The sequence below is a fragment of the Xanthomonas arboricola pv. guizotiae genome (assembly GCF_002940205.1).
In the GTDB taxonomy this organism is placed as follows: Bacteria; Pseudomonadota; Gammaproteobacteria; order Xanthomonadales; family Xanthomonadaceae; genus Xanthomonas; species Xanthomonas arboricola_C.
The window spans coordinates 56446-113463 of record NZ_MDSK01000009.1 but is presented as its reverse complement, the minus strand read 5'-3'; the positions used below and the strand labels follow the sequence as shown (position 1 = coordinate 113463).

50 protein-coding genes, 1 tRNA gene, 2 other RNA genes and 1 pseudogene (2 of these 54 cut by a window edge) are annotated in these 57018 nt (G+C 66.7%); 11 read left to right on the top strand and 43 right to left on the bottom strand.

The genetic code is table 11. The features are described 5' to 3' along the window. From XarbCFBP7408_RS07750 to rlmE, 17 genes are all read right to left on the bottom strand, one after another. Positions 1–1065, bottom strand: partial view of a methyl-accepting chemotaxis protein gene (locus tag XarbCFBP7408_RS07750; RefSeq protein ID WP_181106423.1) — the 5' portion only. The gene continues 903 nt to the left of window position 1, outside the view; only the first 1065 of its 1968 coding nucleotides appear in the window; its start codon is at positions 1063–1065; its stop codon lies off the left edge, out of view. A 236-nt stretch (positions 1066–1301) separates the two neighbouring features. Further along, positions 1302–1394: transfer RNA gene (locus XarbCFBP7408_RS07745), tRNA-Ser, on the bottom strand. Positions 1395–1477: 83 nt separating this feature from the next. Beyond that, a complete protein-coding gene (gene csrA, locus XarbCFBP7408_RS07740; protein WP_024939585.1) occupies positions 1478–1690 on the bottom strand; it encodes a carbon storage regulator CsrA in 213 nt (70 codons plus the stop codon). A 138-nt stretch (positions 1691–1828) separates the two neighbouring features. Next, positions 1829–4477 (bottom strand): alanine--tRNA ligase, encoded by a 2649-nt coding sequence (gene alaS / locus XarbCFBP7408_RS07735; protein ID WP_104562449.1) that lies wholly within the window; start codon positions 4475–4477, stop codon positions 1829–1831. Between the two features lie 101 nt (positions 4478–4578). Then, positions 4579–5067, bottom strand: a complete 489-nt coding sequence (recX, locus tag XarbCFBP7408_RS07730; RefSeq protein WP_104562448.1) for a recombination regulator RecX — start codon at positions 5065–5067, stop codon at positions 4579–4581. A gap of 284 nt (positions 5068–5351) precedes the next feature. Continuing rightward, positions 5352–6386, bottom strand: coding sequence for a recombinase RecA (gene recA / locus XarbCFBP7408_RS07725; RefSeq protein ID WP_016904265.1), 1035 nt, complete (start codon positions 6384–6386; stop codon positions 5352–5354). Between the two features lie 172 nt (positions 6387–6558). After that, entirely contained in the window at positions 6559–7206 is a 648-nt protein-coding gene (gene lexA / locus XarbCFBP7408_RS07720) for a transcriptional repressor LexA (RefSeq protein WP_104562447.1), read from the bottom strand. A gap of 88 nt (positions 7207–7294) precedes the next feature. Then, positions 7295–8971: a 2-polyprenylphenol 6-hydroxylase gene (ubiB, locus tag XarbCFBP7408_RS07715; protein WP_104562446.1), complete on the bottom strand. Its 1677-nt coding sequence runs from the start codon at positions 8969–8971 to the stop codon at positions 7295–7297. 362 nt (positions 8972–9333) lie between these two features. After that, positions 9334–9410: non-coding RNA, sX9 sRNA (locus XarbCFBP7408_RS07710), on the bottom strand. Positions 9411–9537: 127 nt separating this feature from the next. Beyond that, positions 9538–12072, bottom strand: a complete 2535-nt coding sequence (locus XarbCFBP7408_RS07705) for a TonB-dependent receptor (RefSeq protein WP_104562445.1) — start codon at positions 12070–12072, stop codon at positions 9538–9540. Between the two features lie 252 nt (positions 12073–12324). After that, positions 12325–12819 carry a CinA family protein gene (locus tag XarbCFBP7408_RS07700; protein ID WP_181106415.1) on the bottom strand — a complete coding sequence of 165 codons (495 nt, stop codon included), beginning with the start codon at positions 12817–12819 and terminating at the stop codon, positions 12325–12327. Between the two features lie 337 nt (positions 12820–13156). After that, entirely contained in the window at positions 13157–14476 is a 1320-nt protein-coding gene (hflX, locus tag XarbCFBP7408_RS07695; RefSeq protein WP_104562444.1) for a ribosome rescue GTPase HflX, read from the bottom strand. Positions 14477–14487: 11 nt separating this feature from the next. Beyond that, a complete protein-coding gene (gene hfq / locus XarbCFBP7408_RS07690; protein ID WP_104562491.1) occupies positions 14488–14766 on the bottom strand; it encodes an RNA chaperone Hfq in 279 nt (92 codons plus the stop codon). 77 nt (positions 14767–14843) lie between these two features. Then, entirely contained in the window at positions 14844–15827 is a 984-nt protein-coding gene (miaA, locus tag XarbCFBP7408_RS07685) for a tRNA (adenosine(37)-N6)-dimethylallyltransferase MiaA (RefSeq protein ID WP_104562490.1), read from the bottom strand. Beyond that, positions 15827–16729, bottom strand: a complete 903-nt coding sequence (folP, locus tag XarbCFBP7408_RS07680) for a dihydropteroate synthase (RefSeq protein ID WP_104562443.1) — start codon at positions 16727–16729, stop codon at positions 15827–15829. Before folP ends, miaA begins: the two co-directional genes overlap by 1 nt. A gap of 118 nt (positions 16730–16847) precedes the next feature. Continuing rightward, the gene (gene ftsH / locus XarbCFBP7408_RS07675) at positions 16848–18788 is read right to left on the bottom strand and encodes an ATP-dependent zinc metalloprotease FtsH (protein WP_181106413.1); all 1941 of its coding nucleotides are present in this window, start codon (positions 18786–18788) and stop codon (positions 16848–16850) included. Positions 18789–18848: 60 nt separating this feature from the next. Continuing rightward, positions 18849–19481, bottom strand: a complete 633-nt coding sequence (rlmE, locus tag XarbCFBP7408_RS07670) for a 23S rRNA (uridine(2552)-2'-O)-methyltransferase RlmE (protein ID WP_016904005.1) — start codon at positions 19479–19481, stop codon at positions 18849–18851. A 65-nt stretch (positions 19482–19546) separates the two neighbouring features. On the opposite strand from rlmE, the gene yhbY reads away from it, so the two are divergent. Beyond that, the gene (yhbY, locus tag XarbCFBP7408_RS07665; RefSeq protein WP_104562441.1) at positions 19547–19852 is read left to right on the top strand and encodes a ribosome assembly RNA-binding protein YhbY; all 306 of its coding nucleotides are present in this window, start codon (positions 19547–19549) and stop codon (positions 19850–19852) included. 15 nt (positions 19853–19867) lie between these two features. Then, a complete protein-coding gene (locus XarbCFBP7408_RS07660; protein ID WP_104562440.1) occupies positions 19868–20248 on the top strand; it encodes an Mth938-like domain-containing protein in 381 nt (126 codons plus the stop codon). A gap of 284 nt (positions 20249–20532) precedes the next feature. On the opposite strand, the gene XarbCFBP7408_RS07655 is transcribed toward XarbCFBP7408_RS07660, so the two are convergent. Genes XarbCFBP7408_RS07655 through surE form a run of 4 tightly spaced genes read right to left on the bottom strand, consistent with a single transcriptional unit; the run spans position 20533 to position 23392 of the window. Beyond that, positions 20533–21309, bottom strand: coding sequence for a peptidoglycan DD-metalloendopeptidase family protein (locus tag XarbCFBP7408_RS07655; RefSeq protein ID WP_181106411.1), 777 nt, complete (start codon positions 21307–21309; stop codon positions 20533–20535). Beyond that, a complete protein-coding gene (locus tag XarbCFBP7408_RS07650) occupies positions 21306–21920 on the bottom strand; it encodes a YqaA family protein (protein ID WP_104562438.1) in 615 nt (204 codons plus the stop codon). The genes XarbCFBP7408_RS07655 and XarbCFBP7408_RS07650 overlap by 4 nt, the downstream gene beginning before the upstream one ends. Positions 21921–21938: 18 nt before the next feature. Further along, entirely contained in the window at positions 21939–22616 is a 678-nt protein-coding gene (locus tag XarbCFBP7408_RS07645; protein WP_104562437.1) for a protein-L-isoaspartate(D-aspartate) O-methyltransferase, read from the bottom strand. Continuing rightward, positions 22613–23392 (bottom strand): 5'/3'-nucleotidase SurE, encoded by a 780-nt coding sequence (gene surE / locus XarbCFBP7408_RS07640; protein WP_104562436.1) that lies wholly within the window; start codon positions 23390–23392, stop codon positions 22613–22615. The genes XarbCFBP7408_RS07645 and surE overlap by 4 nt, the downstream gene beginning before the upstream one ends. Positions 23393–23491: 99 nt before the next feature. Between surE and XarbCFBP7408_RS07635 the strand changes: the two genes are divergently transcribed. Next, the gene (locus XarbCFBP7408_RS07635) at positions 23492–24031 is read left to right on the top strand and encodes a Smr/MutS family protein (protein ID WP_181106409.1); all 540 of its coding nucleotides are present in this window, start codon (positions 23492–23494) and stop codon (positions 24029–24031) included. A gap of 136 nt (positions 24032–24167) precedes the next feature. Here XarbCFBP7408_RS07635 and truD read toward each other — a convergent pair whose 3' ends face one another. The 8 genes and pseudogenes from truD to XarbCFBP7408_RS07595 all read right to left on the bottom strand — a co-directional run bounded on the left by truD (position 24168) and on the right by XarbCFBP7408_RS07595 (position 32084). Further along, positions 24168–25277, bottom strand: a complete 1110-nt coding sequence (gene truD / locus XarbCFBP7408_RS07630) for a tRNA pseudouridine(13) synthase TruD (RefSeq protein WP_104562434.1) — start codon at positions 25275–25277, stop codon at positions 24168–24170. Between the two features lie 251 nt (positions 25278–25528). Beyond that, a complete protein-coding gene (gene ispF / locus XarbCFBP7408_RS07625) occupies positions 25529–26020 on the bottom strand; it encodes a 2-C-methyl-D-erythritol 2,4-cyclodiphosphate synthase (RefSeq protein ID WP_039515953.1) in 492 nt (163 codons plus the stop codon). Positions 26021–26128: 108 nt separating this feature from the next. Beyond that, positions 26129–26836: pseudogene (ispD, locus tag XarbCFBP7408_RS07620) on the bottom strand (2-C-methyl-D-erythritol 4-phosphate cytidylyltransferase); the annotation flags it as partial. Beyond that, on the bottom strand, positions 26833–27189 hold the full coding sequence (gene ftsB / locus XarbCFBP7408_RS07615; protein WP_104562432.1) for a cell division protein FtsB: 357 nt from the start codon (positions 27187–27189) through the stop codon (positions 26833–26835). The gene ftsB and the pseudogene ispD, both read right to left, overlap by 4 nt. A gap of 3 nt (positions 27190–27192) precedes the next feature. Next, positions 27193–28485 carry a phosphopyruvate hydratase gene (gene eno, locus XarbCFBP7408_RS07610; RefSeq protein ID WP_104562431.1) on the bottom strand — a complete coding sequence of 431 codons (1293 nt, stop codon included), beginning with the start codon at positions 28483–28485 and terminating at the stop codon, positions 27193–27195. A gap of 273 nt (positions 28486–28758) precedes the next feature. Beyond that, positions 28759–29592: a 3-deoxy-8-phosphooctulonate synthase gene (gene kdsA, locus XarbCFBP7408_RS07605; RefSeq protein ID WP_104562430.1), complete on the bottom strand. Its 834-nt coding sequence runs from the start codon at positions 29590–29592 to the stop codon at positions 28759–28761. 402 nt (positions 29593–29994) lie between these two features. Continuing rightward, positions 29995–31659, bottom strand: a complete 1665-nt coding sequence (locus XarbCFBP7408_RS07600; protein WP_104562429.1) for a CTP synthase — start codon at positions 31657–31659, stop codon at positions 29995–29997. A 176-nt stretch (positions 31660–31835) separates the two neighbouring features. Further along, positions 31836–32084 (bottom strand): hypothetical protein, encoded by a 249-nt coding sequence (locus XarbCFBP7408_RS07595; protein WP_181106407.1) that lies wholly within the window; start codon positions 32082–32084, stop codon positions 31836–31838. Positions 32085–32246: 162 nt separating this feature from the next. Between XarbCFBP7408_RS07595 and parE the strand changes: the two genes are divergently transcribed. Further along, positions 32247–34136: a DNA topoisomerase IV subunit B gene (parE, locus tag XarbCFBP7408_RS07590; RefSeq protein ID WP_104562428.1), complete on the top strand. Its 1890-nt coding sequence runs from the start codon at positions 32247–32249 to the stop codon at positions 34134–34136. Between the two features lie 307 nt (positions 34137–34443). Then, the gene (locus XarbCFBP7408_RS07585; RefSeq protein WP_104562488.1) at positions 34444–35946 is read left to right on the top strand and encodes a S10 family peptidase; all 1503 of its coding nucleotides are present in this window, start codon (positions 34444–34446) and stop codon (positions 35944–35946) included. A gap of 238 nt (positions 35947–36184) precedes the next feature. Here XarbCFBP7408_RS07585 and XarbCFBP7408_RS07580 read toward each other — a convergent pair whose 3' ends face one another. The 3 genes from XarbCFBP7408_RS07580 to XarbCFBP7408_RS07570 form a co-directional block, all read right to left on the bottom strand. After that, a complete protein-coding gene (locus XarbCFBP7408_RS07580) occupies positions 36185–36946 on the bottom strand; it encodes a YdcF family protein (protein WP_005914990.1) in 762 nt (253 codons plus the stop codon). A 121-nt stretch (positions 36947–37067) separates the two neighbouring features. After that, positions 37068–38195, bottom strand: coding sequence for an inorganic phosphate transporter (locus XarbCFBP7408_RS07575; RefSeq protein ID WP_024939559.1), 1128 nt, complete (start codon positions 38193–38195; stop codon positions 37068–37070). A 9-nt stretch (positions 38196–38204) separates the two neighbouring features. Further along, complete coding sequence (locus XarbCFBP7408_RS07570; RefSeq protein ID WP_104562427.1) at positions 38205–38831, bottom strand: DUF47 domain-containing protein; 627 nt, start codon at positions 38829–38831, stop codon at positions 38205–38207. 274 nt (positions 38832–39105) lie between these two features. Here XarbCFBP7408_RS07570 and XarbCFBP7408_RS07560 point away from each other — a divergent pair, with 274 nt between their 5' ends. Together XarbCFBP7408_RS07560 and XarbCFBP7408_RS07555 are read left to right on the top strand one after the other, a co-directional pair. After that, positions 39106–40446: a hemolysin family protein gene (locus tag XarbCFBP7408_RS07560; RefSeq protein WP_016902067.1), complete on the top strand. Its 1341-nt coding sequence runs from the start codon at positions 39106–39108 to the stop codon at positions 40444–40446. Then, entirely contained in the window at positions 40430–41101 is a 672-nt protein-coding gene (locus XarbCFBP7408_RS07555; protein ID WP_181106405.1) for an exopolysaccharide biosynthesis protein, read from the top strand. The genes XarbCFBP7408_RS07560 and XarbCFBP7408_RS07555 overlap by 17 nt, the downstream gene beginning before the upstream one ends. A 31-nt stretch (positions 41102–41132) precedes the next feature. On the opposite strand, the gene XarbCFBP7408_RS07550 is transcribed toward XarbCFBP7408_RS07555, so the two are convergent. After that, the gene (locus tag XarbCFBP7408_RS07550) at positions 41133–41633 is read right to left on the bottom strand and encodes a pyridoxamine 5'-phosphate oxidase family protein (protein WP_104562425.1); all 501 of its coding nucleotides are present in this window, start codon (positions 41631–41633) and stop codon (positions 41133–41135) included. A 60-nt stretch (positions 41634–41693) separates the two neighbouring features. Next, the gene (locus XarbCFBP7408_RS07545; RefSeq protein WP_104562424.1) at positions 41694–42695 is read right to left on the bottom strand and encodes an LLM class flavin-dependent oxidoreductase; all 1002 of its coding nucleotides are present in this window, start codon (positions 42693–42695) and stop codon (positions 41694–41696) included. A gap of 366 nt (positions 42696–43061) precedes the next feature. Between XarbCFBP7408_RS07545 and XarbCFBP7408_RS07540 the strand changes: the two genes are divergently transcribed. Further along, complete coding sequence (locus XarbCFBP7408_RS07540; RefSeq protein WP_104562423.1) at positions 43062–44471, top strand: MFS transporter; 1410 nt, start codon at positions 43062–43064, stop codon at positions 44469–44471. 32 nt (positions 44472–44503) lie between these two features. Here the strand turns inward: XarbCFBP7408_RS07540 and XarbCFBP7408_RS07535 are convergent, their stop codons facing one another. Together XarbCFBP7408_RS07535 and XarbCFBP7408_RS07530 are read right to left on the bottom strand one after the other, a co-directional pair. Continuing rightward, positions 44504–46201: an ABC transporter ATP-binding protein gene (locus XarbCFBP7408_RS07535; RefSeq protein ID WP_181106421.1), complete on the bottom strand. Its 1698-nt coding sequence runs from the start codon at positions 46199–46201 to the stop codon at positions 44504–44506. Between the two features lie 111 nt (positions 46202–46312). Further along, a complete protein-coding gene (locus tag XarbCFBP7408_RS07530; RefSeq protein WP_104562486.1) occupies positions 46313–47374 on the bottom strand; it encodes a serine kinase in 1062 nt (353 codons plus the stop codon). 156 nt (positions 47375–47530) lie between these two features. On the opposite strand from XarbCFBP7408_RS07530, the gene XarbCFBP7408_RS07525 reads away from it, so the two are divergent. From XarbCFBP7408_RS07525 to XarbCFBP7408_RS07515, 3 genes are all read left to right on the top strand, one after another. Then, entirely contained in the window at positions 47531–49084 is a 1554-nt protein-coding gene (locus tag XarbCFBP7408_RS07525; RefSeq protein WP_181106403.1) for a B12-binding domain-containing radical SAM protein, read from the top strand. Between the two features lie 59 nt (positions 49085–49143). Then, positions 49144–50358: a nucleotidyltransferase family protein gene (locus tag XarbCFBP7408_RS07520; protein ID WP_104562422.1), complete on the top strand. Its 1215-nt coding sequence runs from the start codon at positions 49144–49146 to the stop codon at positions 50356–50358. Between the two features lie 61 nt (positions 50359–50419). Further along, positions 50420–50496: non-coding RNA, sX9 sRNA (locus tag XarbCFBP7408_RS07515), on the top strand. A gap of 149 nt (positions 50497–50645) precedes the next feature. Here XarbCFBP7408_RS07515 and XarbCFBP7408_RS07510 read toward each other — a convergent pair. The 7 genes from XarbCFBP7408_RS07510 to XarbCFBP7408_RS07480 form a co-directional block, all read right to left on the bottom strand. Next, on the bottom strand, positions 50646–51758 hold the full coding sequence (locus XarbCFBP7408_RS07510) for a glycosyltransferase family 4 protein (protein WP_104562421.1): 1113 nt from the start codon (positions 51756–51758) through the stop codon (positions 50646–50648). Beyond that, the gene (locus XarbCFBP7408_RS07505; RefSeq protein ID WP_104562485.1) at positions 51755–52882 is read right to left on the bottom strand and encodes a glycosyltransferase family 4 protein; all 1128 of its coding nucleotides are present in this window, start codon (positions 52880–52882) and stop codon (positions 51755–51757) included. The genes XarbCFBP7408_RS07510 and XarbCFBP7408_RS07505 overlap by 4 nt, the downstream gene beginning before the upstream one ends. Positions 52883–53018: 136 nt before the next feature. Then, positions 53019–53717 carry a class I SAM-dependent methyltransferase gene (locus tag XarbCFBP7408_RS07500; RefSeq protein WP_104562420.1) on the bottom strand — a complete coding sequence of 233 codons (699 nt, stop codon included), beginning with the start codon at positions 53715–53717 and terminating at the stop codon, positions 53019–53021. After that, a complete protein-coding gene (locus XarbCFBP7408_RS07495) occupies positions 53714–54934 on the bottom strand; it encodes an amidohydrolase family protein (protein ID WP_181106401.1) in 1221 nt (406 codons plus the stop codon). Before XarbCFBP7408_RS07495 ends, XarbCFBP7408_RS07500 begins: the two co-directional genes overlap by 4 nt. 12 nt (positions 54935–54946) lie before the next feature. Next, positions 54947–55789, bottom strand: a complete 843-nt coding sequence (locus XarbCFBP7408_RS07490) for a class I SAM-dependent methyltransferase (protein ID WP_104562418.1) — start codon at positions 55787–55789, stop codon at positions 54947–54949. Positions 55790–55947: 158 nt separating this feature from the next. Then, positions 55948–56799 (bottom strand): Wzz/FepE/Etk N-terminal domain-containing protein, encoded by an 852-nt coding sequence (locus XarbCFBP7408_RS07485; RefSeq protein ID WP_104562483.1) that lies wholly within the window; start codon positions 56797–56799, stop codon positions 55948–55950. Positions 56800–56842: 43 nt separating this feature from the next. Then, a protein-coding gene (locus XarbCFBP7408_RS07480) for a hypothetical protein (protein ID WP_104562484.1) crosses the window boundary here: on the bottom strand, positions 56843–57018 show its 3' portion. It continues 958 nt past the right edge of the window; only the last 176 of its 1134 coding nucleotides appear in the window; its start codon lies off the right edge, out of view — the gene reads right to left on this strand; it ends in the stop codon at positions 56843–56845.

The following is a 57018-nucleotide window of genomic DNA, read 5'->3' as shown; positions in this document are numbered from 1 at the left end:
CGGGCGACCGGACACATCCAGGATCGGATTGTAGGAGGCCTGGATCCACACCGGACTCCCATCCCTGCGCAAGCGACGGTAGCGGCCCGCATCGAACTGCCCACGCGCCAGCTTCGCCCAGAAATGCCGATAGTCCTCGGAGGCGCCGTAGTCCGCGTCCACGAAGATGCGGTGATGCTGGCCGATCGCCTCCTCGGCGGAGTATCCCAAAATGGCCAGGAAGTTGTCGTTGGCACGCAGCACGTGCCCTTCCAGATCGAACTCGATCACGCCCATCACCTTGTCGATGGCCTGGATGCGACCATCGGCATCGGACGAATCGATGACCTGACGGGTCACGTCGGTGGCGTACTTGACCACCTTGTAGGGCCGCCCGTGCTCGTCGAGCACCGGGTTATAGGACGCCTGGATCCACACCTCGCCGCCGTCCTTGCTGAGGCGCTTGTAGCGCCCCGCGTCGAACGCGCCGCGCCCGAGCTTGTCCCAGAACGCGCGATAGGCCGCCGACTGACGCGTTTGCGCGTCCACGAACATGCCATGGTGCTTGCCGCGAATCTCATCGAGTCGGTAGCCCATCACCGCAAGGAAATTCTCGTTGGCATCGAGCACCGTGCCATCCAGCGAAAACTCGATGACCGCCATGACCTTGTCGATCGCATCGATACGGCCTTCGAAGTCGGCGGTCTGGCGCACCTGCGCGGTGATGTCGGTGGCGTACTTGATGACCCGATAGGCCTTGCCTGCACGATCCAGCAATGGATTGTAGGAGGCGTTGATCCACACCTCGCGCCCGTTCTTGTCCCGGCGGCAGAACCGCCCGGCATTGAAGTCGCCGCGACGCAGCGCCTGCCAGAATTGTCGATAGCTGTCGCTGTCGCGGTCGCCGGGCGTCACGAACATGCGGTGATGCTGACCGACGACTTCGTCGAGCCGGTAGCCCATCAGCGACAGGAAGTTCTGGTTCGCATGCAGGATGCAGCCATCCAGTTCGAACTCGATCACCGCCATCACCCGATCCACTGCATCGGCCTTGTGCTGCAGCCCACGGCTCCAGGAAGAAAACAGGCGTCCAAGCAGAGGCGGCAGGCGCATCGGGGTGAGATCCGAGAGAGGTGTCACAGCCTTAGCGACCCGTGCCGGGCTTACTTGAATCGCTGCCTGCAGCGCGTTCGTGGCAATTCAGATGCCGCTGCCGATTCGGTTGCCCGCGTTGCGGCGGCGATGTCGATGCAGGCCGTCATCGACCTATTTGCACACATGAAAACGCCCGCAAATCAGAAATTTGCGGGCGTCTAGAACACTGGCGGAGCGAGAGGGATTCGAACCCTCGATAGAGCTTTTGACCCTATACTCCCTTAGCAGGGGAGCCCCTTCAGCCACTCGGGCATCGCTCCAGTTTTTGCGTCCTGCCGCGGTGTCCGTTGCAGGCCGCGAAGAATACCGGGTAAGAGGGGCTAACGTAAACCCTTTATGACGATCAATTCGAAGAATCGTCGCCCTGATGCGCACCGGAAGCGACTGGCTCATCCCCACGCTGGATCCGCTGATAGATTTCCTCGCGGTGTACGGCAACATCTTTCGGTGCGGTGATGCCGATGCGCACCTGATTGCCCTTGACGCCGAGTACGGTCACAGTGACCGAGTCGCCGATCATCAAGGTTTCGCCTACCCGGCGAGTGAGGATCAACATTTTGCAAATCTCCTGGAACCGGTGGGTTTCCCACCAGCATCGGCGGCCGATTGACGAGGCGCGCCTTAGGTAAAGGGAATAGACCGGAAATGGTAGCGGGACACCCTGCCAACCAGCAAGGCATACCAGGACAAGTGTTCAGCCCAAGTGTTGCTTGACCCAGGAGGCCACGCCTTGCAGCGCGGTCGCAAGGGCGGGACCATCCTCGCCACCACCCTGGGCGAGATCCGGACGACCGCCGCCCTTGCCTCCGATCTGACTGGCGATATGGCCGAGGAGTTCCCCTGCCTTCACCTTGCCAGTTGGGCTGCCGTTCACGCCGGCCACCAGCGCAACCTTGCCGCCAGCAGCGCCTGCCAACACGATGACCGAGTCGCCCAACTGCTGCTTGAGGCGATCCATCGCATCGCGCAACGCCTTGGCATCGAAGCCCTCCAGACGCACGGCAACCACCTTGATGCCTGCCACATCGACCGCGCTGGAACCCAGGTCTGCGGTTGCGCCGGAGGCCAGCTTGGCCTTGAGCGACTCCAGCTCACGCTCGAGCCGCTTCTGACGTTCGGTGAGCGCGCGAACCTTGTCGACCACCTCGGTGGCATTGCCGCCGAGCAGGTTGGCCGCCTCGAGCAGACGTCGCTCCTCATCGGCGACATGGTCCAGCGCGCCCTGCCCGGTCACCGCCTCGATACGACGCACGCCCGAGGACACTCCGCCTTCGGAGGTGATCTTGAACAGGCCGATGTCGCCGGTGCGGGTGACATGGGTGCCGCCGCAGAGCTCGGTGGAATAGCCGCCCATCTTCAGCACGCGCACGTTCTCGCCGTACTTTTCGCCGAACAGGGCCATCGCGCCGAAATCCAGCGCTTCCTGCATGGCCATGTTGTGCACTTCCACGCTGTGGTTGGTGCGCACCTCCGCATTGACCTTGCGTTCGATCACGGCGAGCTCTTCGGGCGTGATCGGCTGGAAGTGCGAGAAGTCGAACCGCAACCGGTCCGGTGCAACCAGCGAGCCCTTCTGTTGCACATGCGTGCCCAGCACCTCGCGCAGGGCCGCATGCAGCAGATGCGTGGCCGAGTGGTTGAGGATGGTCTTGCCGCGACGCTGCACGTCGATGCCGCCTGCCAGCACATCGCCCACTGCCAGCGCACCTTCGGTGATGCGCCCCACATGACCATGGAACTGACCGGCGAACTTCTGGGTGTCGGCGATCTCGATGGAGACATCGCTGCCGCTCAGCTGGCCGCTATCGCCGACCTGGCCACCGGACTCGGCGTAGAACGGCGTACGGTCGGTGAACACGATGACGTCATCGCCGGCTTGCGCACGTTCGACCGGGCGGCCCTGCTTGAGCAATGCAACGACCTTGAGCCCATCGGCATCGTAGGCCTCGTAGCCCAGAAACACCGTCGGCGCCATGGTGGCGACCAGATCGGCTGGCAATGCGACGCCGCCACCGAACTTGCCGGCGGCACGCGCGGTCTCGCGCTGGCGCTCCATGGCGAACTCGAAGCCCTCCATGTCCACGCGCAAGCCGCGCTCGCGTGCGATGTCGGAGGTCAGATCGACCGGAAATCCGTAGGTATCGAAAAGGCGGAACGCATCGGCACCGGGAATCACTTCCTGCGCGCGCGCGGCGACGTCGTCGAAGATCTTCATGCCGGCGTCCAGCGTCTCGGCAAAACGCTCTTCTTCGGCCAGCAACGCGCGCGCGACGGTCTCCCGCGCGACCACCAGTTCGGGATAGGCCTCGCCCATCAGCTCGACCAGGGTCGGCACCATCTTGCTGAAGAACGGCTGGCGTACCCCCAGCATCCAGCCATGCCGCAGCGCACGCCGGATGATCCGGCGCAGCACATAACCGCGGCCTTCATTGGACGGCAGCACACCGTCGACGATCAGGAACGAACAGGCGCGGATGTGGTCGGCGATCACCCGCAGCGACTTGTTCTCCAGGTCGGTGACGCCGGTCAGCGCGCTGGCCTTGCCGATCAAGGCCTGGAACAGATCGATCTCGTAGTTGGTATGCACGTGCTGCAGGATCGCAGCCAGACGCTCCAGGCCCATGCCGGTATCCACGCACGGCGCCGGCAACGGCACCAGGGTGCCGTCGGGCTGGCGATCGAATTGCATGAAGACCAGGTTCCAGATCTCGATGAAGCGGTCGCCATCCTCGTCCGGCGAACCGGGCGGACCACCGGCGATATGGTCGCCATGGTCGAAGAAGATCTCGGTGCACGGACCGCACGGGCCGGTATCGGCCATCTGCCAGAAGTTGTCCGACGCGTACGGCGCACCCTTGTTGTCGCCGATGCGCACGATGCGGCTTTCCGGAATGCCGATCATGTCGCGCCACAGCGCGAAGGCTTCTTCGTCGGTGTGGTAGACGGTGACCAGCAGCCGCTCGGCCGGCAGCTTCCAGACCTGGGTCAGCAGTTCCCAGGCCCAGCTGATGGCGTCCTTCTTGAAGTAGTCGCCAAAGGACCAGTTGCCCAGCATCTCGAAGAAGGTGTGATGGCGCGCGGTGTAGCCCACCGAATCCAGATCGTTGTGCTTGCCGCCGGCACGCAGGCAGCGCTGTACGTCGGCCGCGCGCACGTAGCTGCGCTTTTCCGCGCCGAGGAAGACGTCCTTGAACTGGACCATGCCGGAGTTGGTGAACAGCAAGGTCGGGTCGTTGCCCGGCACCAGCGGCGCGGATGGCACGATGGTGTGGCCCTTCCCCTCGAAAAACGCGAGGAAGTCACTACGGATCTGGGAAGTGCTGAATTTGGCAGGTGCGTTCATGTGCTGGCATTGGGCGGGCGGCAGTCCCGGTCACCCAATGAGATGTGGGCGCAGATGAGCGGAACAACCTGAAACCACGAAGGGTAGCAGGCCTGACGCCCTCAGTCCTCAAGGTCGAAGCGCGTGGCGCTGCGAATGCTGTTGCCATCGAAACCACGCCGCGCCAGCAGATCGGCGGCCTTGCGCCGTTGCGGCAGATCGGTAGGCCCCTCCTCGCCGAAGCGACGGCGAATCAGATCGCGCGCGTTTTCGGTCCAGTCGCCTTCAAATGTCGCCATTGCGGCGCTGATGGCATCGCTGTCCAGCCCATGGGTTCCGAGCTCGGCGCGGATATGCAACGGGCCATAGCCCGAGCCTGCGCGATTGCGCACGACCGAGGCCGCAAAACGGGTGTCGTCCTGCCACCCCTCGTCAGCCAGGCGCTCCACGGCCGCCTGTGCGGCGTCCGGCTCGATACCGCGCGCCAGCAGCTTGCGGTTCAATTCCTTGCGCGAATGCTCGCGCCGCACCAGCAATCCCAGTGCGCGTTGGACCGGAGTCTGTTCCTTGAACCGGCGTCCCCGCTTTGGCGCGGGCGGTTGCTCGTCCATCGTGGGTATCCCGAGTACCAAGCTCACAGCATCAATGCGCCATCCGTGGCGCCTGCCTTCCTGGCCTTCCTGGCCTTCGATGAGATCTACCGCGGGAAGCGACGGCACTGACTCCGCCGTCCCCGCGATAGAAAACCTGCCACAGCCGTCAAGTGCTGCCGTTCTGCCATCAGGCGGACCCGGCAGGCAGGCAGAACAGGGGGTGGCCCACGCGGACGTCCCGGTTCGCGCTGCTGCCGAGACACCTGCCTGATGACGGCTGGGCTCGCACTGCCTGGCTGCTGTTATTCCTTCTCGACGTCGTCGCCGGCTTCGCGCGGCGCTTCGGCCGGCTGGAACTTCTCACGCAGCTCGGCTTCCAGCCGCACCGCAACCTGCGGGTTGTCGCGCAGATAGCCACGCGCGTTGTCCTTGCCCTGCCCGATGCGTTCTTCGCCGTAGCTGTACCAGGCGCCGGCCTTCTCGACCAGCTTGGCTTCCACGCCCATGTCGATCAGCTCACCCTCGCGGCTGATGCCTTCGCCGTAGAGGATTTCGGTCACGACCTGCTTGAAAGGAGGCGCCAGCTTGTTCTTGACCACCTTGATCTTGGTCTGGTTGCCGATGATTTCGTCGCCCTTCTTGATCGCGCCGATGCGACGGATATCCAGACGGACCGATGCGTAGAACTTCAGCGCGTTACCGCCGGTGGTCACTTCCGGGCTCTGGCCCGGCATCATCACGCCGATCTTGTGGCGCAGCTGGTTGATGAAGACCACCAAGGTGTTGGACCGCTTGATATTGCCGGTCAGCTTGCGCAGCGCCTGGCTCATCAGGCGGGCCTGCAGGCCCGGCAGCTGGTCGCCCATTTCGCCTTCGATTTCCGCCTTTGGGGTCAGCGCGGCGACCGAGTCGACCACCACGATGTCCACCGAACCGGAACGCACCAGCATGTCGGCGATTTCCAGCGCCTGTTCGCCGGTATCCGGCTGCGACAGCAGCAGGTCGTCGACATTGACGCCCAGCTTGGCGGCATAGATCGGGTCCAGCGCGTGCTCGGCGTCGATGAAGGCTGCGGTGCCGCCCTTCTTCTGGCATTCGGCAATCGCCTGCAGGGTCAGGGTGGTCTTGCCCGACGATTCCGGACCGTAGATTTCCACCACGCGGCCCTTGGGCAGGCCGCCGATCCCCAGTGCGATGTCCAACATCAGCGAGCCGGTCGGAATGACTTCGACGGCCTCGATCACACGGTCGCCCATGCGCATCACCGAGCCCTTGCCGAATTGCTTCTCGATCTGGCTCAGTGCGGCGGAAAGGGCGCGCTTCTTGTTCTCATCCATCTGGGTGATCCTTGTCAGTGATTTCGGTGTAGGGCGAATGTAGCTGAGGTGTATCGCACAGGCTGAGACTGGCTGCGACACACTCAGATTAAAGAGGCGGCCATGGCAGTGGCAGCGGGAAATCCTGCGGCACCGGCTCGGGATAGCGCCAGCACGGCCATCGGCGCAGTGCTCAACGATTCGGCCTCAACAGCCCGCAGTACAGGCCCTCGATCGCGAAATCCTGATCCGGCAACACTTCGATCGGTGCGTAGTCCGGGTTGCGCGGCAGCAGGCGAATGCGGTCCTTGCCGATCTTCAACAGCTTGACCGTGATCTCCTCATCGATGCGCGCCACCACGATCTGCCCCGAACGCGCGTCGCGGGTGCGATGCACCCCGATCAAATCACCGTTGAAGATGCCTTCGTCGCGCATCGAGTCGCCCTGCACCTTGAGCAGGTAGTCCGGCGACGGCGAGAAGAACACCCGATCCAGCACCACGAAATCGTCCGAGCCGATATCCGCGCCGATCGGCAGGCCTGCCGCCACGCGCCCCAGCACCGGCAGGCGCAGCACATCCTCGCGCACCGGCTCGCTTGCAGCGACAGGTGGGGTGCGCGACTGCGCGCCCTGCCCGGCCAGGCGAATGCCGCGGGCCTGGCCAGGGACGCGCCGGATCGCACCGGCCTGCTCCAATGCCTCCAGATGGTACTGCGCACCGCGCACGCCCTTGAAGCCGAAGGCGCGCGCGATCTCGGTCTGCGAAGGCGGTACGCCGTCGGCATCGATGCGCTCGGCGATCAAGGCCAGGATTGCTTGCTGGGTATCGGTCAGGTCCATGGTTAGTAGTATTACTACTCACTGGCGCCAGCGCAACAGGTGCGTCGACTGCCAGGCACGCGGCGGCAATCAGGGTCGCACGCCGCGCCTAGCGGCGGCTGCGCCAGATCGAGAACAGGATCCAGACGCCGCAGATGGCGGCACCGATGAAGCCGCCGACCCCCAACGCCAGCAGCCAGCGGCTGGCACTGCCACCCACACTGTTCATGACGATCGACGAGCCGATCACCAGCGCGGCAGTCACGATCCCCATGGTGAGCCGGTTGGCCGCGCGATCGACCTGTTCGCCGAACTCGCGCAATGCGCGCGTTTCGATCTGCAGTTGCAGCTTGCCGCGCCGTGCGGCCTGCAGCAGCCGTTTGAGATCGCGCGGCAGATCGCCGATCAGGTCGATCGCGCCGGTCACGGTGCGACGGCTGCGCCGCAGCATCGCGCTGGGCGCATAACGCTGCAGCACCACGCGTTCGAGGTAGGGGCGCGCCTCGGTGGCCATGTCGAAGTCCGGATCGAGCTGGCGTCCCATGCCTTCGAGCGTGAGAAACGCCTTGATCATCAGCGCCAGATCCGACGGCAGGGTCAGCCCGTGATCGCGCAGGATCGAGGTGATATCGCCCAGCGTCGCGCCGATGCGCAGCTCCTTCAGCGGCACCCCGCGATACTCGTCGACGAAGGCACCGATATCCTGCTGCAGCCGCGACTCGTCGATCTCCAGGCTGGTACCGGCCCATTCCAGCAACACGTCGATCACCGCTTCGGCGTCGTAGCTGACCATGCCATGCAGCAGTTGCGCGACCTGGAAGCGACGCTGCTCGGACACGCGCCCGACCATGCCGAAATCGATGACGGCGATGCGCCCGTCGCGCAGATAGAAAATGTTGCCCGGATGCGGGTCGGCGTGGAAGCAGCCATCCTGCAGCACCATCTTCAGCACGATGCCGGCGCCGCTGCGTGCGAGTGCCTTGCGGTCCAGGCCGGCCGCATCCACGGCGACCAGATCCCGCCCCGGGATGCCGTCGATGAATTCCTGCACGTTGAGCGATTCGCAGGTCCACTGCCAATAGACGGACGGCACCACCACCTGGGGGGCGTTGACGAAATTGGCTGCGATGCGCTCGGCATTGCGGCACTCGGCGGCGAAATCGAGTTCGCGCCGCAAGGAGACAGTGAATTGCTGCACCACCTCGGCGGGGCGATAACGCTTGAGATCGGGCGCACGCGTTTCCACGATTTCCGCCAGGCGTGCCAGCAGGCGCAGATCCGCATCGATGACATCGCCGATGCCGGGGCGGCGGATCTTCAGCACCACCGGCGTGCCATCGGCCAGCCAGGCGCGATGGGTCTGCGCCAGCGATGCCGCAGCCAGAGGCTGTTCGTCCAGGCGGGCGAACACGCTTTCCGGCTCCGCGCCCAGGGCTGCGACCAGTTGCGGGCGGATCTGTTCGAACGGCAGCGCAGGCACCGCGTTCTGCAGCTCGCTCAGCTCTTCGATCCACTCCGGCGGCAGCAGGTCCACACGCGTAGCCAGCACCTGCCCCAGCTTGACGAAGGTCGGCCCGAGTTCCTCGAGCGCACGCCGCACCCGCACCGCCGCAGACATGCGCAGGCGGCCCTCGGCATTATGCCAGTGCAGCAGCTTGCCGGCACGTTCGAGCACATCGGCCAGGCCGGTACGGCGCACCACGTCGCCGAATCCGTAGCGGATCAGCACCGCCGCGATTTCCTGCAGCCGCCCAAGATCCCGAACGGTGCCGAGCGCCTCCCACATCAACACACCGCCTGCGATCGCGCTGCGGCAGCGAGCCGTATCGCATCAACGTGCATCGCTGCTTGTGTGCGCTCCTTGCAAGCGCCGGTTGACCATGCACGACCACGCACAACGCCTGTGGCTACATGATCGCTCGCGCACAGGACGGCGCGGTGGCCGGTCGCCGCAGGCATCGGCTGCCGGGCGGCTGCGCGCCGGCCATCCGGCAACACCAGGACAGCGTCAGCAGCTCGGCGCGGTGCGGACAGAAAGAAGGCATGAGCAAGAAGCGGAAGCATCGGCACACGGTTTGAAAAACAAGACCTCGTTTGTAGCCGATCTGCACGTGCCTGTCGCGTCATAACCACCTGCGGGCTGAGAGCGGCCAACAAAACGTAGCGAGCGGTCGTCAGGTGGGTGCGGACTGCGCGCCGAGAACCGGAGTGTACAAGTGGCACATGCCGATTCCGAGCACCGGCTGCGTCCGCCTGACGGCGGCACAGTCGTTTTGTAGCCGCTCTTGGCCGAGGCTGGGCTTGCGCATGCATCCTGCTGTCTTGGCAAGGCCGCGCCCGGGCCTTCGAGACCTAATACCGCAACCGCAAGGTCACCCCATACGTGCGCGGCGCACCCAGAAATGCATTCCACGAACCCGCCTGTAGCGGCGCGTCGATGACGATCTGGCGATAGGTTTCGTTACCGAGGTTTTCTGCCCACGCTTCCAGCATCCAGCGCTTGTCGTCGGCGCCGATGCCCACCCGTGCATTGAGCAGCGTATAACCCGGTTGCGCCTTCTGCGGATCCAGGTCGGAGCCGGAGTTGTACTCGGAAACATACTTTGCGCCGACATTGAACCGGCCGGTCATGCGATTACCGAGCGCGTGCTCGTAGCTGACCGAAAGATTGGCCGACCAGCGTGGCGCAAAGCTCAAACGACTGCCCGGCAGCCGTGCCAGATCGGCGTCCGGCAGCGGATCGTCGCCATACGCGGTATCCGTGTAGCTGAGCCCGCCCTGCACCATCAGTCCGGGCATGGCGCCCTGCCACAGCAGTTCGGCATCGATGCCGCGCGACACCACGCTGGGAATGGCGCGCACCACGAAGCTGGTCCCGAGGAAATTGTTGAGCTGAAAGTCGCTGAAGTCCTGATAGAACAGCGCCGCATTGAGCAGCAGGTTGCCACCGAGCCAGCTGGTCTTGGCGCCAAGCTCGTAACTGTCGACGAACTCGCCGGGAAACGCGGTGTCGTCCACCGGCAGGATGCCTTGCACGCCGCTGGACAAACCATCGGAGGACTGCACGCGATCCAGGTTGAAACCGCCGGCCTTGTAGCCACGTGCGGCGGACACATAGGTCATCACCGCATCGCTCCAGCGGTATGCCAGCTTCGCCGTACCGGACCATTCGCGCTCGCTGCGGCGTTGCTCGGTGCGACGGCCGGCATGGGCGACGTTGGCCCAGGGCAGACAGGTGAAACCGACCACTTGTGGTGCGATCGTCGGCACTGCCGCCGCAGGCACGCCGCGCGCGACCAGCGCGGCCCCGATACGCCGCAACGCAGCTGGATCGAGCTGACCGTTGGCTGCGAAGTAACTGGCGCACGCCGGGCTTCCATCGGGATTTTCGAACCTCGACTGCAAGGCCTTGCGCTCGTAGGTGTAGCGCAGCCCAACCACCACATCCAATGCGTCGGTGGCATGCCAGGTGTTGTTGGTGAACAGCGCGGCACTGGTGCCATCCTGCCGGAAGCGATCCTGGCTCCCCTGGCCGCGGAACAGCGTGCCGGCCGGCAAGCCGGTGGCGTCGGCGAGAAACCGGGTTGCATCCGTCCGTGCGGCCAGCGCCGGATTGGCCCGTGCAAGCAACACGCTGGACAGATAGGGCTCGTAGGCACTGCCGAAGCGATAGGACTCGTTGCGATGCAGGGTTTCGTCGGCGTAGAACGCACCGACCATCCAGTCCAGGCGCTCGCCCGATCCGGCCAGGCGCAGTTCCTGGCTGAAGGTCTTGAACCGGGTCAGTATCTCGTCCTGGCGCGGCGCGCGGTACAGGATGTCGGCCGCACTGTAGTCGAAGTCCAGGCCGTTGATGGATCTCCAGTCACGCAATGCGGTGATCGAGGTCAGCACCGCCTCGCTCAGCCACGGCGTGGTCCAATCCAGCTGCGCCGACACGCCCTTGTCCTGGATATCCTGCGCGGTGCTGCGGTTGCTGTAGGCGCGCCTGCCTTGCGGGTCGGCGCGCGCAATCGTGCCCTGCCCGCCTGGCGCCAGCGCATCGATCAGCGCTGCAGTCGGTCCACGTTCGGTGGTGACGGTGACGCAGCAGTTTTCCTCGCGGCGGGTGTAGTCGGCAGCCAGGTGGATGTCCAGGTCGGTGCCGGGTTCCCATAACCACTGCACGCGCGCAGTGCGCAGGTTCTGGTCGCCATCGTCGCTGGCGGTGCGCGGGCCGGCACCGGTGACCACCTGTTCGAAGCCGTCGCGACGTCGCCTGGCCGCATAGACGCGCAAGGCACTGGTGTCGCCCAGCGCATCGTTGAAGGCGCCGGCAATCCCGAGCGCGCCATAGTTGCCCACGGTGATCTCGGCATCGGCACTGCGGGTAAAACTGGGCCGACGCGTCACCACGTTGATGACGCCGGCCGAGGTGTTCTTGCCGAACACGGTGCCTTGCGGCCCCTTCAACACCTCGATGCGCTCAAGTTCTCCGAGATCGGCGAAGCCCACGCCGTTGCGCGCGCGCGCCACCCCATCGATGACCACACCGACCGAGGATTCAAGCCCGGCGTTGTCGCCCACCGTGCCAACGCCGCGAATGCGTGCGGTAGTCTGCGCAGCGCTCTGACTGCTGGTCACGATCAAGCCGGGCACCAGCACCTGCAGCTCCTTGATGTCGTGCACGCCGCTGTCCTGCAGCAGTTGCTCGGGAAGGACCGAGACCACCACCGGTACGTTCTGCAGCGATTCCTCGCGCTTTTGCGCAGTCACCTTCAGGGCAGCCAGCGTTGCCGGCTCGTTGCGCTGTTGCTGCGTGGCCGTTTGCGCATGCAGCGGCGATGCCTGTGCTGCCGCGAAGAGCGCCAGCGCAAGCCCGGTGCTGCGTTGCTGTTGTGTGCGCATGCCTGTCCCCCGACAAGAACCTGCGGCGCACTGCGGCGGGTGCCGCAACGCGCGCGTCGCCGCACTTTAGCGAAGGAACCAGGCTGGACAACGCCGCTGGCAGAAGCTACGGCGCGCGCAGCGAACCTACTGCGGCCAAAGCTGCATTGCAGCCATGCATCGCCTGCGTAAACGCTCGACGTCGAGGAGCATCGCCGCTGCCAGCGCCACACGCTGCGCAGCATGGGCGTGCGCTTTCCTTCCGTACGCAGACTAAAGCAGCGCGCTCAAGCCCTGCAGCGCGGCAACCACGGTCTGACGCCGCACTGCATCGCGATCGCCAGCGAACTGGAACAACTGCGCAGTGGCATAGCCGCCGCGCCGCTTCCAGCCGATCCATACCGTGCCGACCGGCTTGTCCTCGCTGCCGCCACCCGGCCCGGCGATGCCGGTCACCGCCACCGCGATGCTCGCACCGGAATTGACCAGCGCGCCCGACACCATTTCGATCACCGTTTCGCGGCTGACCGCACCGTGCACTTCCAGCGTCTGCGGCCGCACGCCCAGCAAGGCCTGCTTGGCCTCGTAGCTGTAGGCGGCCATGCCGCAGTCGAACCAGTGCGAGGACCCTGCCACATCGGTGACCGCCTTGGCGATCCAGCCACCGGTGCAGCTCTCGGCAGTGACCAGGCGCTCGCGCGCGGCAAGCAACTGCTGACCGAGGCGTTCGGCCAGCTGCTGCAGTTCGGAATCGGCGGAGATGGACATGGGCACGGCGAATGAAGAAGCAACCGACGTTTTAGCCGAATTTGCCGCGCCTGTCTGCGCTGGCGCCCATTCCGCGCCAGTGCCGACGTGGCCGGGGCTCAGTGGCGGTGTGCAGCCAATGGCAGCGGGCATCGCCTGCGCGGGCGACAGGATCGCAAGGATATCGGCGGCTGGCGAACGATCTCACGCCTGCACGACTGCTTCGGACACGCATGCGCCCGCGCCAACAAATAAACGCCACAGCCGCGCAGCGCGATCGCCACACCGCCGGCACCCATCTGCCGGCCTTGACCACATCGATGCGCACGGCCGGGCCAAGCCGACCGTGCAGCGCCGCTCACGACTCCCAGTCTTCGCGACGATCGGGCAGCATCGCGCGCAATGGCGCACCGTCGTCGCCGGCAGCCAGGCGCTCGGCCTCGACCATCGGCAGGTCGACCTCCAGCAACCAGCCGTCCTCGTCGGACTGCTCGCCGCGCACCACTTCCAGTTGATGCAACTTCGAGCGCAGACGGCCGGCCGACGGCGGCAACCGCAGTTGCCCGGTCACATGGCGCAGGTCCAGTCGCTGCCCGAGCGCATGCTGCAATTCCTGCAGCCCGCGTCCGTCGCGCGCGGAGACCCACACGCGTTCGCGCCGCGCCGGGTCGGGAATGCCGTCCTGCGCATCGTGACGCACCTGCGCGCCTTCGATCTTGTCGATCTTGTTGAACACCAGCAGCTGCGGCAAATCACCCGCACCCACCGCATGCAACACCTCATCGACCTGCTGGATGCGTTCCTCGCGCAGCGGGTCGGCCGCATCGACGATATGCAACAGCAGATCGGCGTCGCGCGCCTCGGACAAGGTCGAACGGAATGCGGCGACCAGTTGGTGCGGCAGGTCGCGTACGAAGCCGACCGTATCGGCCAGGATCGCACTGCCACCGGGCAGCGCAATGCGGCGCACGGTGGGATCGAGCGTGGCGAACAACTGGTCGGCCACGTAGGCCTCCGCACCGGTCAAGGCGTTGAACAGCGTGGATTTGCCGGCATTGGTGTAACCGACCAATGCAATCCGCGGCAGTTCGCTGCGCATGCGCGCACGCCGCATCTGGGTACGCTGCACCTCGACCTTTTCCAGCCGCTGCTGCAACTGCTCCACACGCTTCTGCAGCAGACGGCGGTCGGTTTCCAGCTGGGTTTCGCCAGGGCCGCGCAGGCCGATCGAACCACCGCGCTGACGCTCCAGGTGGGTCCAGCCGCGTACCAGCCGGGTGGCCATATGCCGCAACTGCGCCAGCTCCACCTGCAACTTGCCCTCGTGGCTGCGTGCCCGCTGCGCGAAGATGTCCAGGATCAAGCCAGTGCGGTCGATCACGCGCCGCTCCAGATAGCGCTCCAGATTGCGCTCCTGGCCTGGCGACAAGGTGTGGTTGACCAACACCAGATCCGCGCCGGTGGCCTCGGCCGCGGCCTTGATCTCTTCCAGCTTGCCGCTGCCGATCAAGGTCGACGGGTTCGGTTTGTCGATGCGCGCGGTGAGCGTGGCCGCCACGGTGGCGCCCGCCGACTTGGCAAGGTCGGCGAACTCCTCCAGCACATCCTCTTCGGCAGGCCCACCGGAATGGGTCTGAATCAACAACGCGTGTTCACCCTTGCGTGAGCGATCAAACACGCACTACTCCATTACCGCTCGACGTCGTCATCTTCCGCCTGGTTGCCTTCATTGGATTGCACATACCCACCACCCGGTCCCACGCGCACATTGCGCGCCGGCACCACCGTGGAGATGGCGTGCTTGTAGACCATCTGACTCACGGTATTGCGCAGCAGGACCACGAACTGATCGAACGACTCGATCGTGCCCTGCAGCTTGATGCCGTTGACCAGATACACAGAGACCGGCACCCGCTCGCGCCGCAGCGCGTTGAGGAATGGATCCTGCAAAGATTGCCCCTTAGCCATCGAAAACTCCTCTTCATTATTGTTCTTATAGTCCCGGTCGACACCTGCCATCCCCAGCCGGCCCCGGAAACGGGATGTTACACGCCTGAAGCCTGCCGTACAGCGGGACGTTGACCGAGGAAGCCGACAAGTGCGCGTTCCAATCGTTGGCGGTCATGCTCCGGGTCGAACCAGCGTGCGTCGAGCTCGCCACGCAGCCAGGTGAGCTGCCGCTTGGCCAGTTGACGGGTGGCCTGCACCGCCTTGTCGCGAAAGTCGGCCAGGCGACCGGCCCCATCCAGGTACTCCCAGGCCTGGCGATACCCCACCGAGCGCACTGCGGGCAGATCCAGCGGCGCGGCGACCGCACGCAGTTGCGGCAGTGCCCGCAGACGTTCCACCTCGGCCAGGAAGTCCTGTGCCAGCATCGTGTCCAGGCGTTGCTCGATGCGTGCATGCAGCACCGCGCGCTCGCGCGGCGCCAGCACGATCTTCAGCACCCGCACCGGCAAACGCAGCCCCGGTGGCAGCGCCTGCCAGTCGCTGATCGGCCTGCCGCTGATGCGATAGACCTCCAGCGCGCGCTGGATCCGCTGCGGATCGGTGGTATGGATCCGCGCCGCCGCGACCGGGTCGACCTCCGCCAGTTGTGCGTGCATCCGCGCCCAGCCAAGTTCCCCGGCTTCGGCTGCGATTGCCGCGCGCACCGCCGGATCGGCCTCGGGCAACTGCGACAGCCCTTCCAGCAAGGCGCGGAAGTACAGCCCGGTGCCGCCGGCCAGAATCGGCAGCTTGCCGCGCGCCACGATCTGCTCGATCGCCTGCCGCGCATCGCTGGCGAATTCCGCCGCCGAATAGATCTGCCAGGGCTCGCGCAGATCGATCAAGTGATGCGGCACTGCCGCGCGCATCGCCGCATCCGGCTTGGCCGCGCCGATGTCCAGGCCGCGGTACACCAGCGCCGAATCGACGCTGACGATCTCGCCATTCCAGCGCTGCGCGGCATCCAGTGCCAGCGCGGTCTTGCCGCTGGCGGTTGGCCCCATCAGCGCGATCGCCAGCGGGCGGCGGTCGGCCGGCATCAGTCCTCGTCCGGCCAGCGAATGCCCGATGCCGCCGGCGCGCTCACCCGCGGCAGCGGAATCGCCGCCATCGCGCTCCATACCTTCAGGGCATCCACGGTGGCGGCCACATCGTGCACACGTAGCACCGCCGCGCCGTGCTGGGCGGCGATCAGATGCGCAGCGACCGAGCCGTATACGCGCTCTGCGGCGACCTGGCGCCCGGTCAACTCACCGATGCTGCGCTTGCGCGACAGCCCCGCCAGCACCGGCAGGCCGAACTCCTGCAGGCGCTGCAACTGCGCCAGCACGGTCAGATTGTGCGTGGTGGTCTTGTCGAAGCCGAACCCCGGGTCGAGGATCAGGCGGCGCTTGTCGATCCCGGCCATTTCGGCCGCGAAGATGCGCTCGGCCAGGAAGCGATGCACCTCGGCCACCACGTCGTCATAGTGAGACGCGTCCTGCATCGCATGCGGCGCGCTGCGTGCATGCATCAATACCACCGGCACCCGCAATTCGGCTGCCGCATCCAGCGCACCCGGCGAGCGCAGCGCATGCACGTCGTTGATCATGCCCGCGCCGGCTGCGACCGCCGCGCGCATCACCTCCGGCTTGTAGGTATCCACACTGATCGGCACATTGGTCTGCTGCGCCAATGCCTGGATCACCGGGACCACGCGCTGCAGCTCTTCCTCCAGCGATACCGGCGTGGCACCGGGACGGGTGGATTCGCCACCGATATCCAGTACCGCGGCACCCTGCTCGACCAACCGCAAACCATGCGCGATGGCGGCGTCGCAGCTGGCGTGCTGGCCGCCGTCGGAAAACGAATCCGGCGTGACATTGACGATCCCCATCACCTGCGGCGCATCCAGTCGCAGCGCGCGCCCGGCGCAATCCAGCTTGAGGGCGGTGTCGAACATCGGTGGTGTCTCCTTGGATGGTTGCGATCAGCGCCGCCGGGGCGGCGCTACAACGCATCAAGGCCGGGAATCGCTTCCCGGCCTTGATGAATGCTGCTGCAGCTGGCCGATGCGTTGGTTACAGCTGCTCGGCCGGCCCGGCAATCGGCGGCAACGGACGCGGGCTGCCCTTGTCGTTGTTGTTGCCACCGTCCTTGTCGGACTTGCCCCAACCCGCCGGCGGCGGCGGCTCGCGGCCTTCCATGATGGCGTCGATCTGCGGCACGTCGATGGTCTCGTACTGCAACAGCAACTGCGACATCGCATGCAGCTTGTCCAGATTCTCGGTGAGGACGGTCTTGGTCTTGCTGTAGGCCTTGTCCAGGATCGAGCGCACCACTTCGTCGATCTTGCGTGCGGTCTCGTCGGAGACGTTCTTGTGCTGGGTGACCGAACGCCCCAGGAACACCTCGTCCTCTTCCTCGCCGTAGGCCACCGGGCCGAGTTCGTCCGACAAGCCCCACTTGGTGACCATGTTGCGTGCCATCTTGGTCGCACGCTCGATGTCGTTGGACGCGCCGGTGGTGACCTTGTCGCCGCCGAAGATCAGTTCCTCGGCAACGCGGCCGCCGTACAGCGAGCACAGCTGCGATTCGATCGCCACGCGGTTCATCGAGTAGCGGTCGCCTTCCGGCAGGTACATGGTCACGCCCAGCGCACGACCACGCGGAATGATGGTGACCTTGTAGACCGGGTCATGCTCGGGCACCAGACGGCCGACGATGGCGTGGCCCGCCTCGTGGTACGCGGTGAGCGTCTTCTCGTCCTCGCTCATGGCCATCGAGCGGCGCTCGGCACCCATCAGGATCTTGTCGCGGGCACGATCGAAGTGGTCCATGCGGACTTCCTTCTCGCTGCCGCGTGCGGCAAACAACGCCGCCTCGTTGCACAGGTTGGCCAGGTCGGCACCGGAGAAGCCCGGCGTACCGCGTGCGATGACCATCGGCACCACGTCGTCGGCCAGCGGCAACTTGCGCATGTGCACACGCAGGATCTGCTCGCGCCCCTTGACGTCCGGCAGGCCGACCACGACCTGGCGGTCGAAACGGCCCGGACGCAGCAGCGCCGGATCCAGCACGTCGGGACGGTTGGTCGCCGCGATCACGATCACGCCTTCGCCGCCTTCGAAACCGTCCATCTCGACCAGCAACTGGTTCAGGGTCTGCTCGCGCTCGTCATGCCCGCCGCCCAGACCGGCGCCGCGATGACGGCCCACCGCATCGATTTCGTCGATGAAGATGATGCACGGCGCATGCTTCTTGGCCTGCTCGAACATGTCGCGCACGCGACTGGCACCGACGCCCACGAACATTTCCACGAAGTCCGAGCCGGAAATGCTGAAGAACGGTACCTTCGCCTCGCCGGCGATCGCCTTGGCCAGCAGCGTCTTGCCGGTACCCGGCGGGCCGACCATCAGCACGCCGCGCGGGATCTTGCCACCCAGCTTGGTGAACTTGGTCGGGTCGCGCAGGAAATCGACCAGCTCGCCGACTTCTTCCTTGGCCTCGTCGCAGCCGGCAACATCGGCAAAGGTGATCTTGACCTGGTCCTCGCCCTGCAGCTTGGCGCGCGACTTGCCGAAGCTCATCGCACCCTTGGCACCGCCGCCACCGCCCTGCATCTGGCGCATGATGAACAGCCAGAAGCCGATGATCAGGATGACCGGCAGGAAATTGAGCACCAACGACCAGAAACCAGGCCCGGTGGAGGGCTTCTGGCGGGTCATTTCGATGTTCTTGCTATACAGCACGTCGACCAGCTTGTCGTCGCGCGGACCGTAGACGGTGGCTTCGCTGCCGTCGGTGCGCTTGAAGCGGATCGCATTGACCGCCAGGTTGGTTTCGTCGGTGTAATCCACCGATTTCACGCGGCCCGAGTCCACTTCCTTCAGGAACTGGGTGTAAGTGATCGAGTCGGGGCCGACACCGCCCGCCATCCGCGGCGAGAAGCTCTGGAAGACGACCATCAGCACAACCGCGACGACCACCCACAGCAGCAGATTCTTGGTCAAGTCGTTCATCCTCATTGGCTCCGGTGCCCTCTACTCTTCAATTCTTGAAACACGGTGGTCATTGGCAGCTTACTTGATCTGGGCACGCTTGCCCTGACCGAGCGCATAAACTTCCGGGGAGCGCTTGCGCGAGGCCGCCGGCTTGCGAATCGTCACCTTGTCATAGCGGCGGCGAAGCTCACGAATGTAGTCATCGGACCCGACCCCCTGGAACAGCTTGATCAGGAACGCCCCGCCCGGTTTGAGGTGGGTGTCGGCAAATTCCATCGCCAGTTCCGCCAGGTGCATCATCCGCGGTTGGTCGACCGCATCCATGCCACTCTTATTGGGGGCCATATCGGACAGCACAAGGTCAACCGGCACATCGCCCAGCATCGCCTCGAATTCCGATAGGACGGTTTGCTCCCTGAAGTCGCCGTGAAGGAACTCCACGCCGGCCAGCGGCGGCATTTCCAGGATATCCAGCGCCACCACCCGGCCGCTGTCGCCCATGGACTTGCGCACCTGCTGCGACCAGCCGCCTGGCGCCGCGCCCAGGTCGACCACCACCATGCCCGGCTTGAGCAGGCGGTCGCGCTGCAGCAGCTCCTCCAGCTTGTAGGCCGCGCGCGAGCGCATGCCTTCGGCCTGCGCCTTCTTGACGAACGGATCGGCGAAGTGTTCCTTGAGCCAGCGCTGGCTGCTTTTACTACGGGAAGGCATCGGCAAAAGGGTCTGAACGGGTCGCCATGATACCCTGAACACCCTTTGCTTCCCTTTGATCCTGCATGTCCATTGTTCTCACCTCCGCCCAGAACCGTTTCCTGCGCGGCCAGGCCCACGATCTCAAGGCACTGCTGCAAATCGGCGGCAAAGGGGTCACGCCGGCATTTCTGGCCGAACTCGAGGAAGTGCTCGAACGCCACGAATTGATCAAGGTGAAGGTGACATCGGAGGATCGCGAGGCCCGTGACGCCATGATCGCCGAACTGGTCCAGCAGACCGGCAGCGCGCTGGTGCAGCGGATCGGCCATGTCGCCATCCTGTACCGCCCCAGCAAGGAAAAGCGTCAGATCGTGCTGCCGCGCGGCTGACCCGACGAGTTCGACATGCCATTAAGCCAGGAACACCCCGACTACACCTATGCGCTGCGCGCGGCCGATGGCCGCCACGCCAAGGTGAACGAGCAGATTCTGCAGCGCAGCTTCATCCTGATGCCGGACGAGCTGGTGGAAGGCTGGCCGGTGTCCGGCCTGGAACAACTCCAGGTCGCGCACATGGACGCGGTGCTGGCGCTCGCCCCGGGGGTGATCCTGCTCGGCACCGGCGAGCGGCAGCAGTTCCCCAAGACGGACGTGCTGGCAGCCTGCCTGACCCGCGGCATCGGCCTGGAAGCGATGACCAATGCGGCCGCGGCGCGCACCTACAACGTGCTGGCCAGCGAAGGCCGCCGGGTGGCCTTGGCGATGATTCTGGAAGGCCGGGATTAGGGATTAGGGATTAGGGATTAGGGATTAGGGATTAGGGATTAGGGATTAGGGATTAGGGATTAGGGATTAGGGATTAGGGATTAGGGAGTCGGGAATCGGGAATCGGGAATCGGGAATCGGGAATCGGGAATCGGGAATCGGGAATCGGGAAAGCAGGCCGGGCTGAAGTTTCTCTGTCAAACCATAATTTGATAAAGCCTAAGATGCCGTGCCTCTGCAGGGCGTCGCACGCGGCCCACCGATAAAGCTCCAGCCCAAGGCTGTTGCGACTCCCTATTCCCTATTCACTTTTTAGGCAGATACAGCAGCGGATCCACCGGCTTGCCGTTGTAGCGGATCTCGAAGTGCAGCATGTCGCGGGCGGCGCCGCTGCGGCCCATCTCGGCGATCTGCTGGCCGGCCTTGACGCTCTGGCCTTCGTTGAGCAGGCGCTTGCGGTTGTGTCCGTAGGCGGACAGCCACTGGTCGTTGTGCTTGATGATGATCAGCTCGCCGTAGCCGATCAGGCCGGCGCCGGAGTACACCACCACGCCATCGGCCGCTGCACGCACCGCCTGCCCGCTGGCACCGGCGATGTCCACGCCCTGCTTGGTGGTCTCGCCGCTGACGAAGGTGCCGACCACCACCCCGTCGGCCGGCCAGCGCCACGGAAATCCGCTGCTGGCCGGTGCTGCGATCGGCGCGCTCGGGCGCGGCGGAACCACCGTGCCGGCGCTGGCCGCGCCACCGCCCGGCCTGCTGGCTCCGGCTGGATAGAGCTTGAGGGTCTGACCGGGATAGATGGTATTCGGCGAGGACAGGCCATTCCAGGCCGCCAGGTCCTGCGCGGTGATATTGGTGCGGCGCGAGATGGCGTACAGCGTGTCGCCACGCTGCACGGTGACGGTCGCCCCCGGGCGCGGCACCGACGGACGCGGCGCCGCGGACGGGCGCGCGGACGCCGAACCACCGCCGGCTCCGGGCGAACGCACCACCGTGGCGCTGCTGCAGGCGCCCAGCCCGACGGCGACTGCGAGCAGGACTGCTGTCTTACGTACCGAATTCATCTGCAACTTGCTCATCCGTTGGTTGTCTTCCACAGCAGCCAGCCCGCGCCCACCGCCAGGACGGCCATGGCCACCCAGCCCAGCGGCTCGATCCAGCGATGCAGCGCGGCTTCGGCACGCGCCCCACCCAGCCGGATCGCGCCGGCCACCAGATACACGCGCTTGCCGCGCCCCACCAGCATGCTGGCGATGAAGGGCAGGATCGGCACACCGACCACGCCCGAGGCCCAGGTAAAGATCTTCAACGGGATCGGGGTGAAGCCCACCAGCACCAGCGCCCAGAAGGCCTGCCACGGCGAATCGGCGACCAGCGTGCGCAGCGTCTCGATCTGCGCCTGGATCTTCGCGCTCCAGCCCAGCCATTCGATCAACGGCTGCAATGCGGCGAAGGCGAAATGGCCCAGCAGATAACCGACCAGCGCGCCACAGACCGAGCCCATCAGGCTCAGGGTGGCAAACCACAGGGCGCGCCGGGGTTCGGCCAGCGACATCGGCGCCAGCATCACCTCCGGCGGCACCGGGAAGATGAAGCCCTCCACGAAACTGAGGCCGGTCAGCAGCGCCGGAGCGCGGCGATTGCGCGACCAACGAATGGCCACGTCGTACAACGGCCCGAAGATCTTCATCGAAAGACTCTCATGGATTCAATCCAGCATGCCCGACAACAGCGGGACGAACGTGACCGGCGCCAGAACCTGCTGCTCGATCGCGCCGTCGGCAGCGCGGGTGAGTTGCACCAGTGACTGCGACGAGGCGCCGCCGACCGGGGCGACCAGCCGCCCGCCGACCGCCAGCTGATCGACCAGCGCATCGACCAGCGCCGGGGCGGCGGCGGTGACCACGATGGCATCGTAGGGGCCGTGTTCGGGCCAGCCGATGCGGCCGTCGTCGTGCTTGCTGCGCACGTTCATGCCCAGATGGCGGAAGCGCTTGCGCGCCTGCCGCAGCAGGTCGCCGATACGCTCGACCGTGTACACCTCCAGCCCCAGCGCGGCGAGGATCGCGCCCTGGTAGCCGGAGCCGGTGCCCACTTCGAGCACCCTGGTCGGGCCGACCTGCCGCACCGCCTCGGTCATGCGCGCGACCACCCAGGGCTGCGAGATGGTCTGGCCGTGGCCGATCGGCAGGGCGGTGTCTTCGTAGGCACGCGAGGCCAGCGCTTCGTCGATGAACAGATGGCGCGGCACGGTGCGCACCGCGTTGAGCGTGGCCTCGTCCTGGATGCCGGCCTCGCGCAGGCGCTCGACCAGCCGGTCGCGCACGCGTTGCGAGGTCATGCCGATCCCGACCGATTCCGGTTGCAGCCGCAGCCTCGGCGTCATGCCGGCGTATCCAGCGCGGCGGTCAGGCCGCCCACCCAGCCGGCCACCGTCTCCAGCGCCTGATAGCGGGTCAGGTCGACATGGATCGGGGTGATCGAGATATGCCCGGTGCGCACGGCATGGAAGTCGGTGCCGGCGCCAGCGTCCTGCTCCGGCCCGGCCGGGCCGATCCAGTACACGGTGCGGCCGCGCGGGTCGCGCTGCGGCACGCAGGGCTCGGACCGGTGGCGGTTGCCCAGCCGGGTGACCTCGAAACCGAGCACCTCCGACCAGGCCAGGTCCGGCACGTTGACGTTGAGGATGGTATCGGCGGGCAACGGGTCGGCCTTCAGCCGCGCCACGATCTCCACCGCGGCGCGCGCGGCGGTTTCGTAGTGATGCGCTTCGTGATTGTGCGTCACCAGCGAGACCGCCACCGCCGGCAGGCCGAGGAAGCGGCCTTCCATCGCGGCGGACACGGTGCCCGAATAGATCACGTCGTCGCCGAGATTGGCCGAGTTGTTGATGCCGGAGACCACGATATCCGGGTCGTAATCGAGCATGCCGGTCAGCGCCAGATGCACGCAGTCGGTCGGCGTGCCGGCAACCGCGCAGGTCTGCGCGTCGATGCGGCGGGTGCGGATCGGCGCATCCAGCGTCAGCGAGTTGCTGGCGCCGGAGCGGTCGCGGTCGGGCGCGACCACCATCACTTCATGACCGGCATGGCGCAGCGCCTCGGCCAAAATCTGGATGCCGGGGGCGTCGACACCGTCGTCGTTGCTAACCAGTACGCGCATGGGACTCCTCGGAAAACCGGGTCATGATACCGGATGCGTCCGCGCCCTTCGCGCTTGATCTTCGCTTGCACCTGGGGTTGGGCAGGTTAGGCTGTGCGCATGTCGCATCCTGAAGACGAAGACGACGGCGCGCTGTTCCGCGCAGCGATCGGCGCGGTCAAGCCGATTCGTGAAGTCGCCCCACCGGCCAATGCCAAGCCGCGCCCCAAGCCGCGCGCACGCATGGCCGAGCGCGACGAGGCGCAAGCGCACACCGAATTCGCGCGTCTGCTGCGCGACAGTGCGCCGCTGGAGGCGGGCGATACCGCCAGCTACCGGCGCGAGAATCTTCCCACCCGATTGTTTCAGCGGCTCAAGCGCGGTCAGTTCTCGATCCAGGACGAACTGGACCTGCATGGCGCCAGCGCCGCGCAGGCGGAAGCCCTGCTGCGGCAGTTCCTGCTGGAAGCGCATGCGCACGAGCATGGCTGCGTGCGCATCATCCACGGCAAGGGGCTGCAGTCGGACAACGGCGCGCCGGTGTTGAAAAACCTGATGGATCGCCTGCTGCGTCAGCGCAACGACGTGCTGGCGTTTCATTCCGCGCCGGCCACGCAAGGTGGCACCGGGGCGTTGCTGGTGTTGCTGGCGCGGCGTTAGCGGCGATTGGGCGATGGGTCGCCGATGTAGCCATGCGCTTGCGCAAAGGACGCGTTGATGGGCAGGCCTGTCGCGGCCAGGTCCGCTGCTACGGCGGTGACGTGTTTGCCGGGCGGTCGACGACCACCGAGCAGGCCTAGGTGTCGGAACGCAGGCCGGCGTTGAGACGGCCGGCGTCGCTGACCTTGCCCAGCTCCCACAGCACCGCGGTGGCGTAGCAGCCCGGCGGCAGTGCGAATTCGATCTGCAGGCTGTCCGCATCCAGCCAGCGATACTCCAGCTGTTGCGGACGCAAGCGCAGTGCGCGGCGCTCCTGCTTCAGGCCCGCGGCCTCCAGGCCTTGGCGCAGCACCTCCGATTGCGGGTCGGACAATGCGCCCTGCTCCACCGCCGCGGCCTGCCCGGTCGAACGCAGCTCGCCGGCGCCCCACAACGGCCCGCTGGGATGGATATCGAAGCGCGCCAGGCGCTCTGCCAGTACATCGGTGAACGGCTCGGGGCCGAACACGCTGCGCGAGCCATCCAGCATCCACGCCTCGCCCTCCAGCGCGGTGTCCCAGCTGCCCTGCTCCACGCGTGCGCTGAGCACACGATTGAACAACGCCGAACGCGCTGCCGACAGCAGCATCGCGCGTTGATCGTTGCGCAGCCGCCGCCGGGATGCAGGCGCCGCCGACACGGTGCCGTCGGCATTGGACACATAACCGAACATCGCCAGCGCGGAGGCCACGTTGCCGCCATCGCGGCCGAAACGCTGTTCGCCAAACCAGTTCGGGATACCGCGCGCGGCGATCGCCTGCAGGCGCTGCTCGATCGCCGTGCGCTCGCCCTGCACCTGGCGCAACGTCAACACGAAACGATTGCCCAGCAGTGCGCCGCGTTGCAGCTTGCGGTTGTGCCAGATGCTGGCGATGACCTGCATCTCATCGTCGTCGAGCGTGGCGAGCTCCGGCGCGATGCGCTTGGGCAGATGCACGCTGAAGCACTGCGTGGTCACCGCATGGCGGTCCTTCAGCCCGGCGTAGCTGACGCCCATCTCGGCGATCCCGGCCCACTGCGCGAGTTTTTTCGCGATATAGGCGGTGTTCTGCCCGCGCTTGCGGATGGTGAGCAACAGGTGCTCGCCCTCGCCGGTGGGCTCGAAGGCCGGCAGCTCATCGACCTGAAAATCCTCGGGCGTGCTGCGCATTGCCGCGTCGAGGACCGCAGCGCCATGCGCGCGCGGCAGAACAGAGGTGTCGCTCATGCTGTGATTTACCTTCGCGCCGACAGGTCGTGCGCTGTGAGCCGAATGCCTCGGCGCGGTGGTGTCGCGGTGCGACGCCAAGACGAGCCCGGCACAGGTAACCGCGGTATGGAGCGGCTGGAACACCTGGCCGGCGGTGGCCGGATGCGTGTGGACGGCAGGCTCAGCACTGCAGGGTATGCGTGGCAATCGCCGTGCCCGGCCAACGTCCGCGCACACCGACAGTAAGCGCAGGCGTCTGTGAGCCGCGGTCAGCCAGCGATCTTGCCGAGCAAGACCGCCGCTTGCGCGGCGATGCCCTCGCTGCGGCCGGTGAAGCCCAGTTTTTCGCTGGTGGTGGCCTTGACGCTGACTGCATCGAGTTCGATCGCCAGCAGGCCGGCAATACGCTCGCGCATCGCCAGCGCATGCGGGCCGATCTTGGGGCGCTCACAGATCACGGTGACATCGGCATTGCCGACCCGCCAGCCGCGCTCGCGCAGCAAGTGATCGCAATGCTGCAGGAACTGCGCGCTGTCGGCATCCTTCCAGCGCGCGTCGGACGGCGGAAAGTGCTGACCGATATCGCCCAGCGCCAGCGCGCCCAGCATCGCATCGCATAGCGCGTGCAGCACCACGTCGCCATCGCTGTGCGCGAGCACGCCATGGCTGTGCGCGACGCGCACGCCGCCCAGCATCACGTGGTCGCCCGCACCGAACGCGTGCACGTCGTAGCCCTGACCGATTCGAAAATTGAAAGACATGGTAATCCGTGGTGATTAGGGAGCGTCGGCGTCGTGGTGCGCGCCAGCGGACAGCGCATCGGTCTGACCAACGACCGCCCCGGCGCGCGGGTCGGTTGCAGGCGACCGGGCATCCACTGCCACGCCGCGGCGCGCCAGTTCGAATTCGAAGCGCGCCAGATCCGTTGGCGTGGTCACCTTGAAGTTGTCTTCGGCACCTTCCACCAGCAACGGGCGCAATCCCAGCCGCTCCATCGCCATCGCCTCGTCGGTCACGTCCACGCCAGCGGCCGACGCTTCGGTAAGGCCGCGGATCAGTTGATGGCGACGGAACAGCTGCGGGGTCAGCGCGCGCCACAGCCGCTCGCGCGGCTCGGTGGCATCGATGCCGCCATCGTCGCCGGCACGCTTGAGCGTGTCGCGCACCGGTGCAGCGAGGATCGCGCCGACCGGATCGCCGCGGCCGATTTCCAGCAGGCGCTCCAGATCGGCCAGGGCGAGATTGGGCCGCGCGGCATCGTGCACCAGCACAAAGTCATCGGCCCGCACGCTCTCCGGCAAGGCCAGCAATCCGGCCAGCACCGATGCCGCACGTGTCCCACCGCCGACGCAGGTCAGCACCGGCTTGTCCTGCACCAAGGTCCAGCCTGGCCAATCCGCATCGTCGGGCGCAATGGCCACCACGATGCCGGCCACCACCGGATGCGCGGCAAGCGCCGCCAGCGTGTAGGCCATCAGCGGTTGCCCGGCAGCGGACAGATATTGTTTGGGGGTGTGCCCACCAAAGCGCGTGCCGCGCCCGGCGGCCGGCACGATCGCCCAGATCGAACCGGTCATGGCTGTTCCGCCGGAGCGTCGGGCTCGACGGGCGCAGCGGACGGCGCGACCACTGCAGGCGGCAACGGCGGTGCATCCTCGACCACGCGATAGAACGTCTCGCCCGGTTTGATCATGCCCAGCTCGCTGCGCGCGCGTTCCTCGATTGCGGCCTCGCCGTCCTTCAAATCCTTGACCTCTGCTGCCAACGCCTGGTTGCGTTGGCGCAGACCTTCGTTGTCCTGTGACTGATGCGCGACCTGGGCTTCCAGCATCATGACTTCGCCGGAATTCCCAGGCCCGAACCAGAAGCGGTACTGCAGCCAAGCCAGCAGCACCGCCAGCACCAGCAGTAGCCAGCGCCAGTTGCGCACGGCTTATCGCTTGATCGAAACGAACGCGTCGCGGCCGGCGTAACGCGCGCCGGAGCCCAGCGCCTGCTCGATGCGCAGCAACTGGTTGTACTTGGCGACGCGATCGCTGCGGCACAGCGAGCCGGTCTTGATCTGCGTGGCGGTGGTGGCCACGGCGATGTCGGCGATGGTGGTGTCTTCGGTTTCGCCCGAGCGGTGCGAGACGATCGAGGCGTAGTTGGCCGCATGCGCCATCGCAATGGCGTCCAGCGTCTCGGTCAGCGTGCCGATCTGGTTGACCTTGATCAGGATCGCGTTGGCGGTGCCCGAGTCGATGCCCTGCTTGAAGATCTTCGGGTTGGTGACGAACAGATCGTCGCCGACCAGCTGCACCTTCTTGCCGACGCGGTCGGTGAGCAGCTTCCAGCCGGCCCAGTCGTCTTCGGCCAGGCCATCCTCGATGCTGATGATCGGATACTGCGCGACCCAGTCGGCCAGGAAGTCGACGAACTGCTCGCTGGTCAGGCGCTTGTTCTCGCCGACCAGGTTGTACTTGCCGTTGTCGTAGAACTCGCTGGAGGCCACGTCCAGGCCCAGCAGCACGTCTTCGCCGGCGGTGTAGCCGGCCTTGCCGATCGCTTCTAGGATGGTGTCCAGCGCTTCGACGTTGCTGCGGAAGTCCGGCGCAAAGCCGCCTTCGTCGCCTACGGCCGTGCTCAGGCCATGGCCCTTGAGCACCGACTTGAGCGCGTGGAAGATTTCGGTGCCGGCACGCAGCGCTTCGGAGAACGAGCTGCAGCCGACCGGCAGCACCATGAACTCCTGGAAGTCGACGTTGTTGTCGGCATGCGCGCCGCCGTTGATGATGTTCATCATCGGCACCGGCAGCGCCACGTCGGATTCGGTGATGCTGGACAGGTACTGCCACAACGGCTGCTTGCGCGAGGCGGCCACGGCATGCGCGGCGGCCAGCGACACCCCCAGCAGCGCGTTCGCGCCCAGGCGGCCCTTGTTCTCGGTGCCGTCCAGGTCGATCAGGCGGCGATCCAGACCCTGCTGGTCGGCCGCGTCGAGGCCCTTGAGCGTCTCGGCGATGGTGCCGTTGACGTTGTCCACTGCGTGACGCACGCCCTTGCCCAGGTAGCGGGTCTTGTCGCCATCGCGCAGTTCCACCGCTTCCTTGGTGCCGGTCGAGGCGCCCGAAGGCACGGCAGCGCGGCCGAATGCGCCGTCGTCCAGCGTGACTTCGGCCTCCAGCGTGGGATTGCCGCGGGAGTCGAGGATTTCGCGGGCGAGGATCTTGGCGATAGTGGTCATAGGTCGATCGGTTACCAGTAAAGGGGGAAGGACACCGGAAACAAGCTGCCGGATTATCGCCGCAGGACTGCGGCTTGCCAAATGGCGCGATCGCGCGGCCGCCGCGATGGCGACACATGCGGCCGCAACCGGCGCGCATGGCCGCCAGTGCGGACAATGCAGTGCAGCCGATTCGGCTGCGATCGCGCTACGTGTGCCGGCACACCGCGCATCCGCACCTGCTGCGATAACGGATCACGCGGCAACGGCCGCGCGCTCCGCTGCAGCGCATGGTCAGACGCCTTGTTCGAGAAAGCAATGACGCTTGGTGATGGTATCCAGCGCCAGCAACGTTTCCAGCAAGGCCTCCATCTTGTCCAGCGGCCAGGCGTTGGGGCCGTCCGACAAGGCCTTGGACGGATCCGGATGGGTTTCGGCAAACAGGCCGGAAATGCCGACCGCCACTGCGGCGCGCGCCAGCACCGGCACGAATTCGCGCTGGCCACCGGAGCTGCTGCCCTGCCCGCCCGGCAATTGCACCGAATGGGTGGCATCGAACACCACCGGGCACCCGGTGTCGCGCATGACACTGAGCGAGCGCATGTCGCTGACCAGATTGTTGTAGCCGAACGAGGCGCCACGCTCGCAGACCATGATCTGCTCGTTGCCGGTCGACTTGGCCTTGTCCACCACCGGCTTCATGTCCCACGGCGCCAGGAACTGGCCCTTCTTGATGTTGACCGGTTTGCCGGCGGCGCAGACGTTCTTGATGAAATCGGTCTGGCGCACCAGAAACGCTGGGGTCTGCAGCACGTCGACGACGGCGGCGACCTCGTTCATCGGGGTGTATTCGTGCACGTCGGTCAGCACCGGCACTCCGATCTGCCGTTTCACCGCCTCCAGCACCTTCAGGCCTTCTTCCAGGCCCGGGCCGCGGAAGCTGGTGCCGGAGGTGCGGTTGGCCTTGTCGAAGCTCGACTTGAAGATGAAGTTGATCCCCAGCTTGCCGGTGATCTCCTTGAGCCTGCCGGCCACGTCCAGCTGCAGCTGCATCGACTCGATCACGCAGGGGCCGGCGATCAGGAACAACGGCTGATCCAGGCCAACGTCAAAGTCACACAGTTTCATCAGGTCACCTATTGATTAAAGCCCCTCTCCCACCGGGAGAGGGGTTGGGGTGAGGGTAACGGTTGCGAAGCACTGCGGAAGTGCGATGGTCTGCCCTGGCTGAGGCGTGGCGACGCGTTCGTCATGGCTGCATCTTCCGGTGCGTTGCGGCGCCCCTCATCCGCCCCTTCGGGGCACCTTCTCCCGAGGGGAGAAGTGAGTTGGCCGCACGTCTTGTTCGGAGCCCCTCTCCCGTCGGGAGAGGGGTTGGGGTGAGGGGACGGTTGCGAAGCACTGCGGAAATGCGATGGTCTGTCCTGGCTGAGGCGTGGCGACGCGTTCGTCATGGCTGCCATCTTCCGGTGCGTTGCGGCGCCCCTCATCCGCCCCTTCGGGGCATCTTCTCCCGAGGGGAGAAGGAACTCAGGCACGCGCTTCCTTGAGCAGCTTGCCTCCCGCCTTCTTCTCGCGCGCGGCGCGCACGAAGCCGATGAACAGCGGATGCCCGTCGCGCGGGGTGGACAGGAATTCCGGATGCGCCTGGCAGGCCAGGAACCACGGGTGCGCATCGCGCGGCAGCTCCACCACTTCCACCAGGGTGTCGTCCATCGACTTGCCGGAGATCACCAGGCCGGCGTCTTCCAGCTGGGTGCGGTAGCGGTTGTTGAACTCGTAGCGGTGACGGTGACGTTCGGCCACCACGTCCTTGCCGTACACCTCGCGCGCCAGCGTGCCCGGCTTGAGCCGCTGCTCCTGCAGACCCAGCCGCATGGTGCCGCCCAGGTCGGATTTTTCGTCGCGCTTTTCGACTTCGCCGGTGGCGGTGCGCCATTCGGTGATCAGGCCGATCACCGGGTGCGGCGACTGGCGATCGTTCTCGGTGCTGTTGGCTGCGTCCAGATCGGCCACGTGACGGGCATAGTCCACCACCGCCGCCTGCATGCCGTAGCAGATGCCGAAGTACGGCAGCTTGTGCTCACGCGCGAATTTGGAGGTCTGCACCTTGCCTTCGAAACCACGGTCGCCGAACCCGCCCGGCACCAGGATGCCGTCGACATCCTGCAAGGCGGCCATGTCGCTGCCTTCCAGATCCTGCGCTTCCAGCCACTTCAGGTTGACCCTGGTGCGCTGGCGCAGACCGCCGTGACGCAGCGCTTCGGCCACCGACTTGTAGGCGTCCTGGTGGTCGACGTACTTGCCGACCACCGCAATGGTGACCTCGTCCAGCGGATGCTTGACCGCATCCACCACCGCCGCCCACTCGGACAGATCCGCCGCAGCCACCTTGTCGCGCAGCTTGAACTGCTCGATGACCAGTTCGTCCAGGCCCTGGCGCAGCAGCTCCAGCGGCATGCCGTACAGCACGTCGATATCCGGGCAGCTGATCACCGCACGCTCGGAGACGTTGGTGAACAGCGCGATCTTGCGGCGCTCCGAATCCGGTACCGCCTGCTCGGAACGGCACAGCAGCACGTCCGGCTGGATACCGATCGAGCGCAGTTCCTTGACCGAATGCTGGGTCGGCTTGGTCTTCAACTCACCGGCGGCGGCGATATACGGCACCAGGGTGAGGTGCATGAACATGGCCTTTTCGGCACCACGCTCGGTGCGCACCTGGCGGATCGCTTCCAGGAACGGCAGCGACTCGATATCGCCGACGGTGCCGCCGATTTCGATCAGCGCCACGTCGAACCCGGCGGTGGCCTCGTCGATGCAACGGCGGATCTCGTCGGTGATATGCGGGATCACCTGCACGGTGGCGCCCAGGTAATCGCCGCGACGCTCCTTGCGGATCACGTTCTCGTAGATCCGGCCGGTGGTGACCGAGTTCTTGCGCGACAGCCGCGTGCGCACGTAGCGCTCGTAGTGACCCAGATCCAGGTCGGTCTCGGCGCCGTCGTCGGTGACATAGACCTCGCCATGCTGGAACGGGCTCATCGTGCCCGGGTCCACATTGATGTACGGGTCCAGCTTCATCATCGTGACCTTCAGGCCACGCGCTTCAAGAATGGACGCAAGCGAAGCGGCGGCAATGCCCTTGCCTAGCGAGGACACTACGCCGCCGGTAACAAAAATCAGGGGGGTCATGGGGCTTGAAGCCTCCCGGAAAGCCATAGTTTAGCGGGTGACGGGCGAATGCCCAAGGGTTGCGTGACGATCATGTCGTCACAGCGGCAAAAGACGCGCTGCGCCTGGCACTCAAATGCAGACGCCCCGACCAAGGCCGGGGCGTCCGTGTGGCGTTGTGCCGTCGCGCGATGGAATCAGCGCGCCGGCTTTTCTTCTTCCTCTTCCTCACGCGGCGACACCTCGCCCTTGGGCTTCTGCGCGGCAGCGGCGGCGCGGCGTTCGGCCTTGCGCTCGGCTTCGGTCTTGGCCTTGGCATCGTCGGCCTTCTGCGCGCTGGCACCGGCGCCCTGCCCGGTCTGCTGGGGAGCGGCCTGGGCCATTGCAGGAAGCGCGGCCACTGCGGCAGCACCGAGGGTGAGCATCAGGATGTGCTTGAACTTCATGGTGTCCTCCGGGTTCGGTGACATCCTCAGGTGGGGACGTTTGGTTCCGAATCCAACGCCAGGGTATCCAGCCGCACCCCGCCCTGCACTGAACGCCTGTCGCGTGCAAAAAATCGGCCCAGCCCCCACACTTGCGCGTCGTTTCACGTGCCAACGAGATGCATGAACACCCGTTATAACGCCGCCGATATTGAAGTGCTGTCGGGCCTGGACCCGGTCAAACGCCGCCCTGGCATGTATACCGACACTGCGCGCCCGAACCATCTGGCGCAGGAAGTGATCGACAACTCGGTCGACGAGGCGCTGGCCGGTCACGCCAGGCAGGTCGAAGTGACCCTGTACAAAGACGGCAGCTGCGAGGTGTCCGACGACGGCCGCGGCATGCCGGTGGACATGCACCCGGAAGAAAAGATTCCCGGTGTCGAGCTGATCCTGACCCGGCTGCATGCCGGCGGCAAGTTCAGCAACCGCAACTACACATTCTCCGGCGGCCTGCATGGCGTGGGCGTGAGCGTGGTCAATGCGCTGTCGACCAAGGTCGAGCTGTTCATCAAGCGCGAAGGCAGCGAGCACCGCATGGAGTTCCGCGACGGCCACGCCGCCTCCAAGCTGGAAGTGGTCGGCAGCGTCGGCAAGAAGAACACCGGCACGCGGCTGCGCTTCTGGGCCGATCCGAAGTATTTCGACACGCCCAAGTTCAACGTGCGCGCGCTGCGCCATCTGCTGCGCGCCAAGGCGGTGCTGTGCCCGGGCCTGACCGTGAAGCTGCACGACGAGGCGACCGGCGAGCAGGACAGCTGGTACTTCGAGAACGGCCTGCGCGACTACCTCAAGGGCGAGATGGCCGCGCACGAGATGCTGCCGGCCGACCTGTTCGTGGGCAGCCTGAAGAAGGACACCGAGATCGTCGACTGGGCCGCGGCCTGGGTGCCGGAAGGCGAGCTGGTGCAGGAAAGCTATGTCAACCTGATCCCGACCGCGCAGCACGGCACCCACGTCAACGGCCTGCGTTCGGGGCTGACCGATGCCTTGCGTGAGTTCTGCGACTTCCGCAACCTACTGCCGCGCGGGGTCAAGCTGGCGCCGGAAGACGTGTGGGATCGGGTCACCTTCGTGCTCAGCCTGAAGATGACCGACCCGCAGTTCTCCGGGCAGACCAAGGAACGCCTGTCCTCGCGCCAGGCCGCCGGCTTCATCGAAGGCGCCGCGCACGATGCCTTCAGCCTGTATCTCAATCAGAACGTGGAGATCGGCGAGAAGATCGCGCAGATCGCCATCGACCGCGCCAGTGCGCGCCTGAAGACCGAAAAGCAGATCGTCCGCAAGAAGGTCACCCAGGGCCCGGCCCTGCCCGGCAAGCTGGCCGACTGCATCAGCCAGGATCTGTCGCGCACCGAACTGTTCCTGGTCGAGGGCGACTCGGCCGGCGGCTCGGCCAAACAGGCCCGCGACAAGGACTTCCAGGCGATCCTGCCGCTACGCGGCAAGATCCTCAACACCTGGGAAGTGGCATCGGGCAGCGTGCTGGCCTCCGAGGAAGTGCACAACCTGGCGATCGCGATCGGCTGCGATCCGGGCAAGGACGACATCACCGGGCTGCGTTACGGCAAGGTGGTGATCCTGGCCGATGCGGACTCCGACGGCCTGCATATCGCCACCTTGCTGACCGCGCTGTTCCTGCAGCATTTCCCCGCGCTGGTCGCGGCCGGCCACGTGTTCGTGGCAATGCCGCCGCTGTTCCGCGTGGATGTGGGCAAGCAGGTGTTCTACGCGCTGGACGAAGAGGAAAAGACCACCCTGCTGGACAAGATCGCGCGCGAGAAGCTCAAGGGCCAGGTCAGCGTCACCCGCTTCAAGGGCCTGGGCGAGATGAATCCGCAGCAGCTGCGCGAATCGACCATCCACCCGGATACGCGTCGCCTGGTGCAGCTGACCATCGACGATGGCGAACAGACCCGCTCGCTGATGGACATGCTGCTGGCGAAGAAGCGCGCCGGCGACCGCAAGCAGTGGCTGGAGACCAAGGGCGATCTGGCATCGCTGGAGGTTTGAGTTCGCTGAAATTCTGAAAACACCAAGCAGCGAAAGCTTCGCCCCCCAGCGGGGCGAGAAGGCACTGCTTGCGCAGGTCTCTTCGAGCGCCCGCGCAGACAGCCCGGGCCGGGGGTGCGAAGCGGAAGTTGGGGTGAGGGTGAAGCCGATCCCCACCCTTTGGCTCAGACGGCTGCCTGCAGCGGCACATGCTGCTCCAAGCCAGGCAGCCCACGTCGGCCAGCGCGACACACATGCCTTTGTGCACATCCATCCGACGCCATCGGCGGCCTAGCATCGTCGATCCCCTGCCGAATCTCCGATGCTCATGCCCTGCTTCCTCCGTGCCAGCCTGCTGGCCTGCGTCCTGCTCAGCGGAACTGCGCTGGCCGACGCGCCCGACAAGAACGCTGCAAAAACCGACACCAAGTCCGATGCGGCCGTCGCCAAGCCCGCGCCACTGCCGGCCGATGCCAGCGTGCGGCAAAGCACCCGTGTGGGCGGGCGCACGCTGAGTTACACCGCAACCGTCGGCACCCTGCCGGTGCGCGATGCGCAGGGCAAGACCACCGGCGAGGTGGTGTTCACCGCCTACACCGTCGATGGCAAGGACCGCCCGGTGACCTTCGCGCTGAATGGCGGGCCCGGTGCGTCGTCGGTGTATCTGAACATGGGCGCGATCGGACCCAAGGTGGTGGGTTTCGGCGCCGAAGGCGACAGCGCCTCCGCACCGGCGGCATTGCGCGATAACCCCGGCACCTGGCTGGACTTCAGCGACCTGGTGTTCATCGACCCGGTCGGCACCGGCTTCAGCCGCGCCCTGATCGGCGACGACGAGGCCAAGAAGCAGTTCTACAACCCGCAGGCCGACGTGGAATATCTCTCGCGTGTGGTCTACGACTGGCTGCTGAAGAACCGCCGCCTGCAGGCGCGCAAGTACCTGGTCGGCGAAAGCTACGGCGGCTTCCGCGGCCCGCGCATCACCCAGTATTTGCAGACCCGGCTGGGCGTGGCGATGAACGGCGTGGTGCTGGTGTCGCCGTATCTCAATCCCACCCTGGACGACAACAGCGATGTGTCGCCGCTGGCCTGGATGATGACGCTGCCCTCGATCGCCGCCGCACACCTGGAACGCCAGGGCCAGCTCAGCGATACGGCGATGCGCCAGGTGATCGATTACACCCGCGGCGACTACGCGGTGGCGCTGATGAAGGGCCGCACCGACCCGCAGGCGACCGAGGCGATGCTGCAGCAGGTCACCCGCATGACCGGGCTGGACGCGACCTATGTGCGTCGCTCCGGCGGACGCCTGGAAACCCAGGCCTACCTGCGCGAGGTATTCCGCGACAAGGGCGAGCTGGGCAGCCGCTACGACGCCAACGTGACCGCGTTCGACCCCTTCCCCAACGATCCCGAGCAGCGCGCCAACGACCCGCTGCTGGACAGCATCATCGCGCCGACCACCACCGCGATGGTGGACTTCGTCACCCGCGTGGTCGGCTGGAAGGTCGATGCGCGTTACCAGGCGCTCAATTACGACGTCAACACGCTATGGGACTGGAACGACGAACTGCGCAAGGGCGCGGTGACCCAGCTGCGCCAGTCGGTGGCGATCGACCCCAAGCTGCGCGTATTGATCGCGCATGGCTGGAACGACCTCTCCTGCCCGTTCATGGGCTCGGTACTGACGGTGGACCAGATGCCGACGATGGGCAGCGACCCCAAGCGCGTACAGGTGCGCGAATATCCCGGCGGCCACATGTTCTACAACCGCACCGACAGCCAGGCCGCATTCCGCAACGACGTCAAGACGATGTACGAAACCCGCTGAGCACCACCATCGCCGGCCGCACACGCGGCAGGCGATGCATCACGCCAGCCGCAAGTAAATGCGCAACCAGCCGCGCTGCCACCAAGCAGCGCAATCACCCTCCCGACGCCGCGCACACGCATTGCACCGCCAATCCGAAGGGCACCAGGCGCCGCTGAATCAAATCAGCCGCACATACCAGGCAGCGCACCAGCTGCTACGAATCCCGAATCTCGAATCCCGATTCCCCATTCCCGATTCACAGCGCCCCAGCCCGAACAGCCTCCACATTCCACCCCAGCCACTCGTAAACCCGATAGCGCGCAATGCCCAGGTACTCGTGCAAGGCGACATCGGCCACGGTGAAGTTGTAGCTCTGCGGCAACCATGCCCAGGACGCGGTCAGCCAGTCCGAGCGTACCGGCGTGGCGTCGATGCCGAAGTGGCGGAAGTACAGCTCGGCACGCCGCAGATGCGTGGCCGAGGACACCAGCACGACCCGCTCGGGGCGGTACTGGCGCAGCAAGGGCTGGCTGAACTGCGCGTTCTGCCAGGTGTTCATGCTGGACGGCTCCATGATCAGGTCGGCCTGCGCGATGCCCAGCCCGATCAGCACCTTCCGATACACCACCGCCTCGGACAGGCCCAGCCCGCGCGCGTCGCCGCCGCTGATCTCGATCTTGCAGTCGCCGCCATGCGCACGGCACTGCCGGTACAGCCGCGCCGACTCGACGATGCGGCCGTAGGCGAACATATTGGCCTCGGCAGTGGCATCGGGGCCATCCGGCCGCACCGTGCCCGCGCCCAGCAGCACGATCATGTTGCGCGCGCGCCAGTCGTTGAAATCGTTGACCCCGGTCTGCTGCAGCCCGTGCAGCATCCAGCTCGCCAACGGGCCGCAGCCGACCAGCAGCAGCAACGCCAACGTGGCCGCCGCCAGCGCACGCGCGCTGCGCAGCCAGCGCCGGCGGCCGATCAGCCAGGACAGCAGGAACAGCACGCACACCAGCGCAAGCATCATCGGCGCGTTTCCTCAGGCAGGACGCGTTGGCAGATCAGGGTCGAACGGAACGGCCTGCAACAGGGCACGCCGCAGTAGGCGCGCATGCTCGCCCAGCGAGGTGACCGCAGCGCGACATCGCTCAGGTCCAGCCGAACCATTCGAAGCAGCGCAGGATCAGATACGCCACCCCGCCGGCAGCCGGGATGGTCAGGATCCAGGCCCAGACGATGCGCTCGATCACGCCCAGCCGCAGCGAGCGCGGGTTCTTGGCAAACCCCACGCCCATGATCGCGGTGGAGATGCTGTGCGTGGTCGACACCGGCATGCCGAAGTGCGCGGCCACGGTCAGCACGGTGGCCGAGCTGGTTTCTGCGGCAAAGCCGTGGATGGGATGCAGCTTGACCATCTTGTGGCCGAGCGTCTTGATGATCTTCCAGCCGCCCGAGGCGGTGCCGGCGGCCATCACCACCGCACAGGTCAGCACGATCCACATCGGAATGCCGGCGCCCGCGGCCAGGCCGGTGCCCGGATGCAGGAACGACAGCCAGCTCGGCAGATCGTCCAGCGCACCGGCCGACTGCGCGCCGATCAGGGTCATGGCGATGATGCCCATGGTCTTCTGCGCGTCGTTGTGGCCGTGGGCATAGCCCATGTAGGCGGCCGAGGCGATCTGCGCCTTGCCGAAGAACGCATTGACCCAGCGCGGACGCGCCAGCCGCCCGATCGGCCCGCCCAGCCGGGCCATGCCGGCGATGATCGCCCACAGCAGCAGCATCACCACGATGCCGAGCAGGAAGCCGGCAATCGGCGAGGTGATCATCGGCACGAACACCTTCCACAACAGGCCCTTGTTCTTGGCCCAGTTGCCGATGTTTTCCGACCAGATCAAGGCGTTCCAGTTGTTGTGCGCGGCGGCCAGGCCGGCGCCGCACAGCCCGCCGATCAAGGCGTGCGAGGACGACGACGGCAGGCCCTTCCACCAGGTGATCAGGTTCCAGATGATGCCGCCCAGCAGCGCGCACAGGATCACCTGCGGGGTGACCTCGACCACCTCGGTGTTGAGCAGGCCGGAGGCGATCGTCAACGCCACCGCGGTGCCGGTGAGCGCGCCGATCAGGTTCATGCCGGCGGCCAGCATCACCGCCCAGCCCGGCGACAGCACCTTGGTGGCGACCACGGTGGCGATGGAGTTGGCGGTGTCGTGGAAGCCGTTGATGAACTCGAACACCAACGCCGCCAGGATCACCACCAGAACTAGGGTAAGCACGCGGCGACCTCAGCTGTTCTTCAATACGATCTGGTACACCACCACCCCTGCCTCGCGGCAACGGTCGATGGCCTTCTCCAGAATCTCGAAGAATTCCTTGAGCAGGAACATCTGCAGCGTGTCCAGGCGACCGGAATAGATGTCGCGGTACAGCTCGAGCATCAGCCGGTCGGCCTCGTTTTCCAGCATGCGCAGCTTGTCGTTGAGCGCGGTCATGCGATCGATGTTCATCTGCGGCAGGTCGGCCACCATCTCGACGACCACGCCGGCGGCCTGCTCCAGCATCGCTGCGCGCGGGGCGAAGTCGATGTGCTCCAGGTGCTTGGTGGCCAGCGAATAGCGGTCGGCGAACTTCTCGACCTGCTTGGGAATCTTGTACAGCGCCGAGCCCAGCGCTTCGATGTCCTCGCGCTCGATCGGGGTCATGAAGCTGTCCACCAGCGCCTGGCCGATCTTGTCCGAGGCGGCGCGTTCGCGCAGGCGGGCCAGCTTGAAGGCGTCCAGCGCGGGTTGGCGGTCGGACGTGCGCATCATGGCGTGCAAGGCCTTGGTGCTGTCGTAGGCGGCCTGCGCCGCTTCGTTCAGAAGCGCATAGAACTGCTTGCCGGAGCCGAAGATGGTCTGCAACGAGAACATGGGTGGACAACTTCCTGCCGTCGAGGGAGAGACGGACGCCAAGCGCGAATTATGACCGTTCCATGACCTATCTGGGTATCTCGGCGGCGCAGGCGGCCTTCACATCGGCATTTCCCGGCTCGAACCACCCTGTGGTTTGCTAACATGCTCCCGCGCCCTCGGGTGCACCCTATGGAAGACGACCCTATATTCCCCCGTTGCCGCCCCGCCCCCGTGCGCGCCGGCCAACCCAGTGCTCGCCCGCCCTCCCCTTCACTGACCGGGGAAGACGCCCGTGGTTGAGTTTCTGATCGTCATCGCGCTGATCCTGTTGAACGGCTTCTTCGCGATGTCGGAAATGTCCCTGATGACCTCGCGCAAGAGCCGGCTGAAGCAGATGGCCGGCTCCAGCAAGCGCGCCGCCCGTGCCCTGGCGCTGGCCGAAAGCCCGGAAAACTTCCTGTCCACGGTGCAGATCGGCATCACCCTGATCGGCATCCTCACCGGCGTGTTCGGTGGCGAGGCGATCGGCGAGGCCATCAGCAGCTGGCTGCAGGGGCTGTTCCCGGCGCTGTCGGCCTCGTTCGAGCTGGTCGGCAAGCCGCGCCCGTATTCGGTGGTGATCGGCAGCACGCTGGCGGTGGCCCTGATCACCTTCCTGACGCTGATCTTCGGCGAGCTGGTGCCCAAGCGGCTGGCGCTGCGCAACTCCGAGGACATCGCCGGGGTGGTCGCGGTGCCGATGGCCTGGCTGGCAAAGATCGCCGCGCCCGGCGTGTGGGTGCTGGCGCGCTCGACCCGGCTGGTGCTGCGCATGCTCGGCATGGGCAAGGACGAATCGGCATCGGTGACCGAAGAGGAGATCCGCATGCTGGTGGCCGAAAGCCACGAGGCCGGCGTGATCGATGCGCACGAGCGCGACATGATGAACCGCGTAATGCGGCTGGGCGACCGCACCGCCGACAGCCTGATGACGCCCCGCAACCGCATCGCCTGGCTGGATGCCAATGCCGAGCCGGAACGCAATCTGCTGGTGATGCGCGAACACGAATTCTCGCGTTATCCGGTCTACCGCGGCAGCGACCAGGACATCGCCGGGGTGCTGGAGGTCAAGTCGCTGGTCACGCGCATGGACGGACACGGCGCGCAGCTGTTCCAGGCGCTGCGCGACACCTTGTTCGTGTCTGAATCCACGCATGCGATGAAGCTGCTGGAGATCTTCCGCGAAGAACAGCAGTCGATGGCGCTGGTGGTGGACGAATACGGCGAAATCCGTGGGCTGGTGACCATCAGCGACCTGATGGGCGCAGTGGTCGGCCGCCTGCAGGCGGTGGAAAACACCGACGAGGATGCGCTGGTGGTCACGCGCGCCGACGGCTCGCTGCTGATCGACGGCTCGCTGCCGGTGGAGGAACTGCGCGAAGTGCTAGGCGCCGAACTGCCGGAGGCCGACGAAGGCGACTACCACACGCTCGCCGGCCTGTGCATCTACTACTTCGGGCGCATTCCGCAGGCGGGCGAATTCTTCGATTGGGCCGGCTGGCGCATCGAGATCGTCGATCTGGATGGCGCACGCGTGGACAAGCTGCTGCTGAGCCGCGTCAGCGACGAGGGCAGCGATGACATCGTCGGATAACCGCGTACCGCCATCGGATGGAGCGGACGGCGCGCAGATGCGCTATCGCAACGAAGGCATCCGTAGCCTGCTGGCGGCCTTCAGCGAGGGCGATCCGGAGCATGTGCTGCGGGTGCGCGAGATCCTGGCCGATCTGCAGCAGAGCGCATTCGGGGTGTTCCTGTTCCTGGCGATCCTGCCGTCGTTCATTCCGATTCCCGGCCTGGCCGGCGGCATCAGTGGCCCGCTGACGGTATTGATCGGGCTGCAGATGATGTGCTGCCTGCGCAAGCCGTGGGTGCCGCGTTTCATCGGCGATCGCGGGCCGCGACGCAGTACCAGCCAACGCTTCGTCACGCGGCTTGCGCCGACGCTGCAGCGCCTGGACCGGCTGCTCAAGCCGCGCCTGCACGGCATGCTGGACCGGATCCCGGCGCAGGTGTTCACCGGCGTGCTGCTGGTGCTGGTCGGCATCCTGCTGACGCTGCCGATTCCGTTCACCAACTACATCTTCGGGCTGATCCTGCTGCTGTTTGCGCTGGCCCTGCTCGAGCGCGACGGCGCATTGCTGCTGGTGGGCTGGGCCGCTGCGCTGATCTCGGTGGCGGTATTCGGGGTCACCTCGGACCAGTTGCTGGACCTGATCCGCGGTTGGTGGCCGGCCGCCTGGCGCTGAGCGCGCGACGGCCGGCGCACTTAGAGCGCAGTTACTTCAGATCGACCACGCGGTTGTCCGACAGGCTGCCGGTATCGTCGGTCACGGCCGTCATCACGAAGTACAGCGCCTTGCCCAGCAGTCCGCTCGGGCCATCCCAGTACTCGGCCGATTCGGCGCGCACATGGATCAGGCGCAGGTTGGGGTCGTCCTTGCCGCCGGGGAAGAACACCTTCATCGCCGGCGACCACAACTGCTCGATCTTGGCGCGGTCATCGACCACGCGTGCGGTACCGGCGACTGACACGTAGCTGTTCTTGGAGGCAGAAGCATAGGCCACGTTGACGCGCGGATCGGCGGCGATTTCGGCCACCTTCGGGCTGTCGGCGGCGGTGGCGAACCACAGGTCGCCATCGAATTCGACTTCCTGCGTGCCCAACGGACGGCTCACCAACTTGCCGTCGGCCGACACGGTCGTGAACATCGCGATGTCCACGCCGCGGATCAATTCCGCCAACTGCCTGATGCTCTCGCTGCGTTGCTGAAATTGCATGCTGGTGTTCCCAATGGAGGTGCATGCATCTGAGCGGATTGCCGCGCAAAGCGACGTGAATCACGCGGGAGTCACGTCCAGCTCGCGGCAGGCGATGGCGGCGATTTCGAACGAACGCAAACGCGCGGCATGGTCGTAGATGTTGGCGGTGAACAGCAGCTCGTCCGGGGTGTGGCGCTCGATGAACTCGGCCACGCCGCGCGCGATCTGCTCGGCATCTCCCAGTACCGTGCATGCCAGCGCACGCTCCACGCCGGCACGCTCGTGCGGCTGCCAGAAGCCGTCGATATCGTCGATCGGCGCGGGAATCTTGCCCGGTTGGCCGCGGCGCAGGTTGACGAAGCTCTGCTGCTGGGTGGTGAACAGGCGACGTGCCTGCGCTTCGGTTTCCGCGGCCACCACGTTCAAGGCCAGCATCACGTACGGCTTGGCCAGCTGCGCGGACGGGCGGAACTCGCGGCGGTAGATCGCCACCGCCTCGTCCATCGCGTCGGGCGCGAAGTGCGAGGCGAACGCGAACGACAAGCCCATCGCCGCGGCCAGCCGCGCACTGAACAGGCTGGAACCCAGCAGCCACACCGGCACGTCGAGGCCGGCCCCCGGCACTGCCTGCACCAGTTGCCCCGGCACCACCGGCGCGAAGTAGCGCAGCAGCTCGGCCACGTCCTGCGGGAAATGGTCGGCACTGTCGAAATAGCGGCGCAGGGCGCGCGCGGTCGGCTGGTCGGTGCCGGGCGCGCGGCCCAGGCCCAGGTCGATGCGCTGCGGGTACAACGAGGCCAGCGTGCCGAACTGTTCGGCCACCTGCAGCGGCGCATGGTTGGACAGCATGATGCCGCCGGCGCCGACGCGGATGGTCTTGGTGCCGCCGGCGACATGGCCGATCAGCACCGCGGTGGCGGCGCTGGCGATGCCCGGCATGTTGTGGTGCTCGGCCAGCCAGTAACGCTGGTAGCCCCAGCGCTCGGCGTGCTGGGCCAGATCGAGCATATTGGCGAAGGCGTGGGTGGTGTCGCTGCCTTCGCAGACCGGCGCTAGGTCGAGCACGGAAATGGGCGTCATCGGATGACTCCGGGGAATGAATGATGTGCAAGAGATGGGGCTGGCCAGGCGGCTTTGCCACCTGCCCAGGTGGCGCTGGGGGGATTACAGCATTCCAGTGGTCAAACAACGGGAGGATCTGCAGCTGGCCACTGCCCCGCTCCGTGCCCAGGCCCGCGCCTCGCTGGACGGGCGCTGCAACGCAGGCGCGGCAATGGCATGCAAGCCATGCATTCGCCCCGCAGGGAGGGGGATCAGGCATGCACGATGGTTGTTGGTGTCTGGCGCTCGCCGGATCGCCTGCGAATGCAGTTGCCTGACCGCGAAGCGCGGGCACCGGGTGACAGGGCTGCTGGCTATGATGGACACCGCATTGGCAGCGCCTGCATGACGATGGCTTCGACCGCTCCGCTCGACCCCGCTTCCGCCACCCTGCACATCGCCGCGCGGATCGACCGGCTGCCGGCCAGCGCCACGCTGTGGCGGCTGGTCGGCCTGCTCGCGCTGGGTGGATTTTTCGAGTTGTACGACCTGTTCCAGACCGCGTACATCAGCCCGGGGCTGATCCGCGACGGCATCTTTGCCAGCGCTGCCGATGGTGCGTTCGGCATGTCCGACCAGGCCGCGTTTGCGGCGGCGACGTTTCTGGGCCTGTTCGTCGGCGCCGCCCTGCTGAGTCCGTTCGCCGACCGCTTCGGGCGCCGTCCGGTGTTCACCTTTGCCCTGATCTGGTACACCGCCGCGACCGTGGCGATGGGCCTGCAGCACACCGCCACCGGCGTCATCCTGCTGCGCTTGGCGGTCGGGATCGGCCTGGGCATCGAGCTGGTCACCATCGACACCTATCTGTCCGAGCTGGTGCCGCGGCATATGCGCAGTGCCGCATTCGCGTTTGCATTCTTCGTGCAGTTTCTGGCGGTGCCTGCGGTGGCGCTGACCGCCTGGCTGCTGGTGCCGCATGCACCGCTGGGGGTGAGTGGCTGGCGCTGGGTGGTGCTGCTGAGCGGGGTATTTGCGCTGGCGATCTGGTGGCTGCGTAGCCGGTTGCCGGAATCCGCCCGCTGGCTAGCGGCGCAGGGACGCCATGCCGAAGCCGATGCGGTCTTGACCCAGCTCGAAGCGCGCTGCGCGCGCGATCTGGGTGCGCCCCTGGCCGCACCGCAGGTGGCCGCCCCTTCGCCGGCCGGCGACATGCAGACCGCGATGCTGTGGCGTGCGCCGTATCGCGGGCGCATCGGCATGCTGGTGGTATTCCATATCTTTCAGGCGATCGGCTTCTTCGGCTTCGGCAACTGGTTGCCGGCATTGATCTCGGCGCAAGGCACCGGCGTGACCAGGAGCCTGGCCTATTCCTTTGCGATTTCGCTGGCCTACCCGCTGGCGCCGCTGCTGTTGCTGCGCTTTGCGCAGCGCTGGGAGAACAAATGGCAGATCACCGCATCGGCCCTGGGCGCGGTGCTGTTCGGCGTGCTGTTTTCGCTGCAGCATCAGGCGCTCGGCATGGTGCTGTGCGGGGGGATGATTGCGTTCTGCAATGCCTGGATGAGCTTTGCCTATCACGGCTATCAGGCCGAGCTGTTCCCCACCGGCTTGCGCGCGCGGGCGGTGGGCTTTTGCTATTCCTTCAGCCGTCTTTCCACGGCGGTGAGCAGCGTGCTGATCGGTTGGCTGCTCGCCCAGGTCGGCAGCCATGGCGTGCTGGCCTTTATCGTGATCAGCATGTCGATCGTGGCCAGCGTGATTGCGCTATTGGGCCCGCGCACGCGCAATCGGGCGCTGGAAGAGATAGCCGGCTGATCGCGGCGCCGACGCGACCACGCCACCTGGCATCACGCGTCTGAGCGTGCAACCGCATCGGCGTGGGCAGCGGTCTGCGCCGCCACTGCAATGCCCAAGACAACCGTGCGATCGGCCACTGCGGCCAGGCTGGTGCGATGCGAGACCACCACCAGCACGGTCTGCGGCAGGCGTTGCCGCAGCATGCACAACACCTGCTGTTCGGCCTCGGCATCCAGTGCGCTGGTGGCCTCGTCCAGCACCGCCAGGGTCGGCTGGCGCAACAGCACCTGCGCCAGCAGCAGGCGCTGCGCTTCGCCACCGGACAGGCGCCCATCCGGGCCGTTGATCGGGCTGTCCAGGCCTTGCCCGTCGCGCTGCAGACGCGCGCCCAGGCCGACATCGGCCAGCACCTGCCACATGCGTGCATCGCTGGTGCCGGGCAATGCCCAGTCCAGACAGGCGCGGACCGTGCGCTGCCACGGCCGCACGCCCTGGCCCAGGTAGGCGCCATGCCGCACCAGGGCGCGATACGCGGCGAAATCCAGCCGGCGCCCGGCCATGTGCGCAGTGAACTGCGTAGGCGGGGTCTGACCCGAAAGCACGTCCATCAGGCTGCTCTTGCCGATCCCGGAGGGGCCGACGACCAGGGTCAGTTCGCCGGGCAGCAACAGCAGCGGATCGAGAGCGAGCCTGGGCAACGGCGGTGCCAGGCCGATGTGTTCCAGATGCAAGGCAGCCGGCAACGGCTGGGCCGGCGCGGCCAACGCCGGCGAAGGCGTCGTGCCCAGCGCCACATAGCGCCGCCACAGCTGCAACGCCGGCCACGCCGAGCGCAGTTGCTGCACGCTCTGGCGGGTACTGACCAGATACGGCAACAGGCGCCCGAGCAGCAGGCTGACGGTGATCAACGCAGCGCGGTCGGCGCCCTGCCACAGGTTGGCCAGTACCAGGATGGCGGCGATGACGGCCACTGCGGTGGCTTCGAGCATCAGCCGGCTGCCCGCCACCAGCGCCTGCTGCTGCGCATAGCCCTGCCCCAGCCGTGCGGAAATGCAGGTGTAATGGCGGGTTTCCAGTGCTTCGCGCTGGAACGAACGCACATGCCGCAGGCGACGCGGGAAGTCCTCGCTCAGCCAGAACAGCTGCGTCATGTCGGCCACGTAATCGCGGCTGATGCGCGCCTGGGCGGCGCTGCTGGAGCTGCGCAAGCCCAGCCACGCCAGCACCAGCAACAGCGGCGTCGCCATCAGCAACGCCGGGGCGATCATGACCGCGATGCAGATGCTCACCAGTGCGGTCATGCCGGCCACCAGCAGCTGCAAGGCCGCGCTGAAACCCTGGGTGGCGATCTCGATGTTGTAGGTCAGCACATTGGCGATTTCCGCCGAACTGGCACCGGACAGGGCCGGCAGCGGCGCATCAATCAACGCCGCATGCACGCGCTGCCGCAGCCCGATCGCGTAGCGGCTGGCCAGCCGCGCGGCCAGCCGTGCGCCCTGCCAACGCAGTGCGGCAAACACCAGGCTGACACCGGCAAACAGCGCCACCTGCATTGCCAGACCCGCCGGTAACGCCAGCGCGTAGCCGGCCAGGCGGACGGCATGACCAGGCTGCACCAGTGGCACCAGGCTGACCGCGACGAGGCTGCCGGCCAGTGCGGCCAGCAGCGACAAGCCCACGTAGAGCGCGATGGTCGACACATCCGCCGGCACCAGCGTGCCGACGAAATCGCGCCACAGCGCACGCATGGGTTTGCGATCTGCAGTAGCGCGCATTTCAGTCACGCCTGACGCTCACGGTGGGATGCGGCATGGCGTCGGCTTGAAAGAGGACGCACCGCTGCCGCGCTGCCGGCGCGCTCACCGCAACACCTGCAGCAGCGCGTCCAGCGCGGCCTGCGGATGCGCCCCGCGGCGCAGGGTGAACATGCCGATGCGCTGTACCTGTTGGACAAAGCGCTGCCAGCCCGGTTGCCCAGCCGCATACGGTTGATCGTCTGCCAGGCAAGCGGCAATGCGTTCGGTCGGCATCGCCAGCAATGGCTGTGCGGGATCGCTCGCTGGCGTTGCCGACAGCATCACCACTGCACACAGCTGCAAGGGCGCGCGCGCCAGTTGCGCACGGCCGTGGCGGATGTCGATCTCGAACTTTTCCACACCGCTGCGGCGACGGATGGTTGGCGAGGCGCTGAGCCACGCGCGGGTGTCCGCATCGACCAGGCCCAGCGCGTCGGCGCGCAGATGCAGAAAGTTGGCAACGCCGGTGGTGAGCAGACTCTCCGGCGCCACGAACACGCCGTCTTCGGCGATGAAATCCAGGCCATGCAGCAGGCTGTGCAGCGCCAGGGTCGATTTGCCGGCGCCACTGGCGCCGAGCAACAGCACACAGCGTCCCTGCCGGCCCACGCAGGCGCCATGCAACGGCACCAGGCCCATGCCGCGCGCCGCCAGCAGGAACACCGAAAATTCAATCAGCTCATAACGCAGGTGATAGGCGTGGGCGAGCATGTCGTCGGAAACCACCAGCATGGCGCGGCGCGCGGGCACCGACAGCATCAGGTAATTGCAGGCATCCATGACCCCGCACAGCAAGCCGCCGCTGGCATGGGTGCGCACCGGTGGCGGCGCTGCGCTCGAAGGCGCGTGTCCACGCGGCACCAGATCCAGCGTGATATGGAATTCCGGCGCACCCGGCAGGCGATGCGCGGGCAGGCCGGCGTAGGCCAGGTCCACCAATGCCAGCAGCGCGTCGCTGTCGCTTTCGAAGTGGAACAGCGCGCCGAGGATCTGCCGGCGCACGCACTGCCGACGCGGCCGATGTTCGCCGAACGGATCTGCTGCCACTGCCGCCGCATCCGACGCGCCAGTGCGTGCGGCATCGCCCACCGGCATCAATTGCGCCAACGCAGCCGACTGCGGCATGCCGTTCCATCCATTGCATCGATCAGCCGGTGTGTGCCGAACGGCAACAGAAAGGTTGCCGCATCGACGTCGGCACGTGCGCCCAATGCACGCCAACCACGGCATGCCGATCGGCGCAACCAAAGCCACCTGCATCCGCACCTACTGCCGAGCCGAATGCCGGTGCCTGCGCACGCCGCCGCTGCGCGCACCTGGCGACAGAACGAGAGCCTTGTGCGGATGCTAAAGATCCAGGTCAGTCATTCGTATTTCCTGCGTTACGACCCCAAGCAATGGGAGCGCGGCAAGCCGTATCCACCGTTGGCGACGCTGCAGGTTGCCGCGTTATTGCGCGGGCGTGGCCATGCGCTGAGCCTGTTCGACGCGATGCTGGCCGACGATGTGCAGGACTACACCGGTGCCTTGCAGCAGGCGCAGCCGGATCTGGTGGTGTTCTACGAGGACAACTTCAACTTCCTCACCAAGATGTGCCTGAGCCGCATGCGCGAGGCGGCCTGCCAGATGATTGCGCAAGCGCGCGCGGCCAGCTGCCGCGTGCTGGTGGCCGGCTCCGATGCATCCGACAACCCGGATGTGTTTCTGGCTGCCGGCGCGCACGCGGTGTTGATCGGCGAAGGCATCGCACCACTGCTCGAACTGGTGGCGCGCGTCGAACAAGATCCCATCATCGATACAGACGCCTGGCTCGCGGGCGTTGCACGTATCGCCGTCAGCCCAGCTGCTGCAGCACGCGTGCATCGTGGCGCACAACCGCCGGACGCGCGCCTGAGCGGCCTGCCGGCCTGGGACCTGGTCGACATGCCGCGCTATCAGCGGTTCTGGCGGCAACGGCACGGCTATTTCAGCTTGAATATGGCGGCGTCGCGCGGTTGCCCGTTCCGCTGCAACTGGTGCGCCAAACCGATCTGGGGCAATCACTACAAGCGCCGCGATGCGGAAGACGTGGCTGCCGAAATGATCCATCTCAAGCGCAGCTTCCAGCCCGATCACCTCTGGATGGCCGATGACATCTTCGGCTTCCATATCGATTGGGTGGAAACCTTTGCGCAGCGCCTGAGCGATGCCGATGGCGCGATCCCGTTCACCATCCAGACCCGTGCCGACCTGGCCAGCGAGCGCATGGCAGCCGCGCTGGCACGCGCCGGCTGCGCCGAGGCCTGGCTGGGTGCCGAAAGCGGCAGCCAGCGCATCCTGGACAAAATGACCAAGGGCACCGAGGTTGGCGAGGTGATCGCCGCACGCCGGCGCCTGGGTGCGCACGGGATCCGCGTGGGCTTGTTCATTCAACTCGGCTACCTGGGCGAAGAACTCGAAGACATCCTGGCCACGCGCGCCCTGGTGACCCAGGCCAACCCGGACATCATCGGCGTCAGCGTGTCCTATCCGCTGCCCGGCACCAAATTCTACGAGGAAGTGAAGAGCCAGCTGGGCGGCAAGACCCATTGGCAGGACAGCGACGACCTGGCGATGATGTTCCATGGCGCCTACGACTCGGAGTTCTACCGCAGCGTGCGCGATCTGCTGCATACGCAGGTGGACCTGCGACAGGCGCGCGCCATGCTGGGCGCCGATGCGTTTACACAGGCCTCGGACACGTTGGAGGCGCGCTGGTCCGCCTTGATCGCCAGCGAACGGCAGCACCGCACCGAGCCGCTTGCCGGCGCTGCCGCACATCAACCGCGCCAGTTGGCCAGCGTGCTGGTCGGCTAGCGCGCAACCGGCCGACCTCGCCTCCCGACATCCCTCGCCTTTCTCGGAATCTCCGCCGCATGCAGCCTTCCCTTCGCACCATCAGACATGGCCTGCAGACGGCCACCGAACGGCTGGCCCGGGAATTGGCGCAGCCCGGCGAGGCGGTGCCGCAGTGGAGCCGGCTGCAATGGCAGCTGGCCGCGGCCGCGGCGGCCGCGCATGGGGTGTCGCCGCTGCTGCAACGCCGCTCGCTGTGGCAGGACGCCGACTGGACCGCATTCCTGCGCGAGCAACGCAGCCATGTCGAAGACCGCCATCGGCGCATCGCGCTGCTGCTGACGCGCATCGACGCGGCAGCGCGTGCGGCGGGCATCGCCCTGGTCGGCCTCAAGGGCGCCGCCCTGCATCGGCTCGGCGTCTATCTGCCCGGCGATCGCCCGATGGCCGATATCGATCTGCTGGTGGCGCCGGAGGATGCGCCCGCGGCGGCGGCGCTGTTGTGCGAGCTTGGCTACGTGGCCTCCTTCGCACAATGGAAGCACCAGGTGTTCAAGCCTTTGCATGGCGAGGCGGTCGCGGGGCTGGGCGAGCATCGCGATGCGCCGATCAATCTCGAGCTGCATACCCGCATCCAGGAACGCCTGCCGCTGAGCAGCGTGGACATCAGCGCGCGCATCCTGCCGGAGCGTGCGCAGCCGGGCTTGAACCCCTACCCGTCGGTCGGCGCGCTGATGTGCCATCTGCTGCTGCATGCGGCCGGCGGCATCTGCCAGCGCAGCATCCGCCTGATGCATCTGCATGACCTGGCCTTGCTGGCCACGCGCATGGGCCCGCGCGACTGGGACCAGTTGTGGGACGACCCGACCACATCGCCCTGGTGGGCGTTGCCGCCGCTGCTGCTGTTGCAACGTTATTACCGCAGCGTGGTGCCGTCGGCAGTGATGGCGCGGCTGCAGGCCGATTGCCCACGCCTGCTGCGCATGCGTGCGGCCCGCCAGACCCTGACCACCGCCTCGTGTTCCAACCTGTGGCTGTCGGCCCTGCCCGGCATCGAATGGTCACGCTCGCTCGGCGAAGCACGGCAGTACCTGCGCAACCGGGTGGTACCGTCGGCCGAGAGCCGCAAGGAACGTGCCGACATGCTGCAGACACAGTTGTGGCTTCAGGACCAGCCGTGGGTGCGGCAGACCCAGCTGCGCCGGGTGATGACGCGCCTGACCCGGCCGGTGCCGCGCACCGACATGCTGTACGTGGTGCGTGCAGCGCTGGACGGCTATCTGCAACCAGTCTGAGCGCGGCCGACAACACTGCCGCGCTCACCGTCAGGCCGGCGCGGCGGTGCCCGGAGGCGGCAGGTATCGGCCGCACAGTCCGATTCCGGGCGCGCCGGCCGCATCCATCCATCGGCCGCTCGCGACGCCTTGTTGGCCAGTCCAGGGCTGCAGCCGGCGTGCGCACGCTGCCGGCTTGTTCAGTCGATCATCCTTGCGATCACGTCCCCATGTTTGGCCTGACAGCCGCGTTGCTGCACCACGCGTCTGCATGGCGGCCGATGCAGGCTGCGTCCTTGCAGGCGCAGTCAGCGCAGCGGCCGCGCCTCGCACAGTTGCCGATACAGCTGCTCGAACAGCCGCGCGGTCAACGCCGCGTCCTCGCGTACCGCACGGCACTGCGCTGCCCAGGCCAGGCGCAGGCGCAGCTCGTCGTCGGCCAAGACCTGGCGGACCGCTTCTGCCAGCCCGGCCCAGTCGCCCGGCGGTACCGCGAGCGCGCACACCGGTGCCCACTCGACGAGATGCCCGACTGCGGTGCCGACGCTCGGCACCCCGGCGACTGCTGCTTCCAGCAGCACCAGCGGGCCGGCTTCGTGCAAGGACGACAGCACCAGCAGGTCGGCCGTCTGCATGATCGGGCGCAACTCGCGCTGGGTCTTGAAACCGAGAAAACGCACCTGCCCGCCCAGGTCCAGCTGGTGCACCAGGCGCTGCATGGCACCATCCAGCGTATCGACGCCGACCATGTCCAGGGTAAAGGCGACACCGGCGCGTTTGAGCGCCGCCATCGCCTGCAGCAAGGTGGTCTGGTCCTTGACCGGATTGAGGCTGGCCACATGCAGCAAGCGGGCGATGCCGCCGCTGCGTGCACGTGGCGCGGCCGGCGGCCAGGCCCGCAGATCCACGCCCAGCGGCACCCGCTGGGCGTTGATGCCGAGCGCCGTCAGCGACTCCAGGATGGGCGCGCTGGCCGCGGTGACGCGGTCGGCCAGGCGCAGGATCACCGCTTCGCGCAGGCGCCCGCGCCAACGCTGCCGGCCGCCATAGCCGATGCCATGCAACGCGACCAATTCGCCACCGGCGATATGCACCACGCTTGGACGGCGCAACAGCCTTGCCGCGGCGACCGCGATCAGACTGCAATAGCCGGAAAAGATCGCCTGGATCACATCGAAGGGAGCACGCCGGTGTTCGCTGGCGATGGCGGTGATCGCGCGCGTGCGGGTGCGCCTGGCGCCGATGTTGTGCACGGTGGCGCCACGCAATGCCCAGGTACCGGGCAGCGGCTCCTGGTGCAGCACGAACACATGCACCTGGTGATGGCGCGCCAGCCATTCGATCAGGGTCAGGAACACCGGGATTACGCGGACCTCGCCGCTGCGGTCGACGCCGCCCGGGACCACCAGGGCCAGTTTCATGCGCCCCGCCCTGGCGCGGCCAGCAACCGGGTGTACGCATGCTTCCAGCGTTGCCCCACCGCGGCAAACGACAGCCGTGCATCGAAATGCGCGCGCACCTGTGCGCGGTCGGGGCGTTGCCGGAAGAGCCGCAACAGCAGTTCCGCCAGGGCCGAGGCATCGCCCACCGGCCACAACGCGCCGACTGCGCCACCATCGCTGAGCGCACGAAAGGCCGGGATATCGGTCAAGAGCGGCAAGGTGCCGCAGGCATACGCCTCCACTGCGGCATAACCGCAGCTCTCCGCATGGCTGGCGGAGACGAACAGGTCGCAGGCACGCAGCAGCGTTTCCACGCGCGCATGCGGCACCTTGCCCAGTAGCTGCACGCAGCGCGCCAGCGACGGATCGGCGCGCAGGCGCTGCTGCACCTGCTCCAGCAACGGCGCCTGGTCGAACACGCACCACAGCCGCAGCCCCGGCAACACGCGCGCGGCCAGGGCGACGGCATCGAGCACGCACAGCGGATCCTTGGCCGCGCTCAGATGCCCGACCCACAACACGCAGGGGTCGCCCTGCAGGCGGGTGTGCTCGCGTGCCTGCAGGCGATCGCCCGGCAAGAAGCGGCTGCTCGATTCGGGAATCGCAAACAGCTGCGTCCTGGCCTGGAACAGGCGAGCCTGGACGAACGGCTGCGCCATGTCCTGCGAGGTGAACGCGATCCCGGCGGCGGCAGCGTAGCGACGCCGCCACACACTGCGGGCCCACCAGCGCGGCGGGCGATTGGCGTGATCCTGCAGCAGGATCGGCGTATGCGGCAGCAGGCGGGCGAGACGGCCTGCATCGCCGGCAAATTCCAGACCGTGGACATGGACCACATCGGCACCGATCTCGCGCAGCGTCGCCGCAAGCAGCGCTGCGCGCTGCGCACTGCCGCGCGCACCCAGCTCGACGAAGCGGTAATCCACGCCCTGGCGGGTGAGCCGCAGGTTCAGTGCAGAGGCCTGGACCACCGCCACGCGCACCCCGGCGCTGGCGACGGCCTCGGCGATATCGGCCAGCGATGGCCATTGCGCGAACACCTGTTCTGCGGTCAGGCCGGCCGGCGTCGGCAGCAGATTGAGTTGCGCCACACGCAGGCTCATCACAGCGACCGCGCCCGGATTGCACGGTCTGCAAGCGCGATCGGGCCAGGTGCCGCGCACTGCGCGGCGCGCGATCGGCAAGGCTTGCCCGCGGCCGAGGTGCTGCAGGCACACGCCAGCATGGCCGCCGCGGCACTCACGCGATGCGCCGCAGCCGCAGCACCAGCGCGACCGGCACCTGCAGCGCGGCCCGGTCGAACCGCGCACCGGGCGCGATGTCGGCCGGATCCAGCATCGGCTCGGCCACCGCTTCGATCTCCATCCCCAGCGCCGCACAGGCTGCATGCCAATGGCTGTAGAGATGTTGCGTGTGCCGCACCGCGTAGTGCCGGCCATCGGCCTTGAAGTCGCGCCGCCAGCCCAGCGCATGCCCGATCGGATGCACGTCGCTGCACAGCACGATGCCGCCGACGCGGGTGACCCGATGCAGTTCTTCCAGCGCCGGCCATAGCCGCTGCAGATGGCCGACCACCAGGCCGCAGACGCTGAGATCGGCCACTGCATCGTCCAGCGGCAGCTGCTCCAGGCTGCCCTGTTGCAGGCGCATGCGCGCCGCTGGCCAGTGCTGCGACAGCTCGGCGTGCGCACGCTGCAGCATCTGCGGCGACAGATCCACGCCGGTGACCTGCAGCGCGCCGCGTCGCAAGGCATGCAGCATGTAGCGGCCACTGCCGCAGCCGGCATCCAGCACGTGCTGGCCCTGCAACACGCTCGGCATCAGCGCGAGCATGGCGCGCTCCTCGGCCAGCATCACCGGGTTGTGCGCATGCGGCGGATACGCCTGCGCCCACAGCGCATACGCCGCTGCCGGCTCCAGCGTCGGCACTGCGCTCACGACAGCGCACCGCTGGCGGCCATCGCCACGCCGGGCCGGTGCGCAGCCTGCGCCACGCGCTGCAGGCCTGGTTCCAGTGCCAGCACCGCCGGATCGGCCAGCGTGGCATCGAGCAGCTTGGGGCGGCCATCCAGCAGCACCGGCACGGTCCGGACGCCTGCAGCGTCGAACCAGTCGGCAAAATCCGGGTCGGCGATGCGCGGGACGCCATCGCGTATCACCGCACGCAGGTCGCTGCGTGTGCAGCCCACCACGCTGTCGGCCGGGTCGCCACCGCGGTCGCGCACGATTACCAGATCGGCCGCTGCCCCCGGTGCCAGGCGTCCACGCGTGGCCATGCGCAGGATGCGCGCCGACTGATGGGTGACCAGGCCGAGCAACAGATCCGCGGCCAAGCCGCTACTGGCGGCGATGCGCAGTTCTTCCAGCAGATCGCGCGAACCGCTGACGCGCGAATCGTTGCCCAACGCGAGCCGGCCCGCCATGCACAGGCGCCAGGGGTCGAGCGTGCGACCCAGCAGCGCAAGATTGCTCGACGGGCACCACACCACCGCCGCGCCGCATGCGATCACCCGCTCGATGTCGCACTCGCCCATGCCCACGCCGTGGATCAGCACGCTGTTGGAGGCCAGGCAACCGAGCCGATCCAGTTCGTCCAGCTCGGCGGCCGCCACCGCGTCGGTGCCTTCGGCCAGGTGGATCATCCAGGGATGCTCGGGCGAGGTGGCGGCAAAGCTGCCCTGCACCGGTGGGCCGTAGCCGGTCCATCCCAGCGCATAACTCCAGCCGAACTCGCGCAGCAGGCCAACCGGAAAGCCGGGCTCGTCCAGGGTGGCATGCCACGGGTCGTGCTGCGCCACGCAGGTGACGCCGGCCAGCAGATTCTTCAATCCGCCGTGACGCAGGCGCACCGCCTTGGGCACACGCAGGGCCGCGGCCACCTCGGGATGCCGGAAATGCGCCTGGAATGCCTCGATCCACGCATAGCTGTTGGGAAACGCCGCACCCTGCGGCAGCGGCGGCACGCAGTTGACCTGCAGATGATCGTGCGCATTGATCAGGCCGGGCGCCAGCACATGCCCCTGCAGGTCCAGGCGCAGGCTGCGCGTGCCGAGCGTGCCGCCGAAGCGCCCCGCGCGGATGGTCAGCGGCGCGCGCGAGGGGCCGGCCAGGGTGATCGAGCGCGCGCCCTGCAGACAGACATCGGCCATGGACATCGGCGTCTCCACTCAGCGCTTGCGCATCACGATCAGGAAGTGGTCGCCCATGTCGCGCAGCAACGGCAGGCCGCCCAGCCGGTCGTCGCACCGGCCCAGGCGCGCGGACAGGCGCGGATGCCGCTCGCAAAAATCCACCAGGTACGGCGGCGGCAGGAACAGGCTCAACGCGCGATAGCGCTCCAGCACGAAGTGCTTGGCGAAGGCGCGGTAGAACTCGCGCGGCAGGTGGTACCAGGTCCAGATGGTGTGGCCGTTCATGCCCACCGCGGTGACCCCGCGCGCGGCCCGCACCGCGGCGCGTTTGAACCGTCCGCGCACGCTGTAATGGCCGATCTCCCAGGGGCAGATGCGCCCGATCACCGAGAACACCAGGCAGCCATCGGCGCGCAGCAGACGCGCGCATTCGGCCGCCACCGCCGGCAGATCCGGCGCGCAGTTGAGCGGGCCGAAGTTGGAATACATGCCGTCGAAGCTGCCCTCCAGTTGGTCGAGCTGCTGGATGCCGACATGGGCCGCGCTCAGGCGCTCGTGCAGGCCCTGCGTGGCCGCGCGGTGGCGGGTGCGCTCGACCATCGCCGGCGACCAGTCGGTGGCCAGCACGTGGTAACCGCGACGTGCGAATTCGCCGGCATCCAGGCCGGTACCGCAACCCAGGTCCACCAGATGCGAGCCCACCGGCAGCTCGGCCGCGACCGTGTCCCACAAGGTGGTGCGCATGCGCTGGATCAACGCGTTGTTGCCGCGTGGGCCGTCGTAGTCGGGCGCAACGCTGTCGAACGCGCGTTGCGTCTCCAGCAAGCGCTCCGGCGCCACCGTGCCGCCGCGCGCCGCATGCTCATTGACCACCGACATGCGCAGCCTCCCATACCGATCCAGCTGTTCTCACGACACTCTCCAGGCGCGATACCGCCAGCGCGGCAATCGCTTGATTGACCGGTGAGTGCCACGCGTCGGCGGTTTGGTTGCAGCGTGGGCAGCGTTGCACAGCGTGCCGCACGACGCTGCGCAGATCAGCCGGCAGCGCGCGGAGCGGCCACCCCGCGGCGCCGCCATGCATTGCGCAACACCGCCGCCAGCACCGCCAGCCCCGCACCGCCGAGCAGGCCGGCCGCCCAGGCGGTGACGGCATTGGGAAACGCCTGCTGCTCGGGCACGTACAGCGGCCACGCCAGCGAGGTCTGGTAGGTGTAGCGCGTGGTCAGCCGGGCAATCAGATCGTCGCGTTCGCTCTTCAAGGCGCGCACGGTGGCATTGCTGTCGGTCAACAGCACGCCCGCCAGAACCTGGGCCGGCGTGGCCGCAGCGGTGCCCTGCCCGGCCTGTACCTGCTGCTGCAGCCGATCGCGGTTGCGGATTGCCACGCGCAGGTCGTCGGTGAGGCCTTGCAGGCGTGTACGCGCCAGTGCGAGCGCCACTGCATTGGTGTCGCCGTGCAGGCCCTGCAAGGCGCTCACCGTCGCCATCGCCAGCTTGCGCGCCTGCGCCGACGATTCGGCCCGGATGGTCACCCCGATCAGATTGGCATACGGGTCCGGGTCCGGCTTGAGGCTGCCGCGGTACAACTGCGCAGCGCGGCTTTTCAGTGGCACGCCAGCCTGGCGCAGCACCGCATCCTGGAACAGCCGGGTCTTCATGCGGTCGATCACGCGCTGGAACGGTTCGACCTTGGGGTCGCGCCCGGCCGGCGTGGGGCCGATCTCGCCGACCTGGATCCAGGCGGTGGCTTCCCACTGTGGCCTGGCCAGGCGGGTAAAGGCCAAGGTCAGTGCAAGCACCACCAGCAGTGCGGCCAGCGCCCAGCGCCATTCGCGACGCAGGATGCGCCACAGGTCGATCAGATAGATAGCGTCGTGTTGCGTCATGGTGCACCGGCTCTGGAACAGGATGGAGCGGAGCTGCCGCGCATTACGCAGCAGCGGTGGGTACGGCATTGCGGGTGGGCAACAGCACCGTGCAGGCATGCAACACCAGGCACAGCGCGATGAAGCCGAAATTGGTCCAGGTGAAGGCCTGCGGCGCGAACGGCGACATCAGGCAGGCATAGGCGATGCGCAGGAAGATCAGCACATGGAAGATCGACA

Bases quoted from the DNA above. Each gene is read 5' to 3' on its own strand.
- ftsH (WP_181106413.1), bottom strand. From the start codon at position 18,788: ATGAACGACTTGACCAAGAATCTGCTGCTGTGGGTGGTCGTCGCGGTT.
- XarbCFBP7408_RS07570 (WP_104562427.1), bottom strand. From the start codon at position 38,831: ATGTTCTCGTTGCAGACCATCTTCGGCTCCGGCAAGCAGTTCTATGCG.
- XarbCFBP7408_RS07505 (WP_104562485.1), bottom strand. From the start codon at position 52,882: ATGAGCCTGCGTGTGGCGCAACTCAATCTGCTGCCGACGCCGGCCGGC.
- XarbCFBP7408_RS07530 (WP_104562486.1), bottom strand. From the start codon at position 47,374: ATGCCGCAGTCGGCTGCGTTGGCGCAATTGATGCCGGTGGGCGATGCC.
- XarbCFBP7408_RS07655 (WP_181106411.1), bottom strand. From the start codon at position 21,309: ATGAGCAAGTTGCAGATGAATTCGGTACGTAAGACAGCAGTCCTGCTC.
- XarbCFBP7408_RS07635 (WP_181106409.1), top strand. From the start codon at position 23,492: ATGTCGCATCCTGAAGACGAAGACGACGGCGCGCTGTTCCGCGCAGCG.
- XarbCFBP7408_RS07585 (WP_104562488.1), top strand. From the start codon at position 34,444: ATGCCCTGCTTCCTCCGTGCCAGCCTGCTGGCCTGCGTCCTGCTCAGC.
- yhbY (WP_104562441.1), top strand. From the start codon at position 19,547: ATGTCCATTGTTCTCACCTCCGCCCAGAACCGTTTCCTGCGCGGCCAG.
- miaA (WP_104562490.1), bottom strand. From the start codon at position 15,827: ATGCCGGCCGACCGCCGCCCGCTGGCGATCGCGCTGATGGGGCCAACC.
- XarbCFBP7408_RS07580 (WP_005914990.1), bottom strand. From the start codon at position 36,946: ATGATGCTTGCGCTGGTGTGCGTGCTGTTCCTGCTGTCCTGGCTGATC.
- eno (WP_104562431.1), bottom strand. From the start codon at position 28,485: ATGACCACTATCGCCAAGATCCTCGCCCGCGAAATCCTCGACTCCCGC.
- parE (WP_104562428.1), top strand. From the start codon at position 32,247: ATGAACACCCGTTATAACGCCGCCGATATTGAAGTGCTGTCGGGCCTG.
- XarbCFBP7408_RS07485 (WP_104562483.1), bottom strand. From the start codon at position 56,799: ATGACGCAACACGACGCTATCTATCTGATCGACCTGTGGCGCATCCTG.
- hfq (WP_104562491.1), bottom strand. From the start codon at position 14,766: ATGGCTAAGGGGCAATCTTTGCAGGATCCATTCCTCAACGCGCTGCGG.
- recA (WP_016904265.1), bottom strand. From the start codon at position 6,386: ATGGATGAGAACAAGAAGCGCGCCCTTTCCGCCGCACTGAGCCAGATC.
- XarbCFBP7408_RS07495 (WP_181106401.1), bottom strand. From the start codon at position 54,934: ATGTCCATGGCCGATGTCTGTCTGCAGGGCGCGCGCTCGATCACCCTG.
- truD (WP_104562434.1), bottom strand. From the start codon at position 25,277: ATGAGCGACACCTCTGTTCTGCCGCGCGCGCATGGCGCTGCGGTCCTC.
- csrA (WP_024939585.1), bottom strand. From the start codon at position 1,690: ATGTTGATCCTCACTCGCCGGGTAGGCGAAACCTTGATGATCGGCGAC.
- surE (WP_104562436.1), bottom strand. From the start codon at position 23,392: ATGCGCGTACTGGTTAGCAACGACGACGGTGTCGACGCCCCCGGCATC.
- XarbCFBP7408_RS07595 (WP_181106407.1), bottom strand. From the start codon at position 32,084: ATGAAGTTCAAGCACATCCTGATGCTCACCCTCGGTGCTGCCGCAGTG.
- XarbCFBP7408_RS07545 (WP_104562424.1), bottom strand. From the start codon at position 42,695: ATGACGCCCATTTCCGTGCTCGACCTAGCGCCGGTCTGCGAAGGCAGC.
- rlmE (WP_016904005.1), bottom strand. From the start codon at position 19,481: ATGCCTTCCCGTAGTAAAAGCAGCCAGCGCTGGCTCAAGGAACACTTC.
- XarbCFBP7408_RS07510 (WP_104562421.1), bottom strand. From the start codon at position 51,758: ATGAAACTGGCCCTGGTGGTCCCGGGCGGCGTCGACCGCAGCGGCGAG.
- ubiB (WP_104562446.1), bottom strand. From the start codon at position 8,971: ATGTGGGAGGCGCTCGGCACCGTTCGGGATCTTGGGCGGCTGCAGGAA.
- XarbCFBP7408_RS07520 (WP_104562422.1), top strand. From the start codon at position 49,144: ATGCAGCCTTCCCTTCGCACCATCAGACATGGCCTGCAGACGGCCACC.
- XarbCFBP7408_RS07525 (WP_181106403.1), top strand. From the start codon at position 47,531: ATGCCGGTGCCTGCGCACGCCGCCGCTGCGCGCACCTGGCGACAGAAC.
- kdsA (WP_104562430.1), bottom strand. From the start codon at position 29,592: ATGAAACTGTGTGACTTTGACGTTGGCCTGGATCAGCCGTTGTTCCTG.
- XarbCFBP7408_RS07660 (WP_104562440.1), top strand. From the start codon at position 19,868: ATGCCATTAAGCCAGGAACACCCCGACTACACCTATGCGCTGCGCGCG.
- lexA (WP_104562447.1), bottom strand. From the start codon at position 7,206: ATGGACCTGACCGATACCCAGCAAGCAATCCTGGCCTTGATCGCCGAG.
- XarbCFBP7408_RS07550 (WP_104562425.1), bottom strand. From the start codon at position 41,633: ATGCAATTTCAGCAACGCAGCGAGAGCATCAGGCAGTTGGCGGAATTG.
- ispF (WP_039515953.1), bottom strand. From the start codon at position 26,020: ATGTCTTTCAATTTTCGAATCGGTCAGGGCTACGACGTGCACGCGTTC.
- alaS (WP_104562449.1), bottom strand. From the start codon at position 4,477: ATGAACGCACCTGCCAAATTCAGCACTTCCCAGATCCGTAGTGACTTC.
- XarbCFBP7408_RS07555 (WP_181106405.1), top strand. From the start codon at position 40,430: ATGACATCGTCGGATAACCGCGTACCGCCATCGGATGGAGCGGACGGC.
- XarbCFBP7408_RS07600 (WP_104562429.1), bottom strand. From the start codon at position 31,659: ATGACCCCCCTGATTTTTGTTACCGGCGGCGTAGTGTCCTCGCTAGGC.
- folP (WP_104562443.1), bottom strand. From the start codon at position 16,729: ATGTTCGACACCGCCCTCAAGCTGGATTGCGCCGGGCGCGCGCTGCGA.
- XarbCFBP7408_RS07650 (WP_104562438.1), bottom strand. From the start codon at position 21,920: ATGAAGATCTTCGGGCCGTTGTACGACGTGGCCATTCGTTGGTCGCGC.
- XarbCFBP7408_RS07705 (WP_104562445.1), bottom strand. From the start codon at position 12,072: ATGCGCACACAACAGCAACGCAGCACCGGGCTTGCGCTGGCGCTCTTC.
- recX (WP_104562448.1), bottom strand. From the start codon at position 5,067: ATGGACGAGCAACCGCCCGCGCCAAAGCGGGGACGCCGGTTCAAGGAA.
- XarbCFBP7408_RS07540 (WP_104562423.1), top strand. From the start codon at position 43,062: ATGACGATGGCTTCGACCGCTCCGCTCGACCCCGCTTCCGCCACCCTG.
- XarbCFBP7408_RS07535 (WP_181106421.1), bottom strand. From the start codon at position 46,201: ATGCGTGCGCTGTGGCGCGATTTCGTCGGCACGCTGGTGCCGGCGGAT.
- XarbCFBP7408_RS07490 (WP_104562418.1), bottom strand. From the start codon at position 55,789: ATGTCGGTGGTCAATGAGCATGCGGCGCGCGGCGGCACGGTGGCGCCG.
- XarbCFBP7408_RS07700 (WP_181106415.1), bottom strand. From the start codon at position 12,819: ATGTCCATCTCCGCCGATTCCGAACTGCAGCAGCTGGCCGAACGCCTC.
- XarbCFBP7408_RS07645 (WP_104562437.1), bottom strand. From the start codon at position 22,616: ATGACGCCGAGGCTGCGGCTGCAACCGGAATCGGTCGGGATCGGCATG.